54 protein-coding genes and 1 pseudogene (1 of these 55 only partly in view) are annotated in these 57671 nt (G+C 41.0%); 45 read left to right on the top strand and 10 right to left on the bottom strand.

What is annotated here, in order from left to right:
* From MED121_RS21550 to MED121_RS21475, 17 genes and pseudogenes are all read left to right on the top strand, one after another.
* On the top strand, positions 1-640 hold the 3' portion of the coding sequence (locus MED121_RS21550; protein WP_009835967.1) for a hypothetical protein. Its footprint begins 398 nt before the window's first position; only the last 640 of its 1038 coding nucleotides appear in the window; the start codon falls outside the window, past its left edge; its stop codon occupies positions 638-640.
* A gap of 170 nt (positions 641-810) precedes the next feature.
* Positions 811-2223 carry a tRNA 5-hydroxyuridine modification protein YegQ gene (gene yegQ / locus MED121_RS21545; protein ID WP_009835968.1) on the top strand — a complete coding sequence of 471 codons (1413 nt, stop codon included), beginning with the start codon at positions 811-813 and terminating at the stop codon, positions 2221-2223.
* Between the two features lie 253 nt (positions 2224-2476).
* Complete coding sequence (gene cysD / locus MED121_RS21540) at positions 2477-3385, top strand: sulfate adenylyltransferase subunit CysD (RefSeq protein WP_009835969.1); 909 nt, start codon at positions 2477-2479, stop codon at positions 3383-3385.
* A 10-nt stretch (positions 3386-3395) separates the two neighbouring features.
* Positions 3396-5009 carry a sulfate adenylyltransferase subunit CysN gene (gene cysN / locus MED121_RS21535; protein ID WP_009835970.1) on the top strand — a complete coding sequence of 538 codons (1614 nt, stop codon included), beginning with the start codon at positions 3396-3398 and terminating at the stop codon, positions 5007-5009.
* 66 nt (positions 5010-5075) lie between these two features.
* Positions 5076-5633: pseudogene (locus MED121_RS24655) on the top strand (WbuC family cupin fold metalloprotein).
* Positions 5634-5685: 52 nt separating this feature from the next.
* Positions 5686-6204 (top strand): GNAT family N-acetyltransferase, encoded by a 519-nt coding sequence (locus MED121_RS21525; RefSeq protein WP_009835973.1) that lies wholly within the window; start codon positions 5686-5688, stop codon positions 6202-6204.
* 142 nt (positions 6205-6346) lie between these two features.
* Positions 6347-7147, top strand: coding sequence for a transporter substrate-binding domain-containing protein (locus tag MED121_RS21520; protein WP_242603239.1), 801 nt, complete (start codon positions 6347-6349; stop codon positions 7145-7147).
* Positions 7148-7400: 253 nt separating this feature from the next.
* Positions 7401-8324 (top strand): alpha/beta hydrolase, encoded by a 924-nt coding sequence (locus MED121_RS21515; protein ID WP_009835975.1) that lies wholly within the window; start codon positions 7401-7403, stop codon positions 8322-8324.
* A complete protein-coding gene (locus tag MED121_RS21510; RefSeq protein ID WP_009835976.1) occupies positions 8318-8863 on the top strand; it encodes a hypothetical protein in 546 nt (181 codons plus the stop codon). The genes MED121_RS21515 and MED121_RS21510 overlap by 7 nt, the downstream gene beginning before the upstream one ends.
* 48 nt (positions 8864-8911) lie before the next feature.
* On the top strand, positions 8912-9322 hold the full coding sequence (locus MED121_RS21505) for a GFA family protein (protein ID WP_009835977.1): 411 nt from the start codon (positions 8912-8914) through the stop codon (positions 9320-9322).
* Between the two features lie 31 nt (positions 9323-9353).
* Positions 9354-9665: a YciI family protein gene (locus MED121_RS21500; protein WP_009835978.1), complete on the top strand. Its 312-nt coding sequence runs from the start codon at positions 9354-9356 to the stop codon at positions 9663-9665.
* Positions 9666-9695: 30 nt separating this feature from the next.
* Positions 9696-10295 (top strand): DNA-3-methyladenine glycosylase I, encoded by a 600-nt coding sequence (locus tag MED121_RS21495; RefSeq protein ID WP_009835979.1) that lies wholly within the window; start codon positions 9696-9698, stop codon positions 10293-10295.
* Positions 10296-10343: 48 nt separating this feature from the next.
* Positions 10344-10535, top strand: a complete 192-nt coding sequence (locus MED121_RS24155) for a CPXCG motif-containing cysteine-rich protein (RefSeq protein WP_009835980.1) — start codon at positions 10344-10346, stop codon at positions 10533-10535.
* Positions 10536-10542: 7 nt separating this feature from the next.
* Positions 10543-10875: a YnfA family protein gene (locus MED121_RS21490; RefSeq protein WP_009835981.1), complete on the top strand. Its 333-nt coding sequence runs from the start codon at positions 10543-10545 to the stop codon at positions 10873-10875.
* 167 nt (positions 10876-11042) lie between these two features.
* A complete protein-coding gene (locus tag MED121_RS21485) occupies positions 11043-12026 on the top strand; it encodes a GyrI-like domain-containing protein (protein ID WP_009835982.1) in 984 nt (327 codons plus the stop codon).
* Between the two features lie 253 nt (positions 12027-12279).
* Positions 12280-13371 carry a low specificity L-threonine aldolase gene (locus MED121_RS21480; RefSeq protein WP_009835983.1) on the top strand — a complete coding sequence of 364 codons (1092 nt, stop codon included), beginning with the start codon at positions 12280-12282 and terminating at the stop codon, positions 13369-13371.
* A gap of 44 nt (positions 13372-13415) precedes the next feature.
* Positions 13416-14246, top strand: a complete 831-nt coding sequence (locus MED121_RS21475; protein ID WP_009835984.1) for an AraC family transcriptional regulator — start codon at positions 13416-13418, stop codon at positions 14244-14246.
* Positions 14247-14355: 109 nt separating this feature from the next.
* Here the strand turns inward: MED121_RS21475 and MED121_RS21470 are convergent, their stop codons facing one another.
* Both MED121_RS21470 and MED121_RS21465 read right to left on the bottom strand, forming a co-directional pair.
* Complete coding sequence (locus tag MED121_RS21470) at positions 14356-16242, bottom strand: phospholipase (RefSeq protein WP_050764638.1); 1887 nt, start codon at positions 16240-16242, stop codon at positions 14356-14358.
* Between the two features lie 49 nt (positions 16243-16291).
* Positions 16292-17542 (bottom strand): hypothetical protein, encoded by a 1251-nt coding sequence (locus MED121_RS21465; RefSeq protein WP_009835986.1) that lies wholly within the window; start codon positions 17540-17542, stop codon positions 16292-16294.
* 391 nt (positions 17543-17933) lie between these two features.
* Between MED121_RS21465 and MED121_RS21460 the strand changes: the two genes are divergently transcribed.
* From MED121_RS21460 to MED121_RS21430, 7 genes are all read left to right on the top strand, one after another.
* On the top strand, positions 17934-18344 hold the full coding sequence (locus tag MED121_RS21460; RefSeq protein ID WP_009835987.1) for a GFA family protein: 411 nt from the start codon (positions 17934-17936) through the stop codon (positions 18342-18344).
* A gap of 47 nt (positions 18345-18391) precedes the next feature.
* Positions 18392-18892: a hypothetical protein gene (locus MED121_RS21455; protein WP_207382854.1), complete on the top strand. Its 501-nt coding sequence runs from the start codon at positions 18392-18394 to the stop codon at positions 18890-18892.
* Between the two features lie 203 nt (positions 18893-19095).
* Positions 19096-19446 (top strand): DUF805 domain-containing protein, encoded by a 351-nt coding sequence (locus tag MED121_RS21450; protein WP_009835989.1) that lies wholly within the window; start codon positions 19096-19098, stop codon positions 19444-19446.
* Between the two features lie 357 nt (positions 19447-19803).
* Positions 19804-20154, top strand: coding sequence for a DUF805 domain-containing protein (locus tag MED121_RS21445; protein ID WP_009835990.1), 351 nt, complete (start codon positions 19804-19806; stop codon positions 20152-20154).
* 974 nt (positions 20155-21128) lie between these two features.
* Positions 21129-21374 (top strand): GIY-YIG nuclease family protein, encoded by a 246-nt coding sequence (locus tag MED121_RS21440; RefSeq protein ID WP_009835992.1) that lies wholly within the window; start codon positions 21129-21131, stop codon positions 21372-21374.
* A gap of 419 nt (positions 21375-21793) precedes the next feature.
* Positions 21794-22570, top strand: a complete 777-nt coding sequence (locus MED121_RS21435) for a DUF1837 domain-containing protein (protein ID WP_009835993.1) — start codon at positions 21794-21796, stop codon at positions 22568-22570.
* The gene (locus MED121_RS21430) at positions 22567-25488 is read left to right on the top strand and encodes a DEAD/DEAH box helicase (RefSeq protein ID WP_009835994.1); all 2922 of its coding nucleotides are present in this window, start codon (positions 22567-22569) and stop codon (positions 25486-25488) included. The genes MED121_RS21435 and MED121_RS21430 overlap by 4 nt, the downstream gene beginning before the upstream one ends.
* Before the next feature lie 645 nt (positions 25489-26133).
* Here MED121_RS21430 and MED121_RS21425 read toward each other — a convergent pair.
* On the bottom strand, positions 26134-27363 hold the full coding sequence (locus tag MED121_RS21425) for an MFS transporter (RefSeq protein ID WP_036181498.1): 1230 nt from the start codon (positions 27361-27363) through the stop codon (positions 26134-26136).
* A 460-nt stretch (positions 27364-27823) separates the two neighbouring features.
* Between MED121_RS21425 and MED121_RS21420 the strand changes: the two genes are divergently transcribed.
* The gene (locus MED121_RS21420) at positions 27824-28801 is read left to right on the top strand and encodes a transposase (RefSeq protein ID WP_009835996.1); all 978 of its coding nucleotides are present in this window, start codon (positions 27824-27826) and stop codon (positions 28799-28801) included.
* Between the two features lie 486 nt (positions 28802-29287).
* Positions 29288-31048: an MAC/perforin domain-containing protein gene (locus MED121_RS21415; protein ID WP_036181495.1), complete on the top strand. Its 1761-nt coding sequence runs from the start codon at positions 29288-29290 to the stop codon at positions 31046-31048.
* A 334-nt stretch (positions 31049-31382) separates the two neighbouring features.
* On the opposite strand, the gene MED121_RS21410 is transcribed toward MED121_RS21415, so the two are convergent.
* Entirely contained in the window at positions 31383-32264 is an 882-nt protein-coding gene (locus MED121_RS21410; protein WP_009835998.1) for a LysR family transcriptional regulator, read from the bottom strand.
* A 98-nt stretch (positions 32265-32362) separates the two neighbouring features.
* Here MED121_RS21410 and MED121_RS21405 point away from each other — a divergent pair, with 98 nt between their 5' ends.
* Positions 32363-32779, top strand: coding sequence for a VOC family protein (locus MED121_RS21405; RefSeq protein ID WP_036181585.1), 417 nt, complete (start codon positions 32363-32365; stop codon positions 32777-32779).
* Positions 32776-33837 carry a glyoxylate/hydroxypyruvate reductase A gene (locus MED121_RS21400; protein ID WP_009836000.1) on the top strand — a complete coding sequence of 354 codons (1062 nt, stop codon included), beginning with the start codon at positions 32776-32778 and terminating at the stop codon, positions 33835-33837. Before MED121_RS21405 ends, MED121_RS21400 begins: the two co-directional genes overlap by 4 nt.
* 118 nt (positions 33838-33955) lie before the next feature.
* On the opposite strand, the gene MED121_RS21395 is transcribed toward MED121_RS21400, so the two are convergent.
* The gene (locus MED121_RS21395) at positions 33956-34555 is read right to left on the bottom strand and encodes a DUF938 domain-containing protein (RefSeq protein WP_036181583.1); all 600 of its coding nucleotides are present in this window, start codon (positions 34553-34555) and stop codon (positions 33956-33958) included.
* Between the two features lie 307 nt (positions 34556-34862).
* Positions 34863-35915, bottom strand: a complete 1053-nt coding sequence (locus MED121_RS21390) for an alkene reductase (protein ID WP_009836002.1) — start codon at positions 35913-35915, stop codon at positions 34863-34865.
* Between the two features lie 204 nt (positions 35916-36119).
* On the opposite strand from MED121_RS21390, the gene MED121_RS21385 reads away from it, so the two are divergent.
* From MED121_RS21385 to MED121_RS21360, 6 genes are all read left to right on the top strand, one after another.
* Positions 36120-37019: a LysR family transcriptional regulator gene (locus MED121_RS21385; protein WP_009836003.1), complete on the top strand. Its 900-nt coding sequence runs from the start codon at positions 36120-36122 to the stop codon at positions 37017-37019.
* 280 nt (positions 37020-37299) lie between these two features.
* Positions 37300-37980, top strand: coding sequence for a hypothetical protein (locus tag MED121_RS21380; RefSeq protein ID WP_036181489.1), 681 nt, complete (start codon positions 37300-37302; stop codon positions 37978-37980).
* Positions 37973-38269, top strand: coding sequence for a hypothetical protein (locus tag MED121_RS21375; RefSeq protein ID WP_009836005.1), 297 nt, complete (start codon positions 37973-37975; stop codon positions 38267-38269). The genes MED121_RS21380 and MED121_RS21375 overlap by 8 nt, the downstream gene beginning before the upstream one ends.
* Positions 38270-38400: 131 nt before the next feature.
* Positions 38401-38964 carry a shikimate kinase gene (locus tag MED121_RS21370; RefSeq protein WP_207382853.1) on the top strand — a complete coding sequence of 188 codons (564 nt, stop codon included), beginning with the start codon at positions 38401-38403 and terminating at the stop codon, positions 38962-38964.
* 266 nt (positions 38965-39230) lie between these two features.
* Positions 39231-40100: an MYG1 family protein gene (locus MED121_RS21365; protein ID WP_009836007.1), complete on the top strand. Its 870-nt coding sequence runs from the start codon at positions 39231-39233 to the stop codon at positions 40098-40100.
* A 570-nt stretch (positions 40101-40670) separates the two neighbouring features.
* On the top strand, positions 40671-41723 hold the full coding sequence (locus MED121_RS21360) for an aldo/keto reductase (protein WP_207382852.1): 1053 nt from the start codon (positions 40671-40673) through the stop codon (positions 41721-41723).
* Between the two features lie 133 nt (positions 41724-41856).
* Here MED121_RS21360 and MED121_RS21355 read toward each other — a convergent pair whose 3' ends face one another.
* Entirely contained in the window at positions 41857-42759 is a 903-nt protein-coding gene (locus MED121_RS21355) for a LysR family transcriptional regulator (RefSeq protein WP_009836010.1), read from the bottom strand.
* A gap of 80 nt (positions 42760-42839) precedes the next feature.
* Here MED121_RS21355 and MED121_RS21350 point away from each other — a divergent pair, with 80 nt between their 5' ends.
* Positions 42840-43757 (top strand): DMT family transporter, encoded by a 918-nt coding sequence (locus MED121_RS21350; protein ID WP_009836011.1) that lies wholly within the window; start codon positions 42840-42842, stop codon positions 43755-43757.
* Between the two features lie 11 nt (positions 43758-43768).
* Here MED121_RS21350 and MED121_RS21345 read toward each other — a convergent pair whose 3' ends face one another.
* Positions 43769-44314, bottom strand: a complete 546-nt coding sequence (locus MED121_RS21345) for a TetR/AcrR family transcriptional regulator (protein WP_036181486.1) — start codon at positions 44312-44314, stop codon at positions 43769-43771.
* Positions 44315-44637: 323 nt separating this feature from the next.
* Here MED121_RS21345 and MED121_RS21340 point away from each other — a divergent pair, with 323 nt between their 5' ends.
* Complete coding sequence (locus MED121_RS21340) at positions 44638-45240, top strand: hypothetical protein (protein ID WP_009836013.1); 603 nt, start codon at positions 44638-44640, stop codon at positions 45238-45240.
* Between the two features lie 68 nt (positions 45241-45308).
* Positions 45309-46229 (top strand): SDR family oxidoreductase, encoded by a 921-nt coding sequence (locus MED121_RS21335; protein ID WP_009836014.1) that lies wholly within the window; start codon positions 45309-45311, stop codon positions 46227-46229.
* A 171-nt stretch (positions 46230-46400) separates the two neighbouring features.
* On the opposite strand, the gene MED121_RS21330 is transcribed toward MED121_RS21335, so the two are convergent.
* Together MED121_RS21330 and MED121_RS21325 are read right to left on the bottom strand one after the other, a co-directional pair.
* Positions 46401-46685 (bottom strand): MFS transporter, encoded by a 285-nt coding sequence (locus MED121_RS21330; protein WP_036181485.1) that lies wholly within the window; start codon positions 46683-46685, stop codon positions 46401-46403.
* A 57-nt stretch (positions 46686-46742) separates the two neighbouring features.
* Positions 46743-47666 carry an AraC family transcriptional regulator gene (locus MED121_RS21325; protein ID WP_009836017.1) on the bottom strand — a complete coding sequence of 308 codons (924 nt, stop codon included), beginning with the start codon at positions 47664-47666 and terminating at the stop codon, positions 46743-46745.
* Positions 47667-47820: 154 nt separating this feature from the next.
* Between MED121_RS21325 and MED121_RS21320 the strand changes: the two genes are divergently transcribed.
* The 8 genes from MED121_RS21320 to MED121_RS21290 all read left to right on the top strand — a co-directional run bounded on the left by MED121_RS21320 (position 47821) and on the right by MED121_RS21290 (position 57622).
* Complete coding sequence (locus tag MED121_RS21320) at positions 47821-48591, top strand: SDR family oxidoreductase (protein ID WP_036181481.1); 771 nt, start codon at positions 47821-47823, stop codon at positions 48589-48591.
* A 418-nt stretch (positions 48592-49009) separates the two neighbouring features.
* Positions 49010-49162, top strand: coding sequence for a hemin uptake protein HemP (locus MED121_RS24770; protein ID WP_083789437.1), 153 nt, complete (start codon positions 49010-49012; stop codon positions 49160-49162).
* Between the two features lie 181 nt (positions 49163-49343).
* On the top strand, positions 49344-51200 hold the full coding sequence (locus MED121_RS21315; RefSeq protein WP_009836020.1) for a TonB-dependent receptor: 1857 nt from the start codon (positions 49344-49346) through the stop codon (positions 51198-51200).
* Positions 51201-51352: 152 nt separating this feature from the next.
* The gene (locus MED121_RS21310; protein WP_009836021.1) at positions 51353-52453 is read left to right on the top strand and encodes a hemin-degrading factor; all 1101 of its coding nucleotides are present in this window, start codon (positions 51353-51355) and stop codon (positions 52451-52453) included.
* Positions 52450-53349: an ABC transporter substrate-binding protein gene (locus MED121_RS21305; RefSeq protein WP_009836022.1), complete on the top strand. Its 900-nt coding sequence runs from the start codon at positions 52450-52452 to the stop codon at positions 53347-53349. Before MED121_RS21310 ends, MED121_RS21305 begins: the two co-directional genes overlap by 4 nt.
* Positions 53346-54437 (top strand): iron chelate uptake ABC transporter family permease subunit, encoded by a 1092-nt coding sequence (locus MED121_RS21300; protein ID WP_009836023.1) that lies wholly within the window; start codon positions 53346-53348, stop codon positions 54435-54437. Before MED121_RS21305 ends, MED121_RS21300 begins: the two co-directional genes overlap by 4 nt.
* Positions 54434-55210 carry a heme ABC transporter ATP-binding protein gene (locus tag MED121_RS21295; RefSeq protein WP_009836024.1) on the top strand — a complete coding sequence of 259 codons (777 nt, stop codon included), beginning with the start codon at positions 54434-54436 and terminating at the stop codon, positions 55208-55210. The genes MED121_RS21300 and MED121_RS21295 overlap by 4 nt, the downstream gene beginning before the upstream one ends.
* 837 nt (positions 55211-56047) lie before the next feature.
* Entirely contained in the window at positions 56048-57622 is a 1575-nt protein-coding gene (locus tag MED121_RS21290; RefSeq protein WP_009836025.1) for an alanine/glycine:cation symporter family protein, read from the top strand.
* Positions 57623-57671: the final 49 nt, after the last annotated feature.

The raw sequence follows: 57671 nt of genomic DNA, 5'->3' as shown, positions 1-57671 counted from the left end.
GCTTTGGGGGGTGTCATATGATACTAATCGCAAAGCCATTAAAGCCAATACCACAAAAGTGGCTAGCATAGATAAAAAACAATCTGACCTGCGTGAATCCCTTGCAACACAAGGCAAGCTGGTGGCAGTGCAAGGTGAGGCTGTCAATGATATTGAAGCTAACTACCATACTTTATTAGGTAACTTGAATCGATTAGAGCAAGACGCTCAAACCCGTGCCTTTGAAGTAGATGCCATGCGTGAAGAGCAAGACGCAACAGGGCAAGCCTTATCTAATATGGGTGATGATACAGCGAGCTTGATTGGTAAGGTTTCACAACAAAATAGTCAAATTGATAACCTTCTCAATACGATTAAAACTATGCAATCCAATAATCAGAGTGTGAGTAAGCAGGTAACGGATTTAACCTCAACGCTTGCTACGATTGAAGAAAGCATTGCTCAAATAAATCAGAAAATTGATACCTTAGGTAATGATCAACCGGCTATTCCTTCCAACTTACAAGCACAGCTTAAGGATCATCAAGAAGCAATCAATGCCATTGATGCCTTTAGAATCCAAGTGAATGGCAAACTGAATCGAATCGATACCCAAGTTAATCAAATTATGTTGGAGCAACAATTGAGTGCAGAGCCATAATAGGCCAAAACTGATAAGCTCAATTTATCTCACTATGTGGAATTAATAATTTTAAAAATTTGATTCAAATCATAAAAAGGTCGACTAAGTCGGCCTTTTTTTGGTTTTTGCTTTTCCCCTTAAGTCACTCGATTAAAATGCGCCCATTTTAAAATTGACGTGAATGACTTATGACAGAATTACTTTCGCCAGCGGGTACCCTAAAAAATATGCGTTACGCTTTCGCTTATGGGGCCGATGCCGTATACGCAGGCCAGCCTAGATATAGCCTAAGGGTGAGAAATAACGACTTTGATATGGCCAATCTCGCCACCGGTATAGAAGAAGCCCATGCTCAAGGCAAAAAGCTGTATGTTGCCAGTAATATTGCGCCACACAATTCTAAGATTAAAACCTATTTACGTGATATTGAGCCTGTTATCGAAATGGGCCCTGACGCCCTTATTATGTCAGACCCTGGCATGATGATGCTGATTAAAGAAAAGTGGCCAGATCAAGAGTTACATCTTTCTGTTCAAGCCAATGCGGTGAATTGGGCGACGGTTAAGTTTTGGCATGACTACGGCCTTAAACGTGTCATTTTATCCCGTGAATTATCTCTCGATGAGATCGCAGAGATACGAGCTAAAGTGCCTGAAATGGAAATCGAAACTTTTGTTCACGGCTCTTTGTGTATTGCGTATTCGGGTCGTTGTCTACTATCAGGCTACTTTAACCGACGTGATCCAAACCAAGGTTCTTGTACTAACTCATGTCGTTGGCAATATGATGTGAAAGATGCCAAAGAGGAACTATCTGGTGATATCGTGCCGGCTGATGGTAGCCATTTGTATGAACAAGCGAAAAAAGAAGCGCAAATGTTCGATCCTACTAGCGCTGACATGAGAGGCTTTGATCAATTAACTTTTGGTGAAAATGACGATTTTAAAACCACCTTAGGTGAAGGAAAGCCTTATGAGGATGTGGTGTTATTACGTGAGCAGGGCCGTGAAGGTGAATACATGCCAGCGTTTGAAGATGAGCATGGCACCTACATTATGAATTCACGTGACCTTAGAGCCATTCAGCATGTGGAAAAATTGATTGAAATGGGTGTGCATTCATTAAAAATTGAAGGCCGTACCAAATCTCATTTTTATGCAGCACGAACCGCTCAACTTTATCGCCAAGCCATTGATGATGCCACCCATGGTCGTGCGTTTGATATGAGTCTCATGGATAGATTAGAAGGCTTAGCAAATAGAGGGTATACAGAAGGTTTTTACCGTCGTCATGTACATGATAAGTATCAGAACTATCAACATGGTAATTCTCAATCCACCAAGCAGCAATTCGTGGCTGAGATGAAAGGTTGGCACAAGGGCATGTTAACCTTGGATGTTAAAAACCGCTTTAAAGTGGGCGATAGTGTCGAACTCATTACACCAAAAGGCTCAAGAACCATCCTCATTAATGCCATGCTGAATAAAAAAGGCGAGCGCGTGAGTGTTGCGTCTGGTTCTGGTCATGTGGTGAGCATCCCTTGTGAAAGTGAACCGGCTGATATCGAATACGGTTTAGTCATGCGTAATCTACCCAATTAAGCGCCATAGTCTATAGCCTATTTCTTATTTGAAAGTATTGTATTTAAAGTGAACTTCATAGGTTCTTCTTATTTAGTTCATTTTAAATATCTATATGTATAAATGTTCTATCAAAACACCTGCTTATAACTTTTTTTGAAAATAGCTTGCCTGTATAGTATCTATCAAATGCCGAATCCATTCACTTTTAACGACTTTGAATTGTTAAAAATTTGAAGGGATTAAAAGTCGGACACAACTGAGATAGGAAATTATGAACGAGGCGAGACTCACTCATCTAAAACAGCTTGAGGCTGAAAGTATCCATATCATTCGTGAAGTGGCTGCTGAATTTGATAACCCTGTAATGTTGTATTCAGTAGGTAAAGACTCTGCTGTGATGCTGCATTTGGCTATGAAAGCCTTTCACCCTGGTAAACCACCTTTTCCACTTATGCATGTGGATACAGGTTGGAAGTTTAAAGAAATGATTAGCTTCCGTGATGAAATGGTGGCGAAATTAGGTCTTGAGCTTTTGGTTCACCAAAACCAAGAAGGTATTGATCAGGGTGTCGGCCCCTTTACACACGGTAGTGCTAAGCACACCGACGTGATGAAAACCCAAGGTTTGAAGCAAGCATTAGACAAATACGGCTTTGATGCTGCATTTGGTGGTGCGCGTCGTGATGAAGAGAAATCACGAGCAAAAGAACGTGTTTATTCGTTCCGTGATAAACAGCACCGTTGGGATCCTAAAAACCAACGTCCTGAATTATGGAACATCTATAACGGTAAAGTGAATAAAGGCGAAAGCATTCGCGTTTTCCCTCTATCTAACTGGACCGAGTTGGACATCTGGCAATATATCTACCTAGAAAGTATTCCAATTGTTCCTCTTTATTTCGCTAAACCACGTCCAGTGGTCGAGCGTGATGGCACCATGATCATGGTTGATGATGAGCGTATGCCATTAAAAGAGGGTGAAGTACCTGAAATGAAATCTGTCCGTTTCCGTACCTTGGGTTGCTACCCATTGACCGGTGCAGTGGATTCTGAAGCGGCGACCTTGCCTGAAATTATTCAGGAAATGCTACTGACAAAAAGTTCAGAGCGCCAAGGGCGAGTGATCGACCATGACTCAGCAGGGTCAATGGAAGAGAAGAAAAAACAAGGTTATTTCTAGGAGTTAGAGAATGTCGCACCAGTCAGAATTGATCAGCCAAGATATTCTTGGTTACTTAAAGCAGCATGAAGAAAAAGACATGTTGCGTTTGTTAACTTGCGGTAACGTTGATGATGGTAAAAGTACCCTAATCGGACGTCTATTGCATGACTCAAAACTTATTTTTGAAGATCACCTAGAAGCCGTAAAACGTGACAGTAAAAAGTCAGGTACTCAAGGTGAAGAAGTTGATTTAGCGCTTTTGGTAGATGGCTTACAAGCTGAGCGTGAGCAAGGTATTACTATTGATGTTGCTTATCGTTATTTCTCAACAGAGAAACGTAAGTTCATCATTGCTGACACACCAGGGCATGAACAATATACACGTAACATGGCAACAGGCGCGTCTACCTGTGATCTAGCGATTATCTTGATTGATGCCCGTTACGGCGTACAAACTCAGACTCGTCGTCACAGTTATATTGCCGCTTTGCTAGGGATTAAACACCTAGTAGTTGCTGTTAACAAGATGGACTTGGTTGACTTCTCTGAAGACAGATTCAACGAAATTAAAGCAGAATACCTAGCCTTTACTGAGCAACTAGGTAACCGTGCCAGCGAAGATATTCGTTTTGTACCTTTATCAGCACTTCGTGGTGATAACGTTGTAAATGAATCGAGCAGCACACCTTGGTATACAGGCGGCGCTTTAATGAACATTCTTGAGAGTGTTCAGATTGATCGTGATGTTAAGAGCAATCACTTCCGTTTGCCTGTGCAATATGTAAACCGTCCTAACCTAGATTTTCGTGGTTTTGCCGGCACCATTGCAGCAGGTTCTGTGAAACCAGGTGATGACATTATCGCTTTGCCATCAGGCAAAACCAGTAAAGTTGATGCGATTGTTACTTATGACGGTAATCTAGATGAAGCACGTGCTGGCGAAGCCGTGACTATCACACTAGAAGATGAAATCGATATCAGTCGTGGTGACATGCTTGCGCATGTGGGTTGTGAACCGCTAATGGCAAGCACCTTAAGAGCGTCTATTGTATGGATGGCGGATCACCCGCTGGTGCCAGGCAAGTTGTATGACTTTAAACTAGGTACTCAAACAGTACCGGGTAAAGTGCATCACTTTAACCACAGAGTAGATGTCAATACGCTTGAGCACAGTGACATCGAATCACTAGAACTAAACGGCATTGGTGACTGTGTCATTCAATTTGATGCCCCCGTTGCTTTCGATCAGTATCAAGATAGTCGTCTAACAGGCGCCTTGATCATCATCGACCGCCTATCTAACGTGACAGTGGGTGCTGGCATGGTAGAAGAGAAGGTTGCTGATATTGATGAAGATTCAGATGTAACAGCTGAAGATAGAGCCGCTCGTTTAGGTCAAAAACCCGCCGTGATTGCGTTATCTGCACAAGGTTTTGGTCAAGCGAAAGCCCTTGAGCGTGCTTTGCTTCGCCAAGGTATTGTTGCTCTTGCAAAAGCTGACGTAAGCCAAGCAGAAGCGGATCTTGTTCGTGCAACAGGGGTAACCTTGTTAACGAATGATGAGGGTCATGCGGATTCTGAAATCTTGGAAACAAAAGTTGAAGAGATAGTAGAGCGTGTTATTGAAAGTGTTCGCTTGTAATACTGGTATGTGAATACTTATCAATATTAAAAAATCCCAGCCAAGTGCTGGGATTTTTTTTGCCTAATGATTAAGATGGCAGCCGTAAGAGAGATTACCCTTCACAAAAAAATATTGACACTGCGAACAGGAAGAAAAATGAAAAAGCTGGATGATGTGCTATTCCAAGCATTAATTGAAAAAGCGGAGCAAAGCGATCGTAAACGCTCACATCATTGTTTTCATACAGAACACTCAGATCCCGTTCAGCGCATGTGTATAGGTTTAAAAAAAGGCACTTATGTAAGACCCCATTTTCATTCTCAAACGAATAAATGGGAAATGCTGCTCGTGTTAAAAGGAAGATTGGCATTAGTTATTTTCGATCAAACGTGAAAAGTGATTGAGAAGCTAAGCTTAAGCCCTAATCAGCCTATTATGGGGACAGAATTTCCTGAAAACACTTGGCACAGTATTTATCCAGAAACAGAAGACGTCATTATTCTAGAGTTAAAACCGGGTCCTTTTACGCCTGCTACAGAGTCTGATTTCGCGGTTTGGGCGCCAAAAGAAGGGGAACTAGGTGTGAGTGAGTTTATGACCTGGTTAGAAAATTCAAAGCTTGGCGATACCTATCTCGCATAAGCATTAAAACGCTTTAATAAACATTACTTCAAAGCTCACAAGGAGGTGTTCTATGATTTTAATTGATACTCCAAGACTACAAATGCGCGAGTTTACCCTTGCCGATAAAGAAGCTGTTCTTGATTTTGCTAGCTGTGAAAAAGTCACGCGATACACAGGTGATGCTGGTAGGGTGAAAAACCTTGATGATGCTGCCATGGTTATCAGCGATATTTGGATGGCTGAGTATGAAAGAGTTGGTTACGGGCGATATGCACTTATCCATAAAGAAGATAATAAAGTCATTGGTTTTTGCGGCGTAAAATTTGATATTCATGCTAATGCGCCTGACCTTGGTTATCGTATATTGCCCAAGTATTGGGGGCAGGGATTAGCAACAGAGGCCGTCATTAGCGCATTAAAATATGCAAGGGACGTTCTTTGTTTAGATAAGATCATTGCCGAAGCCGTCGATGAGAATATCGCCTCAAATAAAATACTGCTCAAATTAGGGTTTAAAAAAGTGGGCTCTGATATGGGTGATGGCTATCAGGTCAATCGCTATGAATCCTTTATTCAGAATTCAAAATGAATGAATAAATAGATATCCTTCTAAGGCTTTATATAAAGACCTGATTACGATTTATTCCTTTATTAATGGCGTTAAAATTCACTCCCGCCCTCGTTCGAACTCGTTAACCTTATTCATCACCCCAATGAAAAGGTTTAAAACTATGCTTATTAACATGTTTAAAATCAGACCACTGTCACCAGGTTTGCAGAAAATAGCCGCTAAAATACCTCTGATTACCTTAATATACGCCTTTATTTTCATCACTTTACCCAATCGTGTGCAGGCACAAAATGTCTCTATGACAACCACTAACTGGGCGCCTTTTTATGCTGAATCTCTTGATCAAGGGGGCTTTGTCACCGCCATAGTTGATGCTTCATTTAAAGCGGCGGGTTATGACACGGCTATAAAATTCACCAGTTGGACAGATGCGCTAGAGCAAGTAAAAGAAGGCAAGAAAGACGTCGTAGTGGGTGCTTATTTCTCCGAAGACAGGGCGCAGCATTATCACTATTCATTGCCTATTTACTCTGTTTTAACGGGCGTATTTAAAAAAGCGGGTCATGAGTTAGATTTCTATACCTCTTTAGACACCCTAGACCAATATAAATTAGGCAAGCTTGATGGCACGGTTGTCGCGAAAAGCTTCGATGCCTATCCGTTTAAACATCTAAAAGGCTACGAGCAAGTCAGCTTAGGCTTAAAAGCCTTAGATCAAGGTGAGATTGATCTGTATGTTGAGAGTTATGCGGTTGCCAAACAAGTTGCAGCGGATATGGGCATGCAAGCGGATAAGATAGAAATGATACAGCCGCCCTTAGAAGATAATGACCTACATATTATGATTTCTAAAAACATTCCTAATGCCATCGAAATCCGAGATGCTTTCAACAAAGGCTTTGTGCAAATTCAAACGAATGGCACCTATGAGACAATTTTAAAAGAATTTAACCAGATGTAGGTCTGAAGTAAGTCGTATTTCAATGGCTGCGTTCGCCGCCAAGGTGTCAGTCAGGTTTTTAAAATGGACGTTTAGGTAAGTGCATTGTGCCAAGGAAGGCATTTTTTCCCTTTTTCATAGCGTTAAATTCCTGCCAATTTTTTATCTGTTATTCTTTTTATCATATTTAATTTACTACTGACAAATGGTGTCAGTAGGGTGTCATTATACTGTCGGCTTCGAGATCAAATAGTTAATCAAGGAGCAGATAGCAATGGCACTATTTACCCATAATTCTGGCAACTACTTAACAAGGGAAGATGCCAAACTTTATTATGAGGTGATAGGAAACCCAGCAGGCTTTCCACTTATCTTACTTCATGGTGGCATGGGCAATTTAACCGACTTTAATGCCATTTTAAGCGCTTTGGTCGATGACTTTAAATTGATAGGGTTAGACTTTAGAGGCCATGGAAAATCCAGTCTTGGCACTAAAGCGCTGAGCTATAAAACCTATCAAGAAGATGTCGAAGCACTGCTTGATCACCTCAATCTCTCACACTTTGCCATCATAGGCTTTAGTGATGGTGGGATTACCGCTTATCGTATCGCTTCCCATAAAACCTCAGAAAAAGCCAGCCAAGTGAAAGCACTTGTTGCCATTGCAGCTCATCAACAGATTCACAAAAACGATTTCAGCTTTCCTTTTTTAGCCAATATGACAGGGCCAAAATGGCGCGCTAAATTTCCCGTACCGACTGCTTATTATGACAGGATCAATCCAGAACCAGATTTTGATCACCTAGTGGAGCAAGCCGTTAACTTATGGACATCAGGCAAAACCAGCTATTACCCAGATAAAGCGGTTAAGCAGATAAAAGCCCCTTGTTTATTGGTAAGAGGAGAAGAAGACCACTTATTTTCTGAGATGGAAATGAGTCGCCTCAATTCTCTTATCAAAGGGTCTCAAACTGCTTCAATTGCCACGGCGGGTCATGAGGCATACCAAGACAATCCTTATGTTTTTACTCAAAAGGTAAAACCCTTTCTGCTTGAAGCTCTCTCATCAAAGATGAGGCTAACACCCGCAATATCAAATCAAGTGAAGCGACTATCAAAAAAGCAGCAGTCAAAAAAGCAACAGTCAGAGAAGCAAATATCAGATAAGCAACAGTCAGAGAAGGAGCCAGTATGTTAGCGCAAACGTTAAACCCCTTTGAAAGTGAGAGCTCAGAACAAAGTTTGGAGGTAGAAGCAGGTCTTAAAGCACCGAAAGACTTTGATTTTATGATAGGTCATTGGCAGGTAAAGCATAGGCGGCTTAAAAAGCGTTTAGAAAATTGTCAGGAGTGGTATGAATTTGACGGTACTTCTTCAACCATTAAAACTCTGGGCGGTTTTGGTAATTTAGAAGATAACTTACTTAACTTGTCCGAAGCTTATCCAGAAGAAAGTTATCGTGCTTTAGCGCTACGCTCTTTTAATGAAATGACACAAACATGGTCGATCTGGTGGTTAGATGCACGTTTTCCTGATGCCCTTGAGACGCCAGTTACAGGGCGTTTTACACAAGGTATCGGTTTGTTTTATGCCAATGATGTACTGCACGGACAAAACATTAAAGTTCGGTTTAAATGGATATCCTCTGCAAAAAGCCCAAGGTGGGAACAAGCATTCTCCACCGACGATGGCACAACCTGGGAAACCAATTGGATAATGGAATTCTCTCCACTTTAAATTGAGCGCTCGCTAATACTCATACAATTATTAATAAGGAAATCACCCATGCCAAACGCAAGCTGTTTATGCGGACAAGTCAAAATTACGGCCGAAGAGGTAAAGCCCGATGTGAGTGCCTGTCACTGTCAATCTTGTCGAGGTTGGGGAGGCGGGCCATTTCTTGCGGTTCAGTGCGGTACCAAGGTCCAATTTGAAGGGCAAGAACATATTAAAGAGTACGATTCTTCAGCGTGGGCGAAGCGAGGGTTTTGCCAATCATGCGGTACGCATCTTTATTTTTATTTCAAAAAAGCAGAAGCTTACAATATGCCAGTCGGTATCTTCGAAAACCTAGAAGGTCTTGCTATGGCAATGCAATTCTATATCGATAAAAAGCCTGATTATTATTGTTTTGCCCAAGACACTGCCTCAATGACTGAGGCAGAAATTATGAGCTACTATGCAAGTGAACTTTAGAACGAATCAATGGAAATGAGGAGATAATATTATGTTCAATGTTTATTTAACCTTTGCAGAAAATAAAGCGTTGGCAGCTGAATTTATGCAAGGTCATAAGGACTGGATCAAACAAGGCGTTGAAGAAGGTGTATTTCTCATGGTTGGGAGCATTAAACCTTCTGATGATAACCCAAAAGCAGGGGGCTTCATCATGGCTTTTAATCTGAGTTACGACGCTTTAGTCGAGAAAGTGAATCAAGATCCTTTTGTCATCCATAAAGTTGTACAAGCTGAGATTTATGAAGTTACCCCAAACCAGTTAGATGATAGGCTAGCTTTTTTAATGCCTGCCCAAAATTGAAAAGCAGGTTTAAAGCAACAGGAAAATTGAATGACAGACCCATTTATTGGCCCTGATGGTAAAGCACGATGCGCTTGGGCTGGCACTGCCCCTGAGTTTCTTGCCTATCATGACAAAGAATGGGGATTCCCTGTTATTGATGATCAAAGATTGTTTGAGAAGGTGTGTCTAGAGAGTTTTCAATCTGGCTTGAGTTGGCGCACCATCTTAAATAAACGAGCGGCTTTTCGCGCCGCTTTTGATCAATTTGATTTTCATAAAGTTGCCCTTTATCAAGAAGCTTATGTAGAGAAATTACTGCAAAATGAAGGCATCATTCGCAATCGTCGAAAAATAGAAGCGGTTATTAATAACGCACAAAAAGCCATTGAGATGCAACAAGAAGAAGGCTCATTAGCAGCCTTCTTTTGGCGTTATGAGGCTAAAATACCTGCTGAGCCTCAAACTCAAACTACTTCAACAGAATCCATTGCTCTCTCTAAAGCGCTTAAAAAGAAAGGCTGGAAATTTGTTGGCCCCACCACCATGTTTGCCTTTTTACAGTCCATGGGGTTTATTAATGACCATGAGCACGGTTGTTGTGTGCGAGAAGAAATCGACATAATTCGCAAGCAGCTAAAAAGACCTTGAGTTAGAATAAGTGCCTCTTATTCATTTATCTTGCTAAGCAGGTTAACCATGCATCAACTCGAAGAAAAAAGCATCTCTTGTCCCTATTGTGGGGAGGTGATCGAGGTTCTTATTGACCCCGAAGATACCGATCAAGAATACATAGAAGATTGCCAAGTCTGCTGTCGTCCCATTAGTTTCAATATTTCAATGCAAGGAAATGGAGAGCTGGAGATTCATGTTAGAGCCGAAAACGAGTAACGCATTAATGTTTGAATTGAAAACCCTGGGTCTTTTTATAGTCACCGCCTTGGCCGAAATTCTAGGCTGCTACTTACCTTATTTGTGGCTTAAACAAGATAAAAGTATTTTACTCTTGATACCCGCTGCCTTTTGTTTAGCCTTGTTTGCCTGGTTATTATCCTTACATCCAGAGGCGTCCGGCCGTGTGTATGCTGCTTATGGTGGTGTTTATATTTTTGTTGCCATTCTATGGTTATGGCTGGTGGACGGCATTAAACCAACCCATTGGGATATGATAGGGGCGAGTGTGGCACTTATTGGCATGGGCATTATTATGTTTGCACCAAGGTCAGTTTAATGAGCGTCTTGGTGTAAAGCGCAAGAATGGAAAAGTCGCTTTAGTATCAATCTGATAATCTATCCGCTGATTTTCCTGTCACTATTCTATTAGCTACTCTCATTAACTACTCCTATTAACTACTTTAATAGTTATCTTTTTACGATTAAGACACCCAGTTGTAAATTATGAACTCAGTTTATCTCGCTAGAATCCAGCAAGCCCTTGAATATATAGAGACCAACCTAAATACGCATTTATCTTTAAGTGACGTGGCTAAAGCCAGTCACTTTTCTGAATTTCACTTTCATCGCATTTTTAAAGGGGTGATGGATGAAACCTTAAATGACTACATAGGTCGTAGACGAATGGAAAGAGCGGTTAATAAACTGATGTGTTACCCAGAGCATTCGATCACTCACATCGCTCTGGAAAGTGGTTTTTCCTCCAGTGCCAACTTTGCTAAAGCCGTTAAGCTTTATTTTGGCTTTAGTCCCTCTGAGTTAAGAGATCCAAGTAAGCTGTCGAATCAATCCGATAAAACAAAAAACAGCAAGATAGGAAAAATACAAAGCAAGTATGGAAAAGTGTTTTTACCCAGCGATTTATATCCTACTCAAGTCATCAAGAATGACAGCGAACAGCAGCAAGACGCTGCTGAACTAGAGATAAAATCGTTACAAAAGGGTGAAAAAATGGACGTGAAAGTAAAAAACTTATCAGAACAAAAAGTAATAAAATTAGCGAGTGTTGGTGGTTATGAAGAATCTGCTATCTATCAAACTTGGGGGCAACTGATCGACTTTGCACAAACAAGAGGGATAGAAGAGTCTAACCAGCAAAGGTTTGCATTTTGTTATGATAATCCGGTGTTAACGCCTTTAAATAAATGCCGTTATGAAGCCGCAATTATTATGCCGGAAGCGGCGCAAAGTACGAGAGTCAATGCGCCTTATTTTATTGCCAGCATTCCAGCCGGTCAGTATGCGGTGCATTATTACAAAGGGCCGGGAGCCGAGGCGATACAAGCCCATTTGCACTTTTACTCCCATTGGTTGCCGCAAAGTGGCTATGAGCCAGATCACTTCCCCGTAATAGAGCATTATCTTAATGATGCCAGAGTGGATGGCTTTGTGGAGATGGAAATCTATATCAAACTCAAAGCGCTTTAATCAAAGTGAGAGCTAGACATCAAGTAATTAGCAATTACTTGATGTCTATTGATTGGCTGTTGTCAGTTTTGGTCTTAGTGTTTTGGCTTACAGGGCTTTGCCTAGCTAATTCTGAATCCCACCGCAGGTTTCCTTATCTTTTGTGTGTTACGAAAAACATTCTGCAATATTTTACAATCCATTTGAAAAGCAAATAGGCATACTGAACACATCATTTTTTAAACCTATTTATGGTGCATCTAAGGAACTCAGTATGACCCAAGCTTACCCACAAGACGTCGCAAACTTACCTGGTCTAAAAGGTGGTTTTAGTAGTGATAATGTCGCCGGTGCTTCCAAAGAAGTTATGGATGCCTTAATCGCGGCAAGTGTTGGGGCGGCACAGCCTTATGGTGCCGATGAATTTACTCAAAGGATGGAAGCGCGACTTCGCGACATATTTGAGTGTGACCTTAAGGTATTTTTAGTGGCAACAGGGTCGGCTGCAAATGGCTTAAGTTTAGCCACACTCACTCCTCCTTGGGGGGCGGTTTTATGCCATCAAGATAGTCATATTAATAATGACGAATGTGGTGCACCAGAGTTTTATAGCGCTGGCGCTAAGTTGGTTAGTGTAGCGGGGGAGAATAGCAAGATATCGCCGGCAGCTTTACGTCGCGCAGCTCAAAATAAAGTGGGAGATGTTCACAGTGTGCAGCCAGCCTGTGTCAGTGTGACTCAAATAACTGAGAGTGGCAGTCTTTACTCTTTAGAAGAAATAGAGGAAATAGGGGCGATTTGTCGCGATCATGGGCTTAAATACCATATGGATGGGGCACGCTTTGCCAATGCGCTGGTGGCTTTGGATTGCACACCCGCTCAAATGACCCGGCAGGCTGGGGTGGATATCCTCTCTTTTGGTGCTACCAAAAATGGGGTGCTGGCAGCAGAAGCCATCATAGTATTTGATACAAGTTTAAGTGACGAGCTGGCATTTCGCCGTAAGCGTGCGGGTCATCTAACCTCTAAAATGCGTCTCTTATCCGCCCAACTGGAGGCGTATTTAAAGGATGATTTATGGCTGAATAATGCCCAACATGCCAATGCCATGGCAGCACGATTAGTTCAAGGTTTAAGTGATATTCAAGGTGTCAAAATACTGGGGCCAAGCCAAGCGAATATTATTTTTTGTCAGTTACCAGAGCCAATAATCCAAGGTCTGTTAGCGCAAGGTTTTCGCTTTTACCATGATAGATGGGGCAAAGGGGTCGTGCGACTTGTCACCTCATTTGCAACCGCCCTGGAAGAAGTGGATGCTCTGATTCAATCCGCTAGACAGTTAAGTGCTACTTCTATGGATCAATAAAGCCGTGTTAATCTTGCTTCAAATTAATGACATAGGGAGGGCCAGTGAAAGATCAAATTCAATATCACCGTGTAGCCGATACTCCTGATTTGATGTTAAGTGATGGGGTCTTTTCCGAATTTGAATTCAAACCCCATTACCATCTGGATTATCACATTGGCATGGTCACTCAGGGTGTGCAGAAGCAGCGTTTTCAAGGCAAGAGTGTGTTACTTGGCCCCGGTCGAATTTCTATCATGCCTCCCGGGGAGATTCATGATGGTTCAGGCTATGATGACAAGGAATACAGCATGTGTACCTTTCGTATTTCCTCATCATTATTAACAGAATATCTTGCTGAAATAAGTGGTAAAGAGCTTGGTTTAGTTGGTGATGATATCGCCCCTTTTTTTGCGGGTGCCATGATAGAAAACCAAGCCTTAGCGAATCGTTTAAAGCAGCTTTATCAAGGCATTCAAAATCCAGAAGGGCTTAAGGCGCTGGCGGTGGAATCAGCTTGGCTTAAATGCTTTGATCCTTTGTTTCAATCATTAACGCTAGTGACGCCTCAGGTGGCGGAAGGAGGGTTATCTGTGGGCCAGCTGATACGAGTCAGAGACTATGTTGAAGCAAACCTGGCCTATAAAATTAGCCTAAAAATCCTTGCCGCTTTATGTGACCTTAGTCGTTATCAATTTTTAAGGCGTTTTGAAACTAGCATGGGGCTCACACCTCACAACTGGTTGATTCAATTAAGGTTAGAGAGAGCCTGTTTATTATTGCGTTTACCTGATCAAACTCTGGCTCAAGTGGCGGCCAATGTTGGCTTTTACGATCAAAGCCATTTTAATCGCGCCTTTCGAAAATGGTATGGCATTACCCCTTCACAATTTTAATGAATGGAAAAAAGGGGAGCCTGAGCTCCCCTTTTTATCTCTTTCTTGATTGCTTGCTTCCTTTTTCCCTTGTTATTTGCTTTCGCCTATCCCTTGCTGATGCGAGTCATTAATGGTTTGGCTTGCTGCTATTTTTGCACACAGGGTTAGTACAATGTGGCGCAGAATATAACCAGAGTTTGTTCCAGTAGTTCTCGATCAAATCCTCTACGGCTTCTTTACCCTCAATCAGATAATTAAATTCAGATAAGAAGCCTGGGTAAAGGTTATCCGATCCGACGATATAGGCCTCGTCATCAATAATCATGATTTTGGCATGGTTACCCGGGGCCGATTCGACCTTGTCATAAAAAGAGCCACTTGCCTTGGCCACAGATTTAGCCGCGCTGCCAATAATGCCGCCTTTTTTGACCGGCTTTTCGCGTAAAGAAGCTTGCTTTAGGGTTGCGGTATAACCCTCAGGGCTGAGGCTTGGCCATTTATAGGTTTTGCCTTCAGTGGTTTTATCTTTTGGTACTTTATCGGTAAAAAACAAAGGCGCAATGTGTAAGCGTGCCATGGCATTGCGTCGCGTGCCCTGACTATCATTGATAGGCGTTCCCTCAGGTGTGGTGAACATATAGTGCTGGATCAGCTCAAAAGTACGACATGCCCCTGAACCAAAGGAATATTGATCCCCCTCAGCGCCAGCACCAGCATCCAGTGGAGACACCACAATTTGCACATTGAGATGAGGGTTTTGGATCAAGGCATCCATGATCCAATGACAGACCACATGATCGGACCAGTTCTTTTTCCAAGCACTGATTAAATCCATTTGCGATAAACGAATGCATTTCTTCGCTCCCATAATGAGGGTCTTTTTCATGTGCTCTGAGGCTTCTTGATAGTCCGTGTCGCGCTTAGGGCCAGTCCAGTACTTACCGACACTAAGGACATTAGAAGCCAGTTTATATTGGCTAAACTTGTCATAATCTCGGTAGATAATTCTCTCTTGAAAAACGTCCTGCTTTAATTCTTCAAGGGTGTCTAGATCAATGGCTTTTATCGATTCTGACAGGCTCAATTTTGCCGACGCTTTTAACTCGATAGGGGCAGGCTTTTGATCGGGTAAAGGGACCAAGCCTTGTTTGTGTAAATTCACAATGGCTTTTTGGCTCAGCGTCATATGGTCTTGGCCTTTACCTGATGCTAATGGATCGAGTGGCTTTCGCACACTGGCACTATCATCATCCGCACTTTTCCACGTTAACGCATCATTATCCAGCGTCTCCTTACTCAGTAGATCCGTTTTGCATTGCCACATCTTATTTAAATAGTCTTGAGCACCTTGTGCCGCTTCCCCATGAATCACAACAGAAACATCATGCACAGGCGGGTAGCTTCTAAACAAATCCATATTCAGGTTATGTCCGCCCACTAAGGCCTCACAACCATCAACGGCAATGATTTTAGAGTGGTTCCAAGTCATCTTGGTCTCATCGGTAAATTTGGGGGAGGTGATCTTGGCAAACATGCTAGAACGTATGCCTTTTTCAAGACGATAAAAACGACCAATCCAGATCTCAGGTTTTACCGCCCAAAAGCTTGAACGAATACGAAATAAGCGAATAAGCGCCGCCTGAAATTCCGTATAGTTTGGGGGCGGTGTCATAGGATAAAGAGGCGTTTGGCCAAACAAAAAGCGAAACTGAATAGGGTCATCTCCCTTTTTACTGGCACTCAACGCCGTATCGATTGCCCCAAGAATCGCCCGTGTCCAATCTGGATCTGGGCTATTTAACGAGGATAGATCACAGCGATATTTGGTTTTTTGAATAATCTCGACAATGGCTCGCTCAAATTCTTGCTGGCGTTCTCTGGCCCTTGGCATGATGCCTTCATCAAAATTGAGGCCCCAAACATTGGGGGTATCTAAAACTCTGACATAGTTCTCACCCGCAAGGTGGCTAAAATAATCTTTTACAGCCGTTTTTACTTCATTAATCTTGCTCATAATGTGTTCTCCTAACATATAAAAGGATGTGACGATTAAAAGGGCGTGGCTATAAATAAACCCAGTTAACCCAACCTTTTCCGCTGCGTTCAAAGGTAACGGGGAAGGCTAATTTGTAAGGTGGGTCACCGGCCACATCATCTAGGTAATAGGTATTCCAAGTGTTACGTCCGCTAATGGAAGACACTTGTCTCACGTAAGGTCTGGCGGGTAAGCGACTGGTGCGAGTTTCACCACAGCCCATAGCATCAAACTTGCCATGGTCTAAATGAATCTGACGCCTGAGCTCGGTGACACTCTCATTCACCGCGCATTTGCTCATAAACTCAGTGCCCCATTTAGTTAAATAGCCACGGGCGACCTTGTAGATGAGCTCGGGAACAGGGGCGACCTGAGCACTGGCTTTGGTTGGATCATATTGGCCATCTGATGTGATGCTGCCAGCCACTGTGCTGTGTTTGCCTCGACAAGCATATAACGTGTAATTTTTGGGTTGAGCGCGCACGCTAGGTGATAAAGGGTCTTCTAATTGGCATTTATCGGCTAAGGTCTTCCAACTTGTGCCTAATACGCCACTGCCACCCAGCTTTCCTGGGGCTAACTGGCCTGTCATCTGGCCATTCGGTCTGGGGACGAGGGCAGAGAAGCCTTTATCTAAATGATCCCAAGAATAGATGCCCACATAGCTGGCAACATTGGGGGGCAACTGAGTTAAAATGCCATACCATTCACCGGGGCCGGGTACTGGGTCTATGGCAAAAATATTGATTGGGACTTGTTTCATTTCTTCTGTGCCATAGGCATAGATAAACCAGGCCGCCATAATGCTTTCTACAGCACCACGACTATGGCCCACAAAATTGAGGGTTTTAGCACCACTGCCAGCGGCCAAATTAGCACCATGTAATGCCAAAGCCGCCGCTGCCCACCCTGTCATTTGAGCGGGGACTGAACGCTGATTATCCTTACGATAGCTTTTGACATAACCAATCAAATCTTTCGAGGCGTTTAAGGGCCCATCAATCAGCAATTCATCACTGGTATGGCCTTGATTAAACCAATCATTTTCACCCACACCTCGAATGGTGGCGCTGGGTTTAACGGATTTAAGGTCACCGCAAATCTCTTTATGGAGGCGAACAGGAATATAACCTGTCTTTGGGGAGTAGATGGCCTTATCACTTTTTAGCCTTTCGTCATTCATCCAAAATTGCCAATCTCGGCGCTCCCATTTACGCGTTACCTCGCCTTCATCTCGTGAGCAGCCGGTGCCGCAAAAACTTAGGGTATAGGTCGTCATAATGTGTCTTCCTCGTTTTATCCTTGATAGAAGCGATGCAATTGCGCTTGTCTGCCCATTGTGTCGCCCGCTGAGTGAGTTCTGTGCGTCTAGCCTCCCGATTTAAAACAAGCCGCTGAATCGGGTATAAGCAGGGTATGAAATTGCGAGGCTGAAAAATCGTGATAATCACGGAAGAAAATAAATTTCTGGTTTAGCCTGTTTTCAACGCAGGCACTTTGAAATCTTGAAATGAGGAAGATAAAGCAGGGTAAAAAAAGCAAGGTAATAAAACAAAGGTAAAAAGAGCCGCTTTATTCTGGCTTTTTATTAACCGATATTAAGGCTAAAATAACCAATAAAAGTGATATAGAAAAATGACTTAGGGATAAATTAAATAAAGGAGCCCCCCATGCAAGCGCAAAATCACAGTGGCAGCTGCCTGTGCCAACAGGTGACCTATCAGGTAAGCGGTGAGTTTGAAAATTTCTTTTTATGCCATTGCCAACATTGTAAAAAGGATACCGGCAGTGCCCACGCATCAAACCTTTTTAGTGGAACCGCGCAACTAAACTGGCTAAAAGGGGAAGACAAGGTAAAAACCTTTACCTTAGATGGTACTCGCCATGTGCGAAGCTTTTGTCAGGACTGTGGCTCCGCTGTGCCTAATATACAATTTGATGGCGCTTTGTTAGTCGTACCAGCAGGCTCCCTTGATACTGAGGTAGAGATTGAACCGACAGGCCATCTTTTTTGTCGCAGTAAAGCAAGCTGGCAAGCCAACTTAAGCCAAGCAACAAAGTTTGAAGACTTTCCTCAATAAGCTAAGGCGTGATATTAGCATTCACCTTATTCAAGCAAGGAGCAAAGATGACATTAGTGTGTTTTATAAACGGGCAGAAGCCCTTGATAAGCTATCTTAAATCCTTGTTAAATAAGGGGCGAGTGACATCCGTCGCCTTAACTGTCATGAGTGTCATGAGTCTGATAAGCCTGAGCTTTTCACCTTCTCTTTTAGCGAATGAGGTGAGCATCTTAGCCGCAGACCTTAAACACCAAGGGAATAATACCTGGTCCTTGAATGTCACCTTAAAACATGAGGATACAGGTTGGGATCATTATGCTGACCAATGGCGTTTAGTGGATAAGAATGGCAAGGTGTTAGGGGATAGAATCTTGTATCACCCCCATGTGAATGAACAGCCATTTACCCGCTCGTTAAACGCGATTCAAATCCCTTTTGAGTATATTGATACGGGTGAAACCCTTTATATCCAAGCCCACGATAAACTGCATGGTTGGAGCGAGAATCCTTTAGCCCTAGATTTAAACTTGATTAAAGCAGGGCGTTTACAGCAAAAGGCTCCCTAACTGATGAGCAGGCTGTCAGAGGCCGCTTTTCTTAAAACACTTTTGGCTAGCTCTTCTTAAAAAGCCCATTACAAAAAAGGACATTGTGTAACACCTAGGTGATAAAAATAACCACATAAAACATCCTGTTAAAAATCAGCTGCTAAAATAAAAGTATCAATGGCGAATTTATTTCAAAACGGTATCGAAATAAGGGTGACCATATGGAATATTTTATTAATGCTTTAACAAATTATGCTGAATTTTCAGGCCGTGCCAGACGCAGCGAATACTGGTACTTCAACCTGTTCTACTTCATCTTTTATATTATTGTCATCGCGTTAGATGCAATCTCGGTGCAGGGGGGATTTACGGCGCTTTATACCCTTGTCATGTTTGTGCCAAGCTTAAGTGTTTTAGTAAGGCGCCTGCATGATACAAGCCATTCTGCTTGGTGGTTGTTGCTTCTTTTCATCCCTATTATTGGGCAGCTAATCTTGCTTTATTTTTTAGTGCAGGATAGTCACCATGACAATGAATACGGCTATAACCCTAAGGGTGGAATACTCTGCTAGATGGCATAACTTAAGATGGCATAGTTTAAGAAGGCATAACTTAAGCTGGTTAAAGCAAGCGAAAGTCGCTTTTAAGACATGCTAGTTCTGTGTTTGTGCTTTTTTATCGATCTTAAATCGGATCTTCTTCTCGACCTTGGCATGCTTTTTATGTCATTTCTCTGACAGTAATTATCCTTTATCTCCCCTAAAAGTAGGAGCAAACTTGCTCTACCATAATGCTAAAAACTCCTTTATATTGTCCTTAAGTCGCTAAGCAATTTGGCTTGGTTAATGAAAACACGGATGTAATTGCAAACTAAGCTCATCTTCTCTTTATAAAGAAGCGGAGCGGTTTAAATAAAGGAATGATTAAAAATGGAATATTTTACCCTCGCTTTAAAAAAGTATGCTGACTTTTCAGGCCGCGCTAGACGCAAAGAATATTGGATGTTCACCCTCATTTGCACCTTATTCAGTGTCTCCTTAATGGTGATCGAAGCAGCGTTAGGCATATTCGGTATCTCAATTTTATTTTCCCTTGCCATGTTTATCCCAAGCTTAAGCATTCTAGTAAGGCGTTTACATGATACTAACCACTCAGCCTGGTGGTTACTGATCGGACTCATCCCAGTGATAGGCGCGATCGCCATCCTTATCTTCTGCCTTCTAGACAGTGACGATGCCAACCCTTACGGTTTTAATCCTAAAGCGAATACCGTGTTTTAAGGTATTCGTTTTCAAGCAGAAAAACCGACAACAAGGTGCGATATCCATCTGTAATAATGAGCCTCATTTAGTGAGGCTTTTTTATTGCCCGTGTTAAGCGTGTGAGAAGCCTGTTGTAGCGTTTGCTGGAAATGTGAGACTACCCCAAAGCCACTAACACTATTGCATTTCTGATCAGTTAAAAAACCAGACCTTTGAATAAACGTGCCTTTGAATAAACTTGCCTTTGAATAAACAGACCTTCAAAAATTTTTTTCGAAAAAATAGCCTTAAGCCCAAAAATAGCCTTAAGTCCAAAATAGCCTTCAGCCAGTCATAATAATGTAACGTTTTATTGCTGGTTTTTAATTTTAATCTAGCGATTTAACTCTCATTTTATCTTTTAAATCTGCCTGCCAAAATCCCTTTGATTTATCAGGCTGAGTTTAATGAATGTTAGCTTGTGCTTATTTAGCCAATTAAGTTCTTTGGCAATACTAAATTTCAAATAAAGGGCTCATATTCTGAGCTGTTTTTTAGGGTTTTGATTTAAATGTGAGTCTCGCATTAGATATTTTTATATTAAAGAATTGTCTAATTTAATGTTTTCTATATTAGTGTTTTGTGTTTTTGAAGGAGAGGTTTTAAAAAATTTGAAAGTTTATTTTTATTGATTAAAGTGATTTAAGTTCAGTTTGTAAGGGTCAACCTCTTGATTGAGTAAAGGTGATTGTGGAGATGGTAAAAGCGAGTAAAATCAGTTGTTTATTGACTAATTGAAGCGTTTTTATCTAACTTGATGTTTTGATTGGTAAATGTTTTTAAAAGGGTGGGGCTCAATTTTTATCATGGCTGTCCATATAACTTGGAATCCAAAGTTCAGTGCTAAGTTGCTGACGAAAGGTGGGTTGTTGAAGGTTGAGTTAATAGTCAATATGATATAAACGTGAGTAATGAATAATATGCACACTTATTATAAATTTTGAACTTTTATTTTGGGTGTCTTTATAAATTTAGAGAAATCCTTACATAAAGCCTTTCATGAGAAGTCAGTTAATAAGATAAACCCAAGAAAAGAATTCTTTAGATTACCTCTTAGTGAAATTAAACAAAAAGTGATTAATGAAGGCGTTGAAGATATTCACTGGACGATGAAAGCAGAGGCTGCTGAATATAGAGAATCTGTTTCTATGTTAGAGAGTTCTAGTGAAACTGATTTAGAGAAAGAGTTAGTTTATTAAGTTAAAAGTGAAATGATAAATAGTATTATAAATACAGTCTTTCAAAATTAAAAATTGTATTGTAGCTGTCTATTTAAAGCGTCAATTATTAATAAATCAGAAATAAAAATATGCGGGCCGTCTAGAACACATCGTGATGATAATAACGCTTAAGCACATATAGCTAGGAATGATTTCAGTTGATAAGCTACTTTTCATTAATGAAATTAATCAAATGTGACGCTTTATATTCGGAATATAAACCGACAAATCGAGCGTGCGCATTATTTAAATTTTCTATGGTGGTTGTAAGCCCGATTTCGACCAAAATGGTCAGAGGGTAGGTATTTTGTAATTTCAAATATAAGGTATCACTTCGTTGGTTTAAAGAGTAACACAGAGATATTTGAGTAGACTGAGAATTTTAAGAAGAAATAATAATGGATTTTATAAAAGAGTTGAATGAGCGTCCTGAAGGTAGCTTAGATGTTGCCTGTCATATTTTAGCTGATAATTCTGCAAAACTGCTAGAGGATTATCTTGTAGGTAAGCTGGCTAGTTGTTATATATCTCAAGAAAAGCTAGAAGAGAGGGCTAATCAAACAGGCCTAGCTTATAGTGAGTTGATCGCTAACAAAATTCCTGACAAGGGAAGTGTAATGTCAGGCGATTTCGGGGAAATATTTACTCTTTATTTTTTAGATAGACAGTATAAAGATGATTTGAAACTAATTAAGAAGTGGAGATATAAGCAGGATAGAAAAAAAGCCGCGCCACACTCAGATGTTGTTTTATTTAATATTGGAGATTTGAATAATCCTTCAGAAGATGATTTTGTTATATGTGCTGAGTCTAAACAGAAAGCAACTGCTAGTGCATTTGATCCTATTTCAAGTGCTATCTCAGGATATGAGTCGGATAGAACTGGTAGGCTTGCCAAAACACTTGTATGGCTTAAAGAGAAAGCCATTGATGAAGGGAATCAAGATGATTTAACTTTAGCCTCTCGGTTTGCGGATGAATTAAATATACGTTATTCGAAGATATATCGAGCTGTTGCTATTGTTGATAGGGCGTTTCTAAATGACGAGATAACAAAAGATATTAATTTGCCTGAAAAAACTCACAGTTTTGAGATCATTGTTATAGGTATTGATGATCTGAAAGAGCGTTACGAATCGGTATTTCGGCGTGCATGTGAAGAGGCAAATCTATGAGTCAACTACTGATAAAAATGATAGCTGAGTTTGAATCTTGGGAGGCCGCAGCTGAGTTCAATATACCTCAACAGAGCTGGACTGATTATACTGTTAAAGATAGAGTTGATGATCTTTATATAGCTACTTTTTCTCATATATTTAGTACATTGAGGGAAGAGTCTGAAGATATGAAATCTAATCTTCTATCATGTGCTAAGACATTACTGGTTTTTTCAAAGAGTGCAGCATCAAAATACATAAGTGGAGTAGAGAAGAATCGAAACCTTCTTTATTCTGCGGCACTTTATTATCTTGCAGACCAACCACCAACGTCATTTCTAATTACAAAAGATATAGATTCAGATATATTTGAAATAGAACAGGAGAAACTCTTATATTCATTTTTATCTCGTATTTTAGATGAGGAAAATGAGTTATCTGTTGAGATTTTTGACGCTGTAAATAAAGGGGAGCATCAAAGGTTTCATCTTATTCTTGATAAATTATCTGAACAGGTTGCTATTGGGCTTAAACATGATCCATTACTTTATGTTAGCTCGAAATTTGCTTATGAATGTATTGCTAGATTTATAACTGTCAATGTTTGGGGTCTTCTGGAGAAATATTCTAACTGTGATGATATGTCTGTATGGAATGACTTACTATCGTCTAATGGAGGTCATCCTATTTGGGAGTTATTACCCTCACAGGTAAAAGCAGTTGAATCTGGAATTCTTACTGGTGGGAAACCAGCTTATAGCATGCAAATGCCTACCTCTGCAGGAAAGACTTCACTATGTGAAATTATCATCTTTAATGAAGTTAAAGTAAGAGGTAATAAAGTTTTATTTCTTGTGCCTTTTAGGGCGCTTGCAGCAGAGATAAAGGCTGGAATGTATTCTAGGCTGAGTAACGTTGGCATAGAGGTTTCAGCTAGTTATGGAGGTAATATACCCACTCGATCAGAGTCTACGACTGTAGAAAATGCTGATGTTGTTATTTCTACGCCCGAAAAATTTGAGGCGCTCTGTCAAGTTATCCCCGATTTCATTGATAGGTTTGATGTTTTGATTTGCGATGAGGGACATCTAATTGATGATGGTAATCGAGGCCTGCAATATGAATTGTTGTTGACCAAATTTAAAAGACGAGAGAGTCCTGTAGATAAGATTGTTTTTATATCTGCTATTTTACCAAATGTTTCAGATATTAATGACTGGTTAGGTGGAGATGAAGGTAGTTTAATTAACTCAGATTACAAGCCTGTAGTAACAGATTATTCTTTTCTTAGATCTGTTAATTATAATTGGTTTTTAGACTTTAATCCTCATTTGGATCAACCGTACAGTTATTTTTTAAGCGATTTCATTCAAAAAGACGAATTGAAGTTTATTAATCAAGGTACGGGAAATAGTAATCTCTTGCCAGGCTGGAACTCACTGCTGACTTTGGCTTGTGCTTCAGCTTTCAAGGCTTCTACATCAGGCTCTGTAATTCTATTTACTACAGAGAAAGGTCAATCTGGTGTTAGAGGTTTGGCGAATAAATGTTTGGATATGTTGGAGAGAAATGCGTTCATTACGCAGCAGTATCAAAAGGAAAATCACCCCGTAGACCTTGTTAATTATATTTCAACACTTTTAGGCGAAAGGCATTTATTGACGAGATTGGTTCAGAGAAAAATTGGGTGCCATCACGGGGACCTCCCTCAAGAATTACGTCGAGAAATGGAGCAAGCAATTAATGAACAAAAAATAAATATATTAATATGCACTTCCACTTTAGCGGAAGGTGTTAATCTTCCAATCAGAACGATAGTTTTACATACGGTCAAACGATTCAATGGAAGAATCAAGGGCTTTATTGAAAAGAGGAATATAAAAAACATTATTGGAAGAGCAGGAAGAGCAGGAAAGGAAACTCGCGGCAGGGTTATTTTTGCTAATGAATCAGAAAGAGACTATGCCTTAGAAGTTATAAATGATGTTCAACTGGAGTCTGCTCATGGCTTTTTGTTCTCGCTCATTAAAGATCTTAAAAACTATCTTGAGGAGATGAATTTAACCTTGAATCAGGAGTTCTTTGATTCCGATGTTGCAAAAGATATTTCTTATATCTTTGAATCTATTGATATGTCACTTTTACAGTCTTTACCAGAAGATACCCCTGAAGAAGAGTTAGATACATTTTTAGATCAGATGCTATCTGAAACTTTAGCATCAAAGTTTTGCGATGAAGAGGGTCTAACTGACCTATTAAAAATGGTTTTTTCTTTAAGGACAGAGCGAATATATAATGAGACAGACTCTACTAAGAGAGCCATAATGAGGAATACAGGTTCTTCGCTTAACTTTCTTAATTATGTTAACGAAAGTCAGATACTTGACCAAGATATATGGCGATCTCTAAGCGCTCCTCAGGAGCCTAATTGGTTTAATCATATAATTAAGCCAGTGCTGGAGCATATTGGATATGAGAATAGTGCTGATCTTATAATAGACGTTTTAAATGGTTGGGTATCCGGTAGTTTTTATGTAGAAATGGCTGAAGATCTTGAGCAGGATGTAGATGATGTTGTTAGATATATTTGTACAACTATAGGCTTTGAGTTACAGCAGATATTATCTCAGCTTACACGTTTCGCAATTGAACTTTACGAAGATGAAGTACCTGATCATGTCGTGAATTGGCCTCAGTATATGCAATATGGTGTCAATCGTCAGATTCATTTAAGGCTAATTAACTCAGGGGTTACAGATAGGTTGGCTGTATTTGGAGTTGCTCGATTCTTGGATTTCCTTGAGCTTTCTGAAGATATTCCGAATATTCGAAGGCTATTAATGGTTAATAGAGAAGCTTTAAATAATTTTTTAGAGAAAGACCCTCGTGTTCCAGCATTATCAATAAGTCGATTCTTTGATGATTACAATATTTAAAACGGTTGAAAAAATTACTAACAGGACTACTAACAGGACAGGCATTCCAATTTGACCTTCTTCTAATCACTATCTAGCTTTATTATATTCACTCAAGGACGAGGAATCTAATAATGCGCTTTCAGTTAAGCGTAAATCTCTAATTAGTTTTCAAGACACTTCCTATTATCATTGTGTATCTCGATGCGTCAGACGTGCTTTTCTCCATTTTTAAAATGCCTGCGTACTAACAAGACACCCAAAGCAAAAACTGCTTGTTTCAATTGGGTGTCTTTGACCCTTTTTAATCTTTAATCAATTCTTTACCAATTTAATAGGACAGGCATTCCAATTTAAGAGAAAGACTCAAATAGGACAGGCATTCCAATTTGACCTTCTTCTAATCACTATCTAGCTTTATTAGATTCACTCAAGGATGAGGAATCTAAAATGCCTAAACCACGTAAATCTCTAATACTAACAGGACAGGCATAACAATTTGTCTTTTTTTGGGGGGGGGGGAACAGGAGACTCTCTTTAAGAGTAAAGAAGACACCCAGCTAAAACTTTCTGTTTTAGTTGAGTGTCTTCTTTTAGTTCTTTCACCTTGCTTCTAGCTTTTACCATCAGAACTATGCTTCCAAATCTACCTAACTCATCATTAGATTATTGTGCTTGCGGTAGGGCATTGCGTTGACTCGAAAAATAGAAACTCACTATGGTTATTGCCGTTAAAATACCACTGCCCATTAGCAGTTTATCCACCGAATAATATTCAACGACGATTGCAGAAAGAGCTCGTGAAATCGGTATTGCACCCACAACCGATAACATCACCATGGACATTGTCATGCCCAAGATGTGGCTCTTTGTGGTGGTTTGCAAATGGGTGATGACAGTCACTCGAATACAGGCATCGGCAAAACCAATTAGAGCAACGGCAATGAGAATTAAGTACTTCTGGTAAAAGAGCGCGAGTGCAAAAAGTGATGCGGCTATGATCAATTGAAATAAACAGACTTTATTAACGATTTGCCATTTGAACTTTAGCCGAGCGATTAATAGGTAACCCAAAATAGCGCCCATGGCTTGTACTGAAAACATCTGCCCGTAATGCTCAACGTCGGCAGCAAAGCGCTCAACCACAATAAGTGGATAGGCCACACTAGAAGGGCCGACAGCGAATAAGCAGACAAAGAATAACAATAGGGTGATATTGCGTACTTCAACATTTGCCCACACGGTTTTTACGCTCTCTAGCACGCTGCTTGTTGGTGTTGAGTTTTGATTAGAAATTGGCAAAGTTCGAATCAAGCCAATCGCCAGCCCTTGCATTAAGGCTGCAGCAAGCATCGGATAGAGGTAGGTAACATTGTCTCCCTGTTTGCTTGTCTCCAAAAAAGCCATAGAAGCAGCAGCTGCAACGGGCGCAATGATCTGGCAAAATTGGATCGTACTCATGATCATACTGTTGGCCGAACTCAAGCTGTCCTTTTCAACAATGGAAGGAACAATGCATTCTGTGGCAGGGGCAATGGCTGCACTGAATAAGCTAAAACCCAGCGCAAACACACACAGCAGATAGATATTCACCCAGTCATTTGCAAGCAAAAGGGCAAAGCATGAAAACAAAACCACCAAGGCCATACGAGCCCCAATAAGCAGATGCTTTGCCCCTAACTTATCTGTAAGGCGACCGCCATATAAGATGGCAATGCCACGGGGGAAGCTTTCGATAGCCAAGACAATCGCAACAGCACTCTTCCCACCGCCATCAACACTTAGCGCCATCCAAGGCATCATAATTAACATAAAGAAATCAGCGAAGGAGGTTAGTGTGGTAGCAGCAAGGTGCCGAGTAAAAGCCGGATTCGACTTAAGTTTATTTAATATCATATACATCCTTGTATTCGTAAAATGCTTTTCCGCCATCCCAGCGGATACCATTAATCCATTCAGTTAATTTACTTCAATAGTGCTCTGCCAGAGCAAGCATGATTGTATTTGAAGCTAGCTAAAAACGCTGCACTTTAGTTGCAAGTGTTTGATATTTTTAACCCTTCATCAACTCTTTACTAGCTTTCATAACCGTATCTGAAACAATTTTACATGGACAGGCATTCCAATTTGACCTTCTTCTAATCACTATCTAGCTTTATTAGATTCACTCAAGGATGAGGAATCTAAAATGCCTAAACCACGTAAATCTCTAATTAGTCTTCAAGACACTCCCTATGAACTACTAATAGGACAGGCATTCCAATTTGGTAATATTAATAGGACAGGCATTCCAATTTGACCTTCTTCTAATCACTATCTAGCTTTATTAGATTCACTCAAGGATGAGGAATCTAAAATGCCAAAACCACGTAAATCTCTAATTAGTCTTCAAGACACTCCCTATTATCATTGTGTATCCCGATGCGTCAGGCGTGCTTTTCTCTGTGGAGAAGATGAGTCCACTGGGAAAAGCTATGAGCACAGGCGAGGCTGGATTGAAGATAAAATGCTGGCCTTAGCTAATGTTTTTGCTATTGATATCTGTGCCTATGCTGTCATGAACAATCATACCCATTTGGTACTTCATGTTGATGCAGATAAAGCGAATAACTGGTCTATCAGAGAAGTGCTTGAGCGCTGGCATAGCCTACATAAAGGTACTCAATTCACTGAAAAGTATTTAGAAAACAAAACATTGGCAGAGTACGAGCTTGCTTCGGTGTACGAGAGCTGTGAGAAGTACCGCAAGCGTTTAATGGACATTAGCTGGTTCATGAAAGAGCTTAATGAACCTATTGCACGTATGGCTAACAATGAGGGTAAATGTACCGGACATTTCTGGGAAGGACGTTTTAAGTCACAGGCTCTGTTAGATGAGGCGGCGCTTGTTGCCTGTATGGCCTACGTTGATTTGAATCCAGTTCGCGCTAAGATGGAAAAGACACCTGAATCCTCAAAACATACTAGTATCAAAACTCGTATCGAAGTTGCCAAAGCCAATCAAACTCAGCCTAAAACACTCTTTTCTTTTATCGGCTATGAAAGAGAAGACCAGCACGAAGGCTTGCCTTTTAAGCTTGAGGATTATCTTGAACTCATTGACCTTACGGGTCGTATCATTCGAGAAGATAAAAGAGGGAGTCTTGATGTCTCTTTAGCGCCTATTTTGCAACGTATTCACCTTACCTCAGAGCAATGGCTTGAAGTCAGTACAGGTTTTGAAAAGTATTTTAAAAGCGCAGTGGGTTCAGAAAGGTTATTAGCTGATTATTGTGAGCATACTGAGTTGCAAAGGCGGTCAGGTTTAAGTGCTTGTAAACGGCTACTTTCTTAGATCTTAGCTTCGTCATCTAGTCACAATTCTAAATATCGTTAACTCGAGATATCTTGCCGCCCTAAATGTGAAATTACCCTATTAACTGCCTAAAATGGGTCGCTAAATTAAGGCAGACTTCTCATTTACTATCTATAAAGTGTCAGAAATATCTTATGAATTTGTTTTTCTCTGATGCTATATATGACCTCTTTTAAAATGCCTGTCTTATTTAAAATGTTTTAAAATGTGTCTTATTTAAAATGCTATTTCCGCAAAACCAAACTTGTTAATAGGAAAATTCAAAACTACGCTTATTTCTGCAATTGGCTCAGTCTGACGAGTTAATTCCAATTATACCTATGATGTATTGTTTCCTCTAATAAGGGAACGAGCGTTTATGTGCTTGATTTAGCAATATCTGCATGATCAATTTCACATATCGGCCAACATAGTGGGTACTAAGCTAACTGCTAAAATTTAATAGTTCAAAATTTAAGGATGATCATGAAACTCAACAATAACTTTTCCGACTTTATCGGTCGTGCGTATGACATTGAAAATGGAAAAATGGCGTCAAGCTCTAGCGTTCTATTAGCAAAGGAAGCGTTATTCGACTTTTCTCAAGAGCCCACTACCAAAGTAACTATCGGGAATAAAAGCTATCAATTACCACATGTATTTAACTGGAACTCCGGTACCAGCAGCAGCGGTACCACCACGATTGAAGGGAGCAGTGAGGTTTCTTACCTAAAAAGCATATCAAACTTATTTTCCACTCAATATTCCGGAGTTATTTTCAAAGGCTCTATCAGTTCTACATTTAAATCAGTAGAAAGTAACAACAATAATAATTACTTTATAACTGAAACAAGAAACCGCTCATTGGGCACTCTGTCTTTTAACGGTGACTTTAAAGATTACCTTTCTGCCAAAGCTCGTGACTTTATTAATGACAATGATATCTCTCCTGTAGATGTATTTGCGAAATATGGAATCTATTTCATTAAAAGTTTTGAGGTTGGTGGAAGATTATCGGTCGATGCTGCAAGTGAGCAAAGTCAGTATACAAAACAAACTGAGTTTAATTTGGAAGTTAAAGCAGCTTATAAAGCACTAGAAACCGAAAACAACACAGAAATTCAAAAAACCATAAAAAAACTTGCAAGTAACTCCAGTTATTCATTTTATGCCGAAGGTGGCGACCTTGACATTATTTCTAGCCAAAGCCCTAGCAGTGATGAATTCCAATTATGGCTTAAGTCTATTGCTAGCAGTCCTACATTAACTTGGTTCAATAATTTAGATGATGCACTCGTGCCGATATGGACACTAGCGAAAAATGACAAACGGCAAGCACAACTCAAAAGTTACTACCAAAACAAGATCACTGGTGGCTACTTGCGTTCTATGTATTTTATTGCCCACACAAGAAAAGAAGGCGATGGTTACTCGGATCCTGATACCAACACTCCGTCTAAAAATGTGTATATAACTTGCAAAAACTATGGGCAAAAAGATGCGGCATCACACGAATTTATACTTGATCAAAATCATATGTTAGCCGGTGCTTATAACAGTAGAGAGGTCAATGGTACAGATGTTTATGATTTTTCAGAAGCTATACAGAGTCTTGGCTCAAAGCTTGATTCCCGTTATTTAGACGTCACCTTAACCTGCAAAGGTGAAGATGCATGGGCGCCAGACATTCTATTTATGATTGGTGAAGATGAAGGTAAAGACTTCCACGTTCTTGCCGCCGATACAGACCAGACCAAATACCTTAGTATCGAAGGAAAAGACTCTGTCGAGACCGTCACCATTTCAAGCACCATCACTAATGGAGCAATCACTAGCGGCTCTACCGATTTAAACGGCTTCTGGTTAATCACCAGTACAGACAAAGACGAATATTCTCATACCGACTCGAATGATGTAAGTGTGACGATAGAGCTTAAAAACAAGAAATTTCCTATATCCCAGAATATTGATATTGTTAAACGAAAAGATAGACGTTCCAATATATTTGATTTGTCCGCTTCCATTAATAACAACAGCGAAAACATTATCTTTGAGGATATAAAGAAAATATCCATTATTAATTCTAGCGGCGATGATTGGAAACTCAAAAGTGCTATTTGTATTACTAGGGATTTCTCTGGTCATTTTAGAGTGCTAGCAGCCCATCCTGATTTAGGAGACAACTTTTGGATTGGTAAAGACTATAAGAAAACAAAGGAAATATTTCCAACTCCTGATATAGAATAACCCCCAGAATTCTGGGCAGCTCCGATTTAGAGCTGTCCAGGTAAAAATATCGCTTGCGAAGAAATTCTTAAAACCTTTTTTATTGAGAGAGTGTCTGCTCATTTGCCACTTAGTCATCTCTTGTATCCATAAATAATTAACAGTATTCTGCGTGTTTTAAATTCCACCTTGTTTAGCTGTTTAAAAGTCGGCTGGGGTGCTAACAGGACAGGCATTCCAATTTAACCTTCTTCTAATCACTATCTAGCTTTATTAGATTCACTCAAGGATGAGGAATCTAGTAATGCTCTTTCTTTTAGTTAAGCGTAAATCTCTAATTATTCTTTGACCCTTTTTAATCTTTAATCAATTCTTTGCTAGCTTTCATAACCGTATCTGAAAAGGCCTCAATTAATCGCTCTTTGCCCACTTGTCGATGGGTAATCAGCTGAATATGTCGTTGGTATTCTTTGCCTGAAATGGGTTGGATCTTAATGTTGTTAGCGACTTCCTCTAGCCCTTGCCAAATGGGCACTAATGAAACCCCCATATTACGTTTTACCATCAGAACGATACTCTCAAGGGCATCCAACTCACATAAGGTGTTGGCTGCTATATCGCAATCTAGCAAGTAAGAGTCTGCGATCGCGCCGCCCCAAGCGGATCTGTCGTATTGAATATAAGGCAGGTTCAGCAAGGACTCTTTTATACTCAAGGTGTTTGTATCACTGCTAATAAAGCCCAGCTGCTCTGTGTATAGGGTGCTTGTCTGTAAGTACTTGGGGCAAACAAAAGGCGGCTTGACGATAATGATGACATCAAGGCTTTTATCGAGCAGTTGCTGATATAAATTGGCCGAGGTTCCAGGTGAAATTTGCAGGTTGAGATCTGGTAGGTGAGCAGTGAGTTGTTTAATCACACTAGGCATAATGCCTGTTAAAGCAGTGGAAACAGCGCCGACTTTTAAATCGCCAGTTAAACCTGTTTGGTCTAAATCATTTTGCAGTGCTTGGGTTTCTGCTACCAGATGCTTCAATCTAGGTAATAGTCTTAAGCAGGCTTCTGTTGGTTTGGCTGAATGCCCAGAACGGTTAAGCAAGGGGCAACCTAAACTTTGCTCTAACGCTTTAATTCTCTGACTCACAGCCGCAGAAGTAAGCATCTGATTTCTTGCTGCGGCGGCGATAGAACCTGTGTTAACCACTTCTAGCAAGCTTGATAAAAATCGAATATCCAAAATAATTCCTTATGGTCATTCATATAAATATATAGTATTTGTTTTGAATGATGATTGCTAATCTCTCTGTCATGAGAACAAACAGAGAGACAGGTGATATGCAATCGAACATTTTCCATTTAGCCATCAATGTGACTGACTTAAACCAAGCCCGTGCTTTTTACGGTGAACTGCTAGGTGCAGAAGAGGGGAGAAGTACAGAAACTTGGGTCGACTTTAATTTTTTCGGGCATCAACTTTCTCTCCATTTGGGAGAGGCATTACACACTAAGAACACAGGTAAGGTGGATAACATTGCTGTCCCTATGCCGCACTTTGGTTTGGTATTGCCCTTGGTGTTATGGCGAACACTCGCCGATCGACTAACCGCCGCTAAGATAGACTTTGTGCTGCCTCCTACTCATCGTTTCGAAGGGCAACCTGGCGAGCAATATACTTTTTTCTTTTTCGATCCTTTTGGCAATCCTATTGAATTTAAAAGCTTTGCCGACATGAAGGAGGTATTTAACGCATGAAGCATATTGTTTTTCTTAGCCGTTTAACCGACGAGGCACAGCTTTTATGGGTTGAGCATCTCAATAGTCAGCTGAAAAACCAGACTGTATTGCTCCCTGTCCAAATTCCTGAGGGAGAAGAGGCCTTGGTTGATATTGCTATTGTCTCTAATCCTAACCCAGAAGACTTATTGCGTTATCCCAATCTTGTTTGGGTGCAAAGCTTATGGGCTGGAGTTGAAGGCTTGGTGCAAGCACTGAAAAGTGATGTTTTTAACAAGGCTTGTTTAAATAAGAGAAGTTTAAATAAGACAAGTTTAGATAAGAGAAGTTTAAATAAGACAGGTTTAGATAAGAGAAGTTTAAATAAGACAGGTTTAGATAAGACAAGTTTTCAACTCGTCAGGCTCATCGACCCGACGTTGGCTCAAAGCATGGCTGAGTCTGTATTGGCGTGGACACTGTATTTGCAACGCAATATGCCCTGTTATGCTCAGCAACAAGGGCAAAAGCAATGGCGTAAGTTGCAGCATAAGGATTCAAAAGATTTACGCATCTCAATGTTAGGCGCTGGAAAGCTAGGGTTGGCTTCCTTGAATTTGTTGCAACAGCTCAATTATTCCCTGAGCTGCTGGACTCGCTCTCCTAAAGTGCTTGATGGGATTAGTCACTATCATGGACAGGATGGTTTAAAGGCGATGTTGGAACAAACTGATATTCTAATTAACCTGCTTCCGTTGACGCCTAATACTCATCATATGTTGAACAAAGAGACGTTAGTTTGGCTTCCTAAAGGCGCTAAGTTAATAAATTTCTCTCGTGGCGCCGTGGTTAATACAGATGACTTGCTAGCCTGTTTGGACTCAGGGCAAATTGAGCATGCTGTATTAGATGTGTTCGAGCAGGAGCCATTGCCAGTTGAGTCTGAGGTTTGGTCTCACCCCAAAATTACTGTGCTACCGCACATCTCAGCGCCGACAAATAAAAAAACGGCTGCCAAAATTGTGGCTGATAATATTCATTTATACAGAACTGAAAACAAGCTCTTAGAGAGCGTGGATATTAAGCTTGGCTATTAAATTAAGCCATTAAGTTGGGCACCCCTATTAGGACAGGCATCCCAATTTGCTTTGTTTTCAATAGTGTCACTGACAGTGCCTGCCTTATTTTATTGGTTACTTTCGTTCCAATAAAATACTACTTCGCACTCACTCGCCAAACTAATAAACGGTTGTTGGCTGGCATTGGGTTGTCTGCAATCAGTTCTAACTCTTGCTCACAGGCTAATTTATTGACGGTTTCGAAGTCTCGAATGGCACGGTGCGGAGCTTGTTCTTTTAACCAGTCATTAAAACGGGCATTACTCTCACTGGTAAATTGGCCTTGATAGTTAAATGGGCCATAAAGGAAGAAATAACCCCCTTCTTTGAGTACGTTAGGCACAAATTCAAAGAACTTCTCCACTTCTTCCCAAGACATAATGTGAGCGGTATTGGCAGAATAAAGAAAGTCGACTTTCTCATGGGTCCATTTCGCCGTGCTAACTTCAAGTTCGAGTGGTGCTTTGAAGTTATCGCGTTGTGCATCCGCTACCCAGAGGTTAATGCCGTCAAGATAAGCGGTTTGGTCGCTTGTTTGCCACGCAAGATCAGGGTAGTGCTGTGTTATGTGCTCACCATGTTGCCCTGTGCCACTGCCTATTTCTAAGAGAATGCCACCTTCTTTGATATAGGGCGCGAGTATCTGGCGAATAGGTTCTTTATTATTCTCAGAGGCTTGGGAGTAGGGTTTGTTCATAACTGACCTTTGTGATGATTTAAACAGCGCTAGATTTAAGTTAAAAAGGGTTGTTTTAGTGCTAAGGAACCCTTTTAAAAGTGCGTTTGTAATTCGATCGAATTTATATTGGGGCGAGCTTAACATAGATGCGTGCTAAATCTGCTTATATTATGTTTTTCTTATGCGGTCTTGGCTAATTAGGCGATGCTTACAGCTTCTATAAATTAAAGTTATTTCATAAAAACACCCAAACTAAAACGGCTAAATTCTAGTTGGGTGCCTTTCATCGTTTTTCTAAATGATGCTTTTAATTGGGCACAATGCCTTAGTAAAGCTCATTCAACATGTCGTTATTATATTCAACTAAGGTTTTATCCTGTTTTACCTTTTCAACAAAGTCTGGGTTGGCAATAAAAGGTCGGCCAATTGCAATCAGGTCTGCATCCCCATTTTCAATGGCGGCAGCACCACTTTTTACACTGTAACCGCCGGATGCGATGAGCGTGCCGCGATAATGTTGACGAATGTACTGAGTCACTGTTCCGCCTAAATGCTCGTAGGGCTCATCAAAAAACATACCCGTATGAACGTATGCTAAATCGTATTGATTGAGCAGCGGCAGTAAGTAATCAAACACCTGCTTGTCGCGATCATCGTGTTCTAAGTTAATGTAAGCCTGTGGCGAAAGGCGCAAACCAATTTTTCCCTCTGGAATCGCTGCTTTGACTTGATCGAGAATCTCAAATAAAAAGCGAGTCATGTTTTCGACTGTGCCACCATATTCATCTTCACGACGGTTGGTATCCCAGTGAAGAAATTCATCAATGAGGTAGCTATTGGCGCCGTGAATTTCAACCCCGTCAAATCCTGCTTCTATGGCATTTTTAGCCGCGATAGCGAACTGGTTTTGAACACGTTTAATTTCCTCTTTTGTTATGACACGAGGTGTTTCGTATTCCAATTTATCAGTTCGTGGTACATGGCCGTGGCCCACGATAGGCACCGCTGAGGGTGCCATAGGCAAAACACCATTATGATAAATTGAATGAGAAACACGGCCTGTGTGCCAAATTTGCGCAAAAATCTTGCCGCCATTTTGATGTACTCGTTGGGTAACTTTCTTCCAGCCATCAACCTGAGCTTGAGTATAAAGCCCTGGTGTATTGGGATAACCCTGACCGTCTTGTGATACTAAGGTTGCCTCACTGATGATTAATCCCGCATCGGCACGACGGCCATAATAAGCCGCCATGGCTTCGGTGGGGACTAGCTCGTCATCTGCCATAGAACGTGTGAGAGGCGCCATGATAATACGGTTTTTTAGGGTTAAATTGGCCCCAAGATCAACAGAGTGAAACAAGGTATTAAGGTGACTCATAGATACTCCTGTGAACGCTTTTGTCGTTCATTTCATTAATTGGATAAGGTGATAGGGCTAGCTTATCTGTTTCTAATATTTGTACTAGATAGGTAAAAGTGGTTTCTTTGTTCTCTTTTGGTGTACAGTGAAGTGAGAGTTAACGAAAGTGATTGAGACTATGCGGATGAAGATAAGTGCATGAAGTTAAGTGGATGAAGTCAAATGGATGAGTTAAGGCGCATTGGTGTGTTTACCCGTGTGGTTGAAACCAAGAGTTTCTCTGAGGCAGCACGGCAATTAGGGGTGGCCAAATCTGCTGTGAGTAAACAAATTGTCCAGTTAGAAAAAGAGGTGGGGGTGCGTTTGCTTAATCGCACGACACGCAGTTTGAGCCTGACGGAAGCGGGCGAGATTTTTTATCGACATAGTGCCGAAATTGTTAATCGCACGAAAATTGCTTTAAGCGAGCTGAAAGAGTATCAAAACCAACCGACTGGCACCCTAAGAATTTCTTGTCCCGTTAGCTTTGGTACTGAGCACCTAATACCTGTGATTAAAGAAGTCCGAGCCTTGTATCCCTTATTGAAAATCGATTTGTTATTGGAAGATCGCATTATCAATATGGTGGAAGAGGGGGTTGATCTGGCGATTCGAATTGGCTGGTTACAAGAGTCTAATCTGGTGGCCAAGTTGGTATGTGAAACGCCGGTTAGCGTGTTTGCTAGCCCTGAATATTTAGCGCAAAAAGGCACGCCTAAAACCCCACAGGACTTACAAAAACATGATTGGATCAGCTTGTCTCTTTTTAGCTCACCTCTCACCTGGGAGTTTGAAAAGAAAGGCCAGAAGCAGAGTGTACAGATGCACAGCCAGTTAAAAAGTAACTCGGTCGCTGCGGTGATTGCGTTATCAAAAAGTGGGCAGGGCATTTCCGCACTCACCAAATTTTGTTTGCAAAATGATTTTGAAAAAGGCTTATTACAGCCATTATTAACAGATTACAAACTTAAACCGAGCGGCATATATGCCGTGTATCCTCATCGCGAACACGTGCCTCCTAAGGTACGTATCTTTATCGACTTCTTATCAAATTATTGCCATAACGCCCCATGGCTGCATTGATTTAGAGATAGGTTTCAGATCTATTTTTTAAAGCGTTTATTATGTTTTCTTCTAAAACTACCTAGTTATCTTTTCAATTGTAAAAACGCTACTTTATCTCAAGGTAGCTATAGAAATTTATACAATAATCTGTAGAATCTTGCGACAACAAAAACCAAGGATGGGTGTTGTTAAAAATCAAAACTCTTTTCAGATCCCCTTCCTTTTTATCATACAAATCAAATCTTATCTTTACGTAGAATTTTTCTATATAACGTTTGGATTTAACGAAAAGGAAAATATGAAAAATCTAATTTTGCATTTTAAAACTACTTGGAATTTTTTTATCGGAAATTTTGGCAGGTTATTAAAGAACGTTCTTCCGTTCATTGTTTTTGTGAATGTGATTTATATTTATGGAAGAATTCATTTTGAATATGTTGGCGATAATGGCGTATTTATACTTGCTAACACTTTTAGTTTTTTAGTTTTTCCAATGATTTTGTCATTAATTATATCCACAATATCATCTGATACTTCAATAAATAAAAACAGTTTGTTTTCTCATTATAAGTTATCTTTATTAATTTGGGTTCCATCTATTTTACTTTTTTCAATCATTTCTTTTTCAGTAGCATGCGGGTTCATTCTTCTGATTTTGCCTGCATTCTTTGTCTTGGCCAGATCTTCTTACGCTGGTTTTTTTCTTATTTATGAGCGAGAAGGTCCTGTTACATCTTTTGTATCAAGCTGGAAAGCAACTAGAGAAAAGCAATGGATCATATTAGTTGGAGGTGCTTTTATATTTATTCTTGCGAAGCTATCTTCAAATATACTTTTTGCAGTGTATATGAGCCAATGGGAATGGACTCCAATCGCTGGTGTTATTTTGAGCAGTATTCATGACTTTTCTATGATTTTAATCATGATATTTGCCTATGTAGTTTATACCTCACCTCAGGGAGTCTTGAAAAATGTCTAATTTGACTAAAAAGCCAGATTTGATATTTTTTATTCTTTTTGGAATAAATATTTTTAGTTTTTTTATGATTTATTTTATATCACCAACGGAAAGGCTAATAATGTCTCTATTAGCTCCTTGGTGTATTGTTTTAATATTTAATGTTTTTTTCCTTCACTCTGCATGTGGTTTTGTCGAAGAAAAAAGAAAACGTCATAAAGTATGGTTGTTTATTGCTTATATTTATGTGGCTCTGTTCATTTTTTGTACTATAGCATTGTTAGAATTATATAAGTCATTTGGGCAATGAATTTCTTAATTTTAATATTGTTGAATCATAGGTTTGCAAAATATAAATGATATTGGTTTTTAGTTCGTGAATAAATATTATTCTTTTTGAATTAAAACTGCTGTGTCTTCATAAAATAAGGAGAAGGGATTTTGAACAAACTAGATATCGTATTGATTGGCCCTATGGGCGTCGGTAAAAGCACGATAGGTAAGCTCTTGGCTTCACATCTAAAGCTGCCTCAAAAGTCGATGGATGAGTTTCGTTGGGATTATTATAAAGAGATAGGCTATGACCATAAGCATGCTAGAATGCTTGATCAAACAGAAGTTGCATTTGGCGTCTATCGCTATTGGAAACAGTTTGAGATTCATGCAGTTGAGCGCTTATTAGGAGAGCATAGCAATTGTGTCATTGACTTTGGTGCGGGTCATTCTGTTTACGAAGATGATGCTTATTTGCAACGAGCTAAAGCGGCACTTAAGTCTTTTAAATATGTCATTTTATTATTGCCTTCTCCTGATAAAACGCTGTGCTTAAAGTGTTTAAACGGCGATCAAAAAGATGAAGATGCACAGTTGAACCGACACTTCATTGAACACAAATCGAATTATGAGCTTGCCACACATATTGTCTATACAGAAGGTGCTAAACCCGATGAGACTCTGGCAGAGGTTTTGACGCTGATTGGCGAGCTCGATTGCTCGCTAAACTAAAGGCTAGATTGGGTTAGTTTCTCTTGGTTTTAGGTAACAAGCAGAGATTGGGAGAAACATAAGCATTCATTCAATTATCCTAGTTTGTCATTTGAATCCGCTATTTTTGTCAGCCATCTTGCTATAGAATCCCCGTATCTTTTTTAGGGGCTTCTAAGTGGCAAGGTTAATTCAGGTTGATTGTATGACATAAACCTTAATTAATATCTTCTAAACACTTTATCCCTAGTATTACTCTCTTATGCAACAGGCAAGATACAACTCCAATGACTGATATTACGATAGCAACCCACAATGGTAACTTTCATGCTGATGATGTTTTTAGCGTCGCGGCACTGAAAACAATTTTTTCTAGCTTTAATCTGGTTCGTACTCGTGATCTAGAGGTTATCAAACAAGCTGATATCGTATTGGATGTAGGCGGTATTTATGATGCCGATGCTGGTCGCTTTGATCATCACCAAAGAGGTGGAGCAGGTGAGCGTGAAAATGGCATCCCTTATTCTTCTTTTGGTTTGATCTGGAAAAAATACGGTGTCGAGATTTGTGGTGGTAACAAAGAAGTGGCTCACTCTGTCGATACGGGTCTTGTTTCTGTCATCGATGCGGTTGATTGTGGCCATGTTGAAGGTGTTTCTAAAGGCATTAGCCTTAGCCAAACCATTTCTATGTTTAACCCAACTTGGCAAGAAGAGAGTGATTATGACGCTTGCTTTGAAGAGGCTGTAAGCTTCGCTTCTCGTGTTTTAACGCGTTTTATTGCGGCTGCAACCGGTGGTATTAGTGCGAAAGAGATTGTCGCTAAAGCCATTGAAAAGGCAGAAGATCCAAGATTGATCGTGCTTGAGCAATATACCCCTTGGAAAACAACGGTACATAGATTATCTGAAGAAGCCTTGTATGTGGTTTATCCTTCTGACACGGGAGAATGGCGTATTCAGACAGTCCCGGTTGAGCTTGGCTCTTTTGAAGATCGAAAATCGTTACCTAGCCCTTGGGCAGGTTTAGCCGGTAAAGAGCTACAAGAGGTCACTGGTATAGAAGATGCTATGTTCTGTCACAATGGTTGCTTTATCGGTGGTGCCCAATCATTTGAAAGCGTGATGAAAATGGCCGATATGGCGCTTAAGGCTTAATTAACAGTTCTAGCCATTTGTGTGTGCTGCTTTTAGGGGCTTAAATGATGAAAAACCTATTATCATTTAAGCTCCTAATCAGCGCGGTTAACCTTCATTTTTTGCTTTCTATTTTTCTAGTTTCTATTCTTCGAGTTTCTCATTTCTTTTACGTCATTAAAAATCAAATAAAGTCTTTAAGTTATTAATCTAATTTAATTATTTGTTTTAGAAACGTTAAGAAAATTAAGCCATATTTAAGATTCTAGGCCGGTTACCTGTGCCTAATTAATCTTTTAATATTGATAACAAGACATTCTATTTAGCCGCTAGCTTGCGCTCATTTTCTAGTGTCTTAATCAGGTCGTTTAACGCTATCTTTAGCCCATAATTTTAGTCCATAACTTTCTATTGCTCATAACTTTCTATTACTTATAAATTTTAACTTTATAACCTCTAGAGAAGCGACCTTATTAAGGTGAATTTCCTTTCTTATTTTTGATGAGAAGAAGAGAGCAGTCACTTCTCATTTGCTGTTTATAAAATTTTAGTTAGCTAGCAAGTCTTTATTTTTATCAGGGAGAATAAAATATGACAGCATCAAACAACACTCATATGCCGTATCAACAACTGGGTCAAAATGGGCCCATTGTTTCCAGGCTTGCCCTTGGGACAATGACATTTGGCGCAGAAACTAATGAGGTTGACGCCTTTCGCCAATTAGATTGTTTTGCTGACTATGGCGGTACCTTTATCGATACGGCCGATGTGTATTCAGCGGGTCTTTCAGAAGAAATAATTGGGCGTTGGATTAAACAACGCGGCGGTCTGGGGCAAATGATACTGGCAACCAAGGGGCGTTTTGCACCGCCTGCAGGCAGTTATGGTGGCTCACGTCGTGCCATAGTGAAATCGGTTGAGGCGAGCCTTAAACGCCTTCAGTTAGAGTCAATTGATGTCTATTACATGCATGGTTGGGATACTCAAACAGACATAGAAGAGACGGTTAATACTCTGGGGGATCTTATTCGAATGGGTAAGATTCACCATATCGCTTGGTCTAATGTATCTGGTTGGCAGATTCAAAAAATAGTCTCTACTTGCGATAAGCTCGGTGTGTCGAGACCGGTATCGGTTCAACCTCAATATAACTTATTGGATCGTGGTATTGAGATAGAAGTACTGCCTTGCTGTCTTGAAAATGGCATTGGACTAGCGCCTTGGTCACCTCTTGGTGGCGGCTGGCTAACAGGCAAATATAACCGTCAGGCTGCGCCAACTGGCAGTACTCGATTAGGTGAGAACCCAAAGCGAGGTGTTGAAGCCTATGATAAGCGTAATACCGATAAAAATTACCAAGTGTTAGATACACTGGAATCTATTGCGACACAACATCAAATACCTATGTCTCATGTGGCTTTAACTTGGTTACTATCTCGTCCTGCAGTGAGCACCTTATTATTAGGCGCAAGAACCATAGAACAGTTAGAAGATAACCTTAACTCCATTCGCTTAGTATTAGAGAGCAAAGAGATTAATGCACTGACTAAGGTGTCAGCCCCTGGTTTACCTGAATACCCTTATCAGTTCTTAACGGATTGGTCTGGTATGACAATTTGGGATGAGTTGGGGACGTCAATTTAAGTTAAGTCTCTTAACTTATTGATTGAGCGGCCTGTTTCAGGTCGCTCTGCATTCTGGCTAGTTTGCATGAGAACACGCTTTTGGTTCTCACAAATTATCCTCATCATTATGCAATAAGGTATTCAATCTGTTGTTAACAGGTGATGGTGTTCTTATTTGACGCCGCTGACTGCTTGACAGCCTGAGCGAGTATGTCGGTGAGTTCAGCATTACTTGCTCTCTCTTCCCCTTTTTGATTGGCACTAATTAAACATAAGTTATAACTGAGCTGTGGCGTGAGGGACTTTCTTATCACAAGCTGTCGCCAATGACTCGGGAAAGCAATACCTGGGACAATCGAGATGCCATAACCTGCGCTGACTATGGCAAATAATGCATTCATATCCGATACGCTTGTTTTGACCTTGGGTGTGAGGCCTGCTTGTTTGAAAAGTCTTTGAATGGGGGTTTCACAGCCTGCGGCAGACATAATAAATGCTTTTTCACTCAGTGCATCAAGCGTAACCTTGGCTGGATTTGGCTGGTGATAAGCACAGACAAGGTAGAATTCATCTGTGTAAAGTATGTCTGTCTCGTTAGCGTCAAAATCAAAGGCAATACCGATATCTGCAATCCCCAGCGTCACCCATTCTTTCACTTCTTCATCTGTGCCAATGAGTAATTCAACATCAAGCTTAGGATAGGCTCGACTCAAATGTGTTAACACATCAGGCACTATCACTCTGGAGGCACTGACGATGCTGGCGAGTGTGACTACACCGGATACGCTGGAGTCAGAAAGGTTAAGAATATTGTCAATTGAATCAAGCGCAATACCGGCTGACTCACAAGCGCTTATTCCAGCCGCTGTGAGAGTAACCCCTCTTGGTTCGCGTACAAGCACAGGTGTATTGATCGCGGCTTCTAGGGCGCGAACCGTATGACTAATGGCCGATTGAGTGACATTTAATTGTTCTGCCGTTCGACTGATGCTTTTCGTTTCACGTAAAGAAATTAAGGTTCTCAGCATCATAACGTTGATATTATTTTTTTTCATATATCAAATAATAAACATCATTTTATTAATGTCAATTTAGCCATTAATATTGCCTTAAATGATTTAAGGGAGTTAAAACGATGGATCAAACATTAACAGCCAGCAGTAATATTAGGGTTAAAGTCTTAGTCGGTGTTTTGTGTGCTTTGGGGACGATATGTATTTGGGCGAGTTGGATCTCAGTGACTCGGTTAGGTGCGACCATGGGCCTGTCTGTTTTCGACATTACTTTTTTGCGTTTTGGTGTGGCGGGCGTCTTGCTATTACCTGTCATTCTCAAACGAGGTTTCGCTTTTAAACAGCTGGGTCTTATACCCTTTATTATTTTAATTGTGGGGGCGGGCGCCTCCTATGCACTGGTTGCGGCATCGGCGGTTAATTTTGCGCCTGCTTCACATGCTGGCGTATTAATCGCAGGGGTAATGCCGCTTTTTGTGGCTTTGATTTCGATGTTTTTTCTTAAGGAAACCTTTAATAAGCAACGTAAATTAGGTTATTGCTTTATTTTGATTGGCTTAATTACCATTGTCGGATTGAGCTCTTTACTGGCTAAGACGAGCTATTTTATTGGTCATATCCTAATGCTGACTGCCTCATTTATGTGGTCCTCATATACCAGTGTTTTACGTCATTCTAAATTGGATGCATTGCACGGTGCTGCAATAGTGTCAGTGTGTTCTTTCTTGCTGTTTACCCCTATTTATTTTTATCTAAATGGATTGACGATTCTTCAATTACCCATGGACGCGGTATTAATTCAAGCCGGCTTTCAGGGGGTGGTAGCCACCATATTGGCGCTTTATCTTTTTGGCAAAGCAATTGCTATTTTAGGGGCATCAAGGGGGGCTGCTTTTGGTGCGTTAGTGCCGGTGTTTGCTGCTTTTATTGCAATCCCTGTACTGGGAGAGTGGCCGACTTTAATCGATTGGGTCGGTATTTTTATGGTGACCTTAGGGGTGTATTTAGCCAGTGGAGCAGGTTTTGCCAGAGCGAATTAAATGACCTTGAGTTAATCCAAGTGTTTTCGAACGAGCTTTGAAATATAGTCTTTACTGAAAGGTTTTCCTTGTACTAGCTGTTGGTTAAGTAGCCCTAAGAGCAGGGTGTAAAGCTGTTCGGCTGACGTTTTGTGAACATAGGTGGCTAAGATGTTTTTGTATTTCTCATTAGCCATCTTCATACAAGTATCTTGGGCTATATTTTCAATCTTAATCACATCTATGTATTCCATAACGACCTTGGTTTCTTGAAAGTGTCGTGGGGCTAAGAGTTGATACATTTGGTAAAAGCTTTCTATGCGCTCATCGTCACTGGCGTCTTCTGCCAAAGGACAATCGCTAAGGGCCATACTATCGAATCCCACCATGGCCTCAGTGGCCGCCTTAAAAATGTCATCCTTACTTTTAAAGTAGTGATAGATAGCGCTTTTACTCATCTCTAGTTGCTGGCAAAGCTCTCTCATGCCTAAGTTCTTGTATCCCAGCTCAAGAAAAACGTCTGCCGCTTTAAGGGCAATTTCTTCACGTTTTTTTTCATGGTCGACAATTTTTGGCATGACACTTCCTTTGGCTAAAACACAATCAAGCACCGTTTAAAGCGGTTTCTGGACGGGCTGCAAAGTTAAACAGAATCTGTATAAAAAAACCATCATGTTAACGGGCAAACCCTGAAAAATAATAACGCTAATAATGGGGTAAAATAATTTAATAGTCCACTTGGTCTAAAAACATTGATATTAAGGCGTCTTTTGGTTATTTTAAAAAGACCAAGTGTTCTAAATAAATTATTTAACCCAGTTTGACGGTTTTAGATTCCATCTAAAGGCAAAGGTAAAACACTATTTTTGTCATTAATCAGTTAGTTGATGAAGGCGGTGATATGAAAATTGATTGGCAGCTTCCACCTAGTCGTACCGGTTTTAAAGGGTCACTGGATAAGTTTATTGGGCCAGGCGCCACCCCTGCTGAGAAACATTTGCAATCATATTTACCTTTGTTAGCGGCAGGTTTATTGGTGTTTTATGCCGTTAAGGCCGAACTTGGCTGGAGTCTTGGCCAGTATGTTGTGGCAAGTTTACTGGCAATGGATATGGCTGGTGGGGTGATTACTAATGCAACCTCAAGTGCTAAGCGTTGGTATCACCGTGAGGGTGAAGGCTTTAAACAACACATGGGCTTTATTGGATTGCATTTTATTCAACTGGGCGTGTTTAGCTGGTTTTTCTTAGGGTTTAACCTTGTTTGGGTTGCTAGTGTGGGTGGATATATGGTGTTTGCTGCGGCTATTACTTTGCTGATGCCGCTTTATTTGCAACGACCAATCGCGCTGATTTTATATTCAGTGAGTCTCCTTTTGAGCCTATATGTGTTTGAGACGGCAGTTGGTCTAGAGTGGTTTTTGCCTATTTTCTATTTGAAGCTGCTGATTAGTCATATTTTAAGGGAAGAGCCATATCGACCCGAGCATGAATTGAATGAATAAATATCCTTCTTAATAACATTGAGCGTGAAAACTAAACGAAATAGCTGAAAAGGATTGAGGGTTAAATAATGCAAACAAAGATACTACTTGCAGGGGCGACAGGCTATTTGGGGCGTTACCTAGTGCAAAGGCTACTAAAGCAAAACGGGCCTTTTATTGCTATGGGGCGTTCAATCAAAAAATTAGAGAGTATGGGCCTTGAGACTCAGCAAATAAGACTGGCGCAAGTGACAGACCCAATCAGTTTAGCTGGTTGCTGTCATGGGATAGATGTGGTGATTTCTTGTGTGGGGATTACCCGTCAAAAAGATGGGCTTAATTACATGGATGTGGATTATCAAGCCAATATAAACCTGCTTGAAGAGGCGGAAAGGTCGGGGGTAAAGAAATTTATTTATATTTCTGCCTTTAATGCGCCTAATCACCAATCTGTGCGCATGTTATACGCCAAAGAGCAGTTTGCCCAGCGCCTTCTTTCATCCCAAATGTTAGCCCCTTGCGTGATACGCCCGAACGGTTTCTTTTCTGATATTGAAGCCTTTTATGCTATGGCAAAAGCAGGGCGTGCTTATTTATTTGGATGGGGGGAAGTGAAGGTGAACCCTATCCATGGGGAAGATCTTGCACGTTTTTGTTTAGACATTGCTGAGCTAGGCTCGCCATCCATGGATAAGATAGGCAAGGGTAAAGAGATTAAAGTAAAGCAAACTTGGCGACCTCTCCAAGATAAGCGGGAATTCGCCATAGGCGGCCCTGACGTGTTCAGCATAAAGGAGCTGGCCCAATTAGCCTTTAAGGCCATGGATAAGCCTGAAAAACTACTGCATTTACCCGATTGGATGAGACGATTAGCCTTGGCTATCGCAAAACGACTACCGGAAAAATTCGGCGGTCCAGCGGAGTTTTTTTTAACTGTGTCAGGCCAAGATATGGTGGCACCTGCTTATGGTGAACACCATTTATTAGAGCACTTTAAAAGCTTGTCCTGAGTCTGACTGTAAGGCACTGAGTTGTCCTTCTTAGTGTCTTTTTATTAGGCTTTTATATGTATTTTTTAGGCTTTTTTTAGACATTCTTTTAGGCTCTTTTAGCCAAGAGTAAAAGATCGTTAATCCTGCAAAGACGGTGGCAGCCATGAAAATGGGGGATAAGTAAGACGCTTAAAAAGTTAACAAAATCGGCAATGATAGATGTTTTAAAGCCGCCGACTTGTCGACTAAATTGTCGACTAAAGGAGCACTAAAAAAGGTTGAGAGAATAATCGGTAATATCTTGGCAGACATAACGGCAGCGACTAATCCTGGGCTATCCGATATTTCTAGGATTAACCAAGGTATGGCAACTTCTGTCAGCGCATTACCTAAAATCGTGATGCCATTGAGACTTAATAGGGTGAAAATTGGCCAAGAAAACCGTTTAGTCGCTCGCTTAGATAGCCGTTTCATTAAAATCCTTTTTAAACTGACGTCATTAATAAGCTGTTCTGAACGGCATATTTTAAGCTAGTTTGACGCCCCTAATAAAGACTGATCTTGCCATAGCGCATAACTGCCCGGTGACTGGCCCACATGGCGGGTAAAGGCAGAACTAAAGGCGGAGCTTGAGCCATAACCAACCTTATCTGCTATCTCTGATACTCTCATATTCCCTTGGTTTAGCATGTGTTTTGCCAAGGTCATTCGCCAATTTAATAAATAAGCCATGGGAGTCACCCCCATAATACGGTTAAAGCGGGAATAAAAGGCGGAGCGTGACAATCTTGCTTGGTCTGCTAATTGTGTGACAGACCAGGGATGATGGGGCGTGTCATGAATGGCTCGAATGGCAGGATTGATACGAGCATCAGCCAGTCCCGCTAATAGGGATGTTACTGTATCTGCCTGGGTTGAAGAGCGAAAAGCTTCAATCATAAGCACTTGTAATAAATGCTCTATGATGGCGTCTTTTGCGGCTCTATTTGCTTGCGTTTCTTCTAGAAGCAAGGAGGCAATTTTAGTTAATCTGGCCTCTTTTTGAATAAGCACATAACTGGGTAACAAAGAGACAAGTAGCTGTTTATCTACACTGGTAAATTTTGAATGGCCCACTAAGGCTTGTATCTTGGGTGTTTCTGAAATGGGCCCAAAACGATAAATGCCATCATCGCCAAATTGGGGTTTATTTTGCATCTCTTTGGTGGTCGTTTGATCGCTTGAAAAAGTGAAACTGCCCAGTGCGGGTATTAAAACAAAATCACCTTCATTAAGGGTTAGCTGGGTTGCATGCTTGATATTGAGGTAGGCTTTGCCTGATAAAATGAGACAATAAAATGCGTCATTGCTATCACTTCGACTCACCTCAAATGCGGCAGAGGCATGCACCAGCTTGGAGTGCGTAACCTCTGGGTTGAGTAGGGCAATGATCTGAGATAATGGGTCAATCATCATTTTTCAATTCGGTTAGTTTGAGCTTAAAGCATAATAGGAGAGGAAACCAAAAGATACTAATTAGGACGATTAATAAACATATAAGGACTTATGATTATTTTAAGTTTTTCATGGTCTGTCACTATAGATGATTCAAACTATAGGAGACTTTATTATGAAAACGATTCTTATCACAGGTTGCTCATCAGGTTTTGGCTATGAAAGCGCGTATCACTTTTTAGATAAAGGCTGGCATGTCATTGCGACTATGCGAAACCTAGACGAAGGCATATTTAAAGAGGCGCTAAAAGACAAGTCTGGAGCGCAAGGGCGACTTGAACTGCTTGAGCTAGATGTGACTGATGCAACCAGTATTGCCAATCTGGTTGAGTCTGTCGGGACGATTGATGCATTGGTAAACAATGCGGGAATAGGTTGGTTGTCTCCTTTTGAAGGGACGTCCGATGAGAATGTGCGCCGTATTTTTGAAACCAATACCTTTGCTGTGTTTGAAATGATACGAGCGCTGTTACCTAAAATGAGGCAACAAGGGGAAGGTGTCATTGTGAATGTATCGTCCAGTGTGACCATGAAACCTTTGCCCCTTTTGGCGGTATACACGGCAAGTAAAGCTGCGGTTAATGCTTATACTGAATGTTTATCTTTAGAGCTTGCGCCTCTTGGTATAAGAACTCGTTTGGTACTGCCTGGTCAATCACCAAGTACCAGTTTTGGGAAAAATGCTTTTGCTAATATGGAAGGGCAAAATGAATCACCACAAGCCTATCAGCCTTTTGTGGAGCAGGTGATGAAGAGCTTTGTGCAAAATGCCGGCGGTAAAGTAACAGAATTACAGGATGTAGTCAGCGCAATCTACACGGCGGTAACGGATGCAAGTAGCCCGTTTTCTATTCCCGCTGGGGATGATGCGGTGGCCCTTTCATAATAAAAAGTCTTAATTAAAAAGCCTTAATAAAAAGCCTTAATTAAAAGTCGTAATAAAAAATCTTGGTTAAAGGTCTTGGTTAAAAGTCTTAACTAAAGAGCCCCGTCATCAATCCTATGGGATACGCGACTTTCACTGTTTAGCTTTAATTTACGATTAATTAAAGCCACTTCATCACAGCGGCATTCAAGAAGCGGTTCAAAGATGGCCATCTTCCTATGGAGGGTGGCCTTTTTTATGATTAAAAATACAGGCGAATATCAATACTAAATCCTGTTCTTTGGTGGCTGCTTTCTGACTATTACGAATCAATTTACTGAATCAGATTCATTTTGTTTACAAAATGTTTGCGTTCGATCAAAAATAATGATTAAATGCGAATCGTTATCATTATCAACTAAAGATTGGCGATTTAATAATGTCTTCAATAAAAACCACCCTTAACGATATAACGGTGTGTGTATCGACGGAAAAACTAATGCAAGGTAAAAATGAGCTCACGATTATTCATAACGAGCAGCATTACACTTTACGCATTACCCGCAATGGAAAGCTGATTTTAACGAAATAAAATCACTAGGGCAGTGACGCTGCTAACACATTAAATAACCCCTTTATCTTGCCTAAGATAGCCACCTCATTCGGCAGCCAGTTAGCGCAACTTAAATCGATTTATCACAGTCGGTTTGAGCTAGGTGTTGGCTAACGCGCAATGTGCGCAATAACTTAACCATTAATAGGTTGTATTCGAAATGAGAAACAAGGCTAAATTATTGGCCGGCGCAGTTGTGCTGGCTAACACTTCCACTATTAACGCTGTTGAAATGACTGATACCATTTTAGTGTCGGCTAAAGCCCCAATTGTTGCTGAAGAATTCTCGGGTTCTGTCAGTGTGATTAGCGCAGAAGAGATTAAATTATCAGGTGCAACCAGTGTTGCCGAAGCCCTAAATGGTTTACCCGGTGTAATGGTGGGAGCTGGCTCTGGTAATGCAAAAGATGAAATTCGTATTCGTGGCATGGCGGGTGAATATGGCCTGATCTTAATCGATGGTAAGCGTGTTCCCAATGCAGAGCGTAATATCTCTTCTAGCCCTGCCAATCGATCTAACTGGGTATCGGTAGAAAATATTGAGCGTATTGAAGTCATTCGTGGTGCTGCATCCAGTCTTTATGGGGCTGATGCCTTATCAGGTGTGATCAATATTATCACTAAGAAAGCCGGTGATAAGTGGCGTTCGAGTGTGACCTTATCCGGCGCTGAGTTCCAAGGCGAAAGTGCCAATGCTCAAGGCATTAATTTAGCAACCTCAGGTAAAATTAATGACACTTTTGATATCAGCTTGAGTCACGATAAGCAGGAAGAAGATGAGATTTTCCATGATGGCAATTCCATTCAAGCTGAGCGTGAGCTGGTCAATTCCCAAGCGAAATTAGGGATTAATTTTTCTGAGGAAGAAAGACTAGAAGTCGGTCTTTTGTACGGCGAAGAATCTGCTGAGTCGGACTCAGATATTTTAGACCAAGAAAAGACTTTAGTGTCTCTTGATTATAGCGGTAAGTTGGATGATTTTAATCTAGGTGCAAGCCTTTCTGGGGCCCGTGATAACGTGGACGATGATGGTACTCAATGGGTCATTGAAGATAAGAATCTTGGCTTTGATATCGATGGTGAAATAGCTAAAGACCATTATTTAAGTGGGGGCATCAGTTACCGTGAAGAATCGGTTGAAAGAGAGAGTTTAGATTTCTCAGACACCTTTAAATCAAGCAACCTTTATGGGCAGGATGTCATTGATTTAAATGATAATAATTCGATTACCCTAGGTTTCTCCTTTGAAGATCATAATAAATATGGTGCCGCTTTTAGCCCTAAATTGTATTGGGCAAATACGCTCAATGACGAATGGGGGTTGAAGCTGGGTTACTCTGAAGGACGTATTGCGCCTGCGGTACGTGAAGGTTCTTCTGACTATGTTGTCTCAGCTGGGCCTACTAGAACCTATCGCGGTAATGACGACCTTAAACCTGAAGAAAGTAAAACCACTGAATTTAGCATGAGTTATGGTGGTGACGAGCTATTTGCCTCTTTCACACTTTTTAATTCGGATGTTGATAATCTTATTACCACTGTGGATGTTGATGACAGTGCTTCCGTGTTTGATAACCTTTACTCGAATGTGGAAGAAGCCCAAATACGAGGGCTTGAAACCGAACTAACCTGGGATCTGGCATCAGATTCACAGGTCTCTTTTAACTACACCTATACCGATGCGATCAACAAAGATGGCAGTGATAATGACGGTAATCAAATCGCTAAACGTCCTCAGCATGTTGCCAATATCAAGTACACCCAGTTGGTTAATCTGATTGATGCCAATGTGTCAGTGTCTTTGCAAGGTGTGAGCTCGCAATATACGGATGATGAGAATAGCGAAGAAATCGCAGGTTACAGCACCCTAGATTTAGGTTTGGTTAAATCCATAAATGATCACTTAGAAGTGCGCGCCAATATCATTAACTTAAATGACCGTATGGTACTGGATGATTCTAATCAAGCCATTCATGTGGGCAGAGAGCTGCGCCTAGCCTTATCCGGTTCTTTTTAATATTTCGCGTTAAAAAGCGCCCCTTAAAAAAGCTTTGAAAGCCAAAAACGACTTCCCCGCGTGGCTGGCGATCAAGCTTTTGAATAGATCGATAGGGACATCGATCGCCTTAAACTTAATCAACGAACACTAACTTTCACTGAGATATTGTCATGCAATCACTGAATACCTTATTTGAGACCCGCCAAGCCAACTCGCATTCTGATTTAAACGCCAGATACGAAGCCCTGATACAGGCCCAGCCAAAATTGCGTCGCCGTAATGCTGCCGATTTGTTAGCGGTGGCTGAGGCGCAATTGTTAGAGGCTCAATGTGGTCTGAGTAGCCTGCGCCTAGATAATCGTTTTGCCGAAATGATTTATGATTTTCCACAGCTTGGTTATCTAATGACACTGACGCGTAATGACAGTGCGGTACATGAGCGTAAAGGTATTTATGACAATGTCAGCATTAATGGCCCAATGGGGTTGGTGATTACTCAAGATAGAAAAATTGATCTGCGAATTATTATTAGTCGCTGGCACGCTGGGTTTGCCGTATTGGAACAGACGCCAAAAGGCCCACGCTATAGTCTGCAGTTTTTTGATAATACGGGTGATGCCATTCAAAAGATTTATTTACAGCCTGAGAGTGACCTTCAGGCTTATCAAACCTTGCTGGAAAAACATTTAACCGTGAAGCCGGATACATTAGTGCTAGCGGCTCAACATGATGAGCAAACCTATTTAACGGACGCAGAGGTTGATTCTGTTTCCTTAAAGCGGGACTGGCGTGATATGCGTAATGTGCATCAGTTTTTCGGCTTGCTTAAAAAGCATCAGGTTTCACGGTTGCAAGCTTTTCGTTTGGTGGGTGAACCTTTAGCACAAAGATTCGATGCTAGTCGGTTAGAAGGCTTATTAGACGATATCGCTAAGTCAGATTTATCTATCATGTGTTTTGTCGGTAATCGGGGCAATATTCAAATTCACACCGGCCCAATTAATATCGTTAGAAGCATGGGGCCTTGGTTAAATATCTTGGACGATGAGTTTAACTTACACCTATTAACCAGCAATATTGATTCGGCTTGGTTAGTCCGTAAGCCTAGTGCAGATGGCGATATTACCTCATTAGAGCTTTATGATGGTGCGGGTGAGACCATTGCTCAATTCTTTGGTCAGCGTGAAGAAGGCAATCCTGAAAACACCACTTGGCGTCATTTTGCTGAACGTCTTTTAGAGGCAGAAACTAACTTGGAAGTAGAAGCATGAAGCGGCCTGTCTTAATGCCTCATGCCTTAATGCCTCATGCCTTATTGATCTTGCTGGTAAGCTTTTTTAGCGGGCTGATTAATGCGCAATCTATTAATGATCATTCGCAAAGAATTGTGTCGGCGGACGGCTCTTTAACCGAAATTATTTATGCCCTAAAGCAAGAATCGCGTTTAGTGGGGGTGGATACGACGTCAGGTTACCCTGCCTCAGCTCGGGCTTTGCCTCAAATAGGGTATAAACGCAACATTTCAGCCGAAGGGGTGCTTTCATTGGCTCCTGAGGTGTTGATAGCCACAGAGGATTCTGGTCCTGATAAAATTTTAAGACAAATTGAAGCCGCAGGTGTCAAGTTAGTGCGTTACAGTGCGACCCCAAGCTTGGACGCGGTGCGAGAGAAGGTGCTAGGGGTGGCTCAGTTACTGAATAAAACCCCAGAGGGTGAGCGTCTTTGGCAAACCATTGAGTCAGATGTTTCTAGAGTTCGTCAGCATATAAGCAAAATAGATGAAAAGGTAAAAGTCCTCTTTATTTTGAGCATGGCGTCAGGCAGCCCAGTGGTATCGGGTACGGATACCCATGCCGCAAAAATCATAGGGTTAGCGGGTGGGGTTAATGCTGCCAAAGGGTTTAGTGGTTATAAGCCTATGCCCCTTGAAGCCGTGATTGCTGCTCAACCTGATATTCTTCTTATGATGGATAGAGGAGGGGATCACGGTGCCAGTCAATCTATATTGCAAGGGCATGGATTTGAAATGACACCCGCGGGTAAAAATCATCGTCTTGTGACTATGGATGGCATGCTAATGCTGGGATTTGGGCCTAGAATCGCTCAGGCAATCAGTGAGTTGAATCACGCCTTTTACCCAAATCATAAAGAGCCTCTATCCCCATGATGAGTTTAGATTCAACCCCTGTGTCTGTCTGTGTTTTATCTAAGCGTGAAAAACGGGTACGTTTTGCCATTATCTTGTTGGTATCCGCGCTAATTTTAACCATATTAGCCTCGGTAGGCATAGGTCCAATGTCGGTGAGTATGCTCGATTCTTTGAGTGTGATAAGTGCCAAACTGGGTCTGCATGAATCGAATGTGAATGGCGTGGTTGAGACTGTGATTACCCAAATCCGTTTACCTCGCACCTTGCTAGCGATGTTGGTTGGTGCCGCATTGGCGGTGTGTGGTGCCGCAATGCAAGGGTTATTTCGTAACCCCTTGGCGGATCCTGGGTTAGTGGGTGTCACCGGCGGAGCCTCCTTAGCGGCGGTGTCTATGATAGTGCTCGGTGGTACAGCCTTGTCTTTTATCAACCAAATATTAGGTCAATATAGCCTGATGCTGGTGTCATTTCTGGGGGCCTTGATCACCACCAGTTTGGTCTCCAGAATTGCCACAACCAAGTACGGTACGTCAGTCACTAGTATGTTATTAGCGGGCATCGCCATTGGCATAGTGACGGGGGCTGCGGTGGGTTTTTTAACGTATTTTGCCGATGATAGCCAACTAAGAAGTCTCACTTTTTGGGCGATGGGCAGTGTCGGAGGGGCAACGTGGCAGACGGTACTGAGTGCGGGCTCTTTAATCGCTGTGCCTTTGATATTGATTCCTTTGCAGGCGAAACAACTGAATGCTTTGTTATTAGGGGAGTCGGAAGCGAGGCATTTGGGCATAGATGTCGAAAGGGTAAAGCGGCGTCTCATTTTTTTGACTGCTGTTGCCGTAGGCGCCTGTGTCTCTGTGTCTGGCATGATAGGTTTTGTCGGTTTGATTGTGCCCCATTTAGTGCGCTTGACCTTAGGGCCTGACCATAGATATTTATTGCCTTTAAGCGCTTTGTTAGGGGCGTTGTTTTTATTGATCGCAGATATATTATCTCGAACCATTATTGCCCCTGCCGAATTACCCATAGGTTTAATTACCACTTTAATTGGCGGGCCTTTCTTTATTGGTATGGTTGTGTATAGAGCAAGGAGTAATGCCCTGTGAGTCTTGTGGTAAATCAGCTTAGTTTAAACATAGGGCAGAAAGCCTTACTTTCAGACATTAACTTTAAGCTTGGTGCGAATGAACTCGTGGCAATACTTGGTCCAAATGGTGCGGGTAAATCGACCCTTTTTAAAGCCTTGAGTTCAGAGCATGCCTATTATGAGGGCGATATTAGCTTGCATGGCCGTAACCTTCGTCACTGGAAGGGGGGCGATCTGGCGAAAATATTAGGCGTATTGCCACAATCATCTGCCTTGGCTTTTCCTTTTCGTGTGAATGAAGTGGTTAACTTAGGGCGTCTACCCCATAGCACGGGCCGCTATATAGACAATAAAATTGTACAAGAAGCCATGATACAGGCCGATGTCAGCCATCTAGCTGATGCCCTTTATCCTTCCTTATCCGGTGGTGAAAAACAAAGAGTGCAATTAGCCAGAGTTTTGGCACAAATATGGCAGCCTAGTTCACTGGGAGAACGTTTTTTATTGCTTGATGAGCCAACGTCGGCCCTCGACCTTTCTCATCAGCATCAAACACTCACGTTAGCTAAGCAGCTAACTAAACAAGGGGTGGGTGTCTTGGCAATCTTGCATGATTTAAACTTGGCAGCTCAGTATGCGGATAGAATTATTCTATTGTCTCAAGGTCAGTGCCTTGCTGATGGCATGGTTGAGCAAGTATTAACCCCCAAAAGAATAGAGGATTTATATGGTATTCAAGTGATGGTGATGCCTCATCCTGAGCAAGGTTATCCCATGGTAATGGCTAAATAATCACCAATTCTATCGATAATGAAAGCACTTACTAATGTAGGGAATTGTTATAAAGTGATATTTTTTCCTTTAAGGTTACATTTTTAATTGCTAATTAAAAGTGGCTGAGATAGTTTTGGGACTTTAATGGATAACTGATGTTAAATTTGAGAAAAAGCGATTTATAATCACTTAAAACGCGTATTTTTATAGTCGAAGCTACTGTAAAAGTTTAAAATTAAAACATTATCTGTTTCCATTAAAAGAGATAGTTAATAAGCATTGTTGAAAATTACAATAAATAAAAAATACTGTTTAAATTCAATGTCTTAATGTTGTTTTATCAGTAAAAAACTAAAAGAAAGATAAAGTTCTCAGGTCGGGGTTATACAACGTAGTAAGCAATATTTTAAATGTTAGTGGTATATGGAAGAGAGCTTTTATAACTCAGATAAATAATTTTAACGAGTTGGGTGCTTGTTAATCTTTATAAATTGAAATGATATTTTCTTTAGTTGAAGTTTGAAATTATTATTTTAAATTTTGACCTCGATAGAATAATCATTTGAATTTCTAGTTTGAGTTTAAAAAAGGACATTTAGGTTAGTTGGATTAAGATGTCACTTAATCTGATGGCCAAAGTACTATCTCCCATCTCCCTTGATATCCAAGATTCCGCTTAGCTCATGCTTGTCGGCATTACAAAAGAGCAATGCTTTGTGAGAGCTTAGTCAGGATAAAGATATCGTTAGGGTCGCCATCAGCTGGATGCTGTTTCTATTTAAAGTAGTGTCATGTTTGACTTGTTTATTAGGTTGAAAATATCTGACGAGCTTTATAATAATAGGAAGTACAAATATGAGAAAAATACAGCAATTATTTGCATTCTTAATGTTGGCATTCAGCACCAATTTATTGGCTGCTGAAACGAGCGCATTTGGGGAGCTTGTTGGTTCAATAAGCCGCTCGGTCGATGGTTTCTTCAACGATTACACAGGTTGGTTTGTCGGTTTAATCTTCTACAGTGTGCCTGTTGGTGAAGCTAACTTTCCTATCATCGTAGGTTGGTTGTTGCTTGCAGCAACAATTTTCACGGTTTACTTCGGCTTTATTCAGTTTAGACGCGCAGGCCTTTCGATTGATATCGTAAGAGGCAAGTTCACTAATCCTAATGCCAAAGAAGAGGGTGAAGTCTCTCACTTTCAAGCACTAACAACAGCATTATCTGGTACCGTAGGTCTGGGTAACATTGCGGGTGTGGGTGCTGCCCTAGCGATTGGTGGACCAGGTGCCACTTTCTGGATGATCCTGTGTGGTCTTCTAGGTATGGCATCTAAGTTCTGTGAGTGTACCTTGGGTGTTAAATACCGTACGGTATTGCCTTCAGGCGTTGTTTCTGGTGGTCCAATGTACTACCTAAGCCGTGGTCTTGAAGAGCGTGGCCTACCAAGCCTAGGCAAATTCCTAGCGATTGGTTTCGCTCTGATGTGTATCCTAGGTTCTTTCGGTGGCGGTAACATGTTCCAGGCTAACCAAGCCCATGCCATGTTAACTTATGCTTTCGATGTACCAAGTGAATACGGTGTTATCACAGGTCTAGTACTAGCTGCTTTAGTTTTCTCTGTCATCGTTGGTGGTATGCCTTCAATTGCATCAGTAACTGAAAAAGTTGTCCCTTGGATGGCGCTACTTTATGTCGGCATGTCTGTTATCGTAATCCTTGCAAACTTCGGACAAATCGGTGCGGCTATAAGCGCTATCTTCGAAGGTGCTTTCACAGGTGCAGGTGTTGCGGGTGGTTTCATCGGTGCATTGATCCAAGGTTTGAAACGTGCAACCTTCTCTAACGAAGCGGGTGTTGGTTCTGCTGCGATCGCTCACTCAGCGGTTAAAACAAAAGAGCCAGTCACTGAAGGTCTAGTATCGCTACTAGAGCCATTCATCGATACCGTCATTATCTGTACTATGACTGCTTTGGTTATCACTATTGCTGGTTTAAACACAATGCCATTCAACGGTGAAGGCCTAACAGGCGTTACCTTGACAGCAGCGTCTTTCACAGCAACAGCGGGTATTTTCAAATACTTCCTAGCTGTGGCAGTAATCTTGTTTGCTTTCTCAACAATGATCTCTTGGTCTTACTATGGTCTAAAAGCTTGGACTTACTTGTTTGGCGAAGGTTCTAAAGTTGAGCTAGCGTTCAAAATCCTTTTCTGCTTCTTCGTTGTTGTCGGCGCAACCATTCAGTTTGGTGCGGTTATCGACTTCTCTGACGCTGCTATCTTCGCGATGTCTATCTTCAACATCTTGGGCTTGTACTTCCTAATGCCAGTTGTTAAGAAAGAGTTGAAATCATTCATTGCACGTGTGGCATCTGGTGAGATCAAACGTTACGACGACAAAGCTGAATCAAATTCTTCTGAAAAAGCATAATTCATTAGTTTTTCACATTAGAATGAGATCATAAGAAAACCCGCTTAGG

Origin of the sequence: Marinomonas sp. MED121 (assembly GCF_000153025.1) — a bacterium.
Lineage (GTDB): Bacteria > Pseudomonadota > Gammaproteobacteria > Pseudomonadales > Marinomonadaceae > Marinomonas.
The sequence above is the reverse complement of the archived record's forward strand: the minus strand, read 5'-3'. Positions and strand labels throughout refer to the sequence as shown.

Excerpts from the sequence above, each read along its gene's own strand:
- MED121_RS21365 (WP_009836007.1), top strand. The coding sequence starts at position 39,231 with ATGACTGATATTACGATAGCAACCCACAATGGTAACTTTCATGCTGAT.
- MED121_RS21320 (WP_036181481.1), top strand. The coding sequence starts at position 47,821 with ATGAAAACGATTCTTATCACAGGTTGCTCATCAGGTTTTGGCTATGAA.
- MED121_RS21485 (WP_009835982.1), top strand. The coding sequence starts at position 11,043 with ATGAACTCAGTTTATCTCGCTAGAATCCAGCAAGCCCTTGAATATATA.
- MED121_RS21330 (WP_036181485.1), bottom strand. The coding sequence starts at position 46,685 with ATGAAACGGCTATCTAAGCGAGCGACTAAACGGTTTTCTTGGCCAATT.
- MED121_RS21500 (WP_009835978.1), top strand. The coding sequence starts at position 9,354 with ATGTTCAATGTTTATTTAACCTTTGCAGAAAATAAAGCGTTGGCAGCT.
- cysD (WP_009835969.1), top strand. The coding sequence starts at position 2,477 with ATGAACGAGGCGAGACTCACTCATCTAAAACAGCTTGAGGCTGAAAGT.
- MED121_RS21395 (WP_036181583.1), bottom strand. The coding sequence starts at position 34,555 with ATGAACAAACCCTACTCCCAAGCCTCTGAGAATAATAAAGAACCTATT.
- MED121_RS21340 (WP_009836013.1), top strand. The coding sequence starts at position 44,638 with ATGAAAATTGATTGGCAGCTTCCACCTAGTCGTACCGGTTTTAAAGGG.
- MED121_RS21505 (WP_009835977.1), top strand. The coding sequence starts at position 8,912 with ATGCCAAACGCAAGCTGTTTATGCGGACAAGTCAAAATTACGGCCGAA.
- MED121_RS21470 (WP_050764638.1), bottom strand. The coding sequence starts at position 16,242 with ATGAGCAAGATTAATGAAGTAAAAACGGCTGTAAAAGATTATTTTAGC.
- MED121_RS21445 (WP_009835990.1), top strand. The coding sequence starts at position 19,804 with ATGGAATATTTTACCCTCGCTTTAAAAAAGTATGCTGACTTTTCAGGC.
- MED121_RS21465 (WP_009835986.1), bottom strand. The coding sequence starts at position 17,542 with ATGACGACCTATACCCTAAGTTTTTGCGGCACCGGCTGCTCACGAGAT.
- MED121_RS21490 (WP_009835981.1), top strand. The coding sequence starts at position 10,543 with ATGTTTGAATTGAAAACCCTGGGTCTTTTTATAGTCACCGCCTTGGCC.
- MED121_RS21405 (WP_036181585.1), top strand. The coding sequence starts at position 32,363 with ATGCAATCGAACATTTTCCATTTAGCCATCAATGTGACTGACTTAAAC.
- MED121_RS21380 (WP_036181489.1), top strand. The coding sequence starts at position 37,300 with ATGAAAAATCTAATTTTGCATTTTAAAACTACTTGGAATTTTTTTATC.
- MED121_RS21335 (WP_009836014.1), top strand. The coding sequence starts at position 45,309 with ATGCAAACAAAGATACTACTTGCAGGGGCGACAGGCTATTTGGGGCGT.
- MED121_RS21460 (WP_009835987.1), top strand. The coding sequence starts at position 17,934 with ATGCAAGCGCAAAATCACAGTGGCAGCTGCCTGTGCCAACAGGTGACC.
- MED121_RS21420 (WP_009835996.1), top strand. The coding sequence starts at position 27,824 with ATGCCAAAACCACGTAAATCTCTAATTAGTCTTCAAGACACTCCCTAT.
- MED121_RS21425 (WP_036181498.1), bottom strand. The coding sequence starts at position 27,363 with ATGATATTAAATAAACTTAAGTCGAATCCGGCTTTTACTCGGCACCTT.
- MED121_RS21480 (WP_009835983.1), top strand. The coding sequence starts at position 12,280 with ATGACCCAAGCTTACCCACAAGACGTCGCAAACTTACCTGGTCTAAAA.
- MED121_RS21355 (WP_009836010.1), bottom strand. The coding sequence starts at position 42,759 with ATGAAAAAAAATAATATCAACGTTATGATGCTGAGAACCTTAATTTCT.
- MED121_RS21310 (WP_009836021.1), top strand. The coding sequence starts at position 51,353 with ATGCAATCACTGAATACCTTATTTGAGACCCGCCAAGCCAACTCGCAT.
- yegQ (WP_009835968.1), top strand. The coding sequence starts at position 811 with ATGACAGAATTACTTTCGCCAGCGGGTACCCTAAAAAATATGCGTTAC.
- cysN (WP_009835970.1), top strand. The coding sequence starts at position 3,396 with ATGTCGCACCAGTCAGAATTGATCAGCCAAGATATTCTTGGTTACTTA.
- MED121_RS21415 (WP_036181495.1), top strand. The coding sequence starts at position 29,288 with ATGAAACTCAACAATAACTTTTCCGACTTTATCGGTCGTGCGTATGAC.
- MED121_RS21450 (WP_009835989.1), top strand. The coding sequence starts at position 19,096 with ATGGAATATTTTATTAATGCTTTAACAAATTATGCTGAATTTTCAGGC.
- MED121_RS21430 (WP_009835994.1), top strand. The coding sequence starts at position 22,567 with ATGAGTCAACTACTGATAAAAATGATAGCTGAGTTTGAATCTTGGGAG.
- MED121_RS21290 (WP_009836025.1), top strand. The coding sequence starts at position 56,048 with ATGAGAAAAATACAGCAATTATTTGCATTCTTAATGTTGGCATTCAGC.
- MED121_RS21385 (WP_009836003.1), top strand. The coding sequence starts at position 36,120 with ATGGATGAGTTAAGGCGCATTGGTGTGTTTACCCGTGTGGTTGAAACC.
- MED121_RS21525 (WP_009835973.1), top strand. The coding sequence starts at position 5,686 with ATGATTTTAATTGATACTCCAAGACTACAAATGCGCGAGTTTACCCTT.
- MED121_RS21515 (WP_009835975.1), top strand. The coding sequence starts at position 7,401 with ATGGCACTATTTACCCATAATTCTGGCAACTACTTAACAAGGGAAGAT.
- MED121_RS21345 (WP_036181486.1), bottom strand. The coding sequence starts at position 44,314 with ATGCCAAAAATTGTCGACCATGAAAAAAAACGTGAAGAAATTGCCCTT.
- MED121_RS21315 (WP_009836020.1), top strand. The coding sequence starts at position 49,344 with ATGAGAAACAAGGCTAAATTATTGGCCGGCGCAGTTGTGCTGGCTAAC.
- MED121_RS21375 (WP_009836005.1), top strand. The coding sequence starts at position 37,973 with ATGTCTAATTTGACTAAAAAGCCAGATTTGATATTTTTTATTCTTTTT.
- MED121_RS21400 (WP_009836000.1), top strand. The coding sequence starts at position 32,776 with ATGAAGCATATTGTTTTTCTTAGCCGTTTAACCGACGAGGCACAGCTT.
- MED121_RS21520 (WP_242603239.1), top strand. The coding sequence starts at position 6,347 with ATGCTTATTAACATGTTTAAAATCAGACCACTGTCACCAGGTTTGCAG.
- MED121_RS21510 (WP_009835976.1), top strand. The coding sequence starts at position 8,318 with ATGTTAGCGCAAACGTTAAACCCCTTTGAAAGTGAGAGCTCAGAACAA.
- MED121_RS24155 (WP_009835980.1), top strand. The coding sequence starts at position 10,344 with ATGCATCAACTCGAAGAAAAAAGCATCTCTTGTCCCTATTGTGGGGAG.
- MED121_RS21325 (WP_009836017.1), bottom strand. The coding sequence starts at position 47,666 with ATGATGATTGACCCATTATCTCAGATCATTGCCCTACTCAACCCAGAG.
- MED121_RS21300 (WP_009836023.1), top strand. The coding sequence starts at position 53,346 with ATGATGAGTTTAGATTCAACCCCTGTGTCTGTCTGTGTTTTATCTAAG.
- MED121_RS21495 (WP_009835979.1), top strand. The coding sequence starts at position 9,696 with ATGACAGACCCATTTATTGGCCCTGATGGTAAAGCACGATGCGCTTGG.
- MED121_RS21305 (WP_009836022.1), top strand. The coding sequence starts at position 52,450 with ATGAAGCGGCCTGTCTTAATGCCTCATGCCTTAATGCCTCATGCCTTA.
- MED121_RS21360 (WP_207382852.1), top strand. The coding sequence starts at position 40,671 with ATGACAGCATCAAACAACACTCATATGCCGTATCAACAACTGGGTCAA.
- MED121_RS21455 (WP_207382854.1), top strand. The coding sequence starts at position 18,392 with ATGACATTAGTGTGTTTTATAAACGGGCAGAAGCCCTTGATAAGCTAT.
- MED121_RS21435 (WP_009835993.1), top strand. The coding sequence starts at position 21,794 with ATGGATTTTATAAAAGAGTTGAATGAGCGTCCTGAAGGTAGCTTAGAT.
- MED121_RS21390 (WP_009836002.1), bottom strand. The coding sequence starts at position 35,915 with ATGAGTCACCTTAATACCTTGTTTCACTCTGTTGATCTTGGGGCCAAT.
- MED121_RS24770 (WP_083789437.1), top strand. The coding sequence starts at position 49,010 with ATGTCTTCAATAAAAACCACCCTTAACGATATAACGGTGTGTGTATCG.
- MED121_RS21350 (WP_009836011.1), top strand. The coding sequence starts at position 42,840 with ATGGATCAAACATTAACAGCCAGCAGTAATATTAGGGTTAAAGTCTTA.